The 57,671-nt window shown below is 60.0% G+C and carries 45 protein-coding genes (1 of these 45 cut by a window edge); 24 read left to right on the top strand and 21 right to left on the bottom strand.

Going from position 1 to position 57,671, the window contains the following annotated elements:
- Window positions 1-130, bottom strand: the 5' end (the start) of a protein-coding gene (locus WG78_RS09650) for an Nramp family divalent metal transporter (RefSeq protein WP_053937601.1). Its footprint begins 1,145 nt before the window's first position; 130 of the gene's 1,275 nt are visible here — the first part of the coding sequence; it begins with the start codon at window positions 128-130; its stop codon lies off the left edge, out of view.
- Window positions 131-284: 154 nt separating this feature from the next.
- Window positions 285-2,528 (bottom strand): putative bifunctional diguanylate cyclase/phosphodiesterase, encoded by a 2,244-nt coding sequence (locus tag WG78_RS09645; RefSeq protein WP_053937600.1) that lies wholly within the window; start codon window positions 2,526-2,528, stop codon window positions 285-287.
- A 320-nt stretch (window positions 2,529-2,848) separates the two neighbouring features.
- On the opposite strand from WG78_RS09645, the gene WG78_RS09640 reads away from it, so the two are divergent.
- A complete protein-coding gene (locus WG78_RS09640) occupies window positions 2,849-3,304 on the top strand; it encodes an Hsp20 family protein (protein ID WP_053937599.1) in 456 nt (151 codons plus the stop codon).
- Between the two features lie 145 nt (window positions 3,305-3,449).
- On the opposite strand, the gene WG78_RS09635 is transcribed toward WG78_RS09640, so the two are convergent.
- A complete protein-coding gene (locus tag WG78_RS09635) occupies window positions 3,450-3,656 on the bottom strand; it encodes a hypothetical protein (RefSeq protein WP_152969138.1) in 207 nt (68 codons plus the stop codon).
- A gap of 137 nt (window positions 3,657-3,793) precedes the next feature.
- Here WG78_RS09635 and WG78_RS09630 point away from each other — a divergent pair, with 137 nt between their 5' ends.
- Together WG78_RS09630 and WG78_RS09625 are read left to right on the top strand one after the other, a co-directional pair.
- A complete protein-coding gene (locus WG78_RS09630) occupies window positions 3,794-5,299 on the top strand; it encodes an aminotransferase-like domain-containing protein (protein WP_053937597.1) in 1,506 nt (501 codons plus the stop codon).
- Window positions 5,300-5,437: 138 nt separating this feature from the next.
- Window positions 5,438-5,743, top strand: a complete 306-nt coding sequence (locus WG78_RS09625) for a high-potential iron-sulfur protein (RefSeq protein WP_053937596.1) — start codon at window positions 5,438-5,440, stop codon at window positions 5,741-5,743.
- Window positions 5,744-5,754: 11 nt separating this feature from the next.
- Here the strand turns inward: WG78_RS09625 and WG78_RS09620 are convergent, their stop codons facing one another.
- From WG78_RS09620 to WG78_RS09595, 6 genes are all read right to left on the bottom strand, one after another.
- A complete protein-coding gene (locus tag WG78_RS09620; RefSeq protein ID WP_053937595.1) occupies window positions 5,755-6,870 on the bottom strand; it encodes an NADH:flavin oxidoreductase/NADH oxidase in 1,116 nt (371 codons plus the stop codon).
- 438 nt (window positions 6,871-7,308) lie between these two features.
- Complete coding sequence (gene ssb, locus WG78_RS09615; RefSeq protein WP_053937594.1) at window positions 7,309-7,827, bottom strand: single-stranded DNA-binding protein; 519 nt, start codon at window positions 7,825-7,827, stop codon at window positions 7,309-7,311.
- A 208-nt stretch (window positions 7,828-8,035) separates the two neighbouring features.
- The gene (locus WG78_RS09610) at window positions 8,036-10,462 is read right to left on the bottom strand and encodes a glycoside hydrolase family 31 protein (protein ID WP_152969137.1); all 2,427 of its coding nucleotides are present in this window, start codon (window positions 10,460-10,462) and stop codon (window positions 8,036-8,038) included.
- Window positions 10,463-10,527: 65 nt separating this feature from the next.
- Window positions 10,528-11,271, bottom strand: a complete 744-nt coding sequence (locus WG78_RS09605; RefSeq protein ID WP_053937592.1) for an oligogalacturonate-specific porin KdgM family protein — start codon at window positions 11,269-11,271, stop codon at window positions 10,528-10,530.
- A gap of 214 nt (window positions 11,272-11,485) precedes the next feature.
- Window positions 11,486-12,853 carry an MFS transporter gene (locus WG78_RS09600; RefSeq protein ID WP_053937591.1) on the bottom strand — a complete coding sequence of 456 codons (1,368 nt, stop codon included), beginning with the start codon at window positions 12,851-12,853 and terminating at the stop codon, window positions 11,486-11,488.
- A gap of 20 nt (window positions 12,854-12,873) precedes the next feature.
- Window positions 12,874-14,097: an MFS transporter gene (locus WG78_RS09595; protein ID WP_053937590.1), complete on the bottom strand. Its 1,224-nt coding sequence runs from the start codon at window positions 14,095-14,097 to the stop codon at window positions 12,874-12,876.
- Window positions 14,098-14,281: 184 nt separating this feature from the next.
- On the opposite strand from WG78_RS09595, the gene uvrA reads away from it, so the two are divergent.
- The gene (gene uvrA, locus WG78_RS09590; RefSeq protein WP_053937589.1) at window positions 14,282-17,137 is read left to right on the top strand and encodes an excinuclease ABC subunit UvrA; all 2,856 of its coding nucleotides are present in this window, start codon (window positions 14,282-14,284) and stop codon (window positions 17,135-17,137) included.
- Window positions 17,138-17,212: 75 nt separating this feature from the next.
- Here the strand turns inward: uvrA and WG78_RS09585 are convergent, their stop codons facing one another.
- Entirely contained in the window at window positions 17,213-18,589 is a 1,377-nt protein-coding gene (locus WG78_RS09585; protein WP_083458887.1) for a chitinase, read from the bottom strand.
- Between the two features lie 331 nt (window positions 18,590-18,920).
- Between WG78_RS09585 and WG78_RS09580 the strand changes: the two genes are divergently transcribed.
- Window positions 18,921-19,655: a PEP-CTERM sorting domain-containing protein gene (locus WG78_RS09580; protein ID WP_053937588.1), complete on the top strand. Its 735-nt coding sequence runs from the start codon at window positions 18,921-18,923 to the stop codon at window positions 19,653-19,655.
- Window positions 19,656-19,739: 84 nt separating this feature from the next.
- On the opposite strand, the gene WG78_RS09575 is transcribed toward WG78_RS09580, so the two are convergent.
- Window positions 19,740-21,401: a lytic transglycosylase gene (locus tag WG78_RS09575; RefSeq protein WP_053937587.1), complete on the bottom strand. Its 1,662-nt coding sequence runs from the start codon at window positions 21,399-21,401 to the stop codon at window positions 19,740-19,742.
- A 101-nt stretch (window positions 21,402-21,502) separates the two neighbouring features.
- The gene (gloB, locus tag WG78_RS09570; RefSeq protein WP_053937586.1) at window positions 21,503-22,267 is read right to left on the bottom strand and encodes a hydroxyacylglutathione hydrolase; all 765 of its coding nucleotides are present in this window, start codon (window positions 22,265-22,267) and stop codon (window positions 21,503-21,505) included.
- On the opposite strand from gloB, the gene WG78_RS09565 reads away from it, so the two are divergent.
- Window positions 22,266-23,051, top strand: a complete 786-nt coding sequence (locus tag WG78_RS09565) for a class I SAM-dependent methyltransferase (protein WP_053937585.1) — start codon at window positions 22,266-22,268, stop codon at window positions 23,049-23,051. The genes gloB and WG78_RS09565 overlap by 2 nt on opposite strands.
- Window positions 23,052-23,083: 32 nt before the next feature.
- Here WG78_RS09565 and WG78_RS09560 read toward each other — a convergent pair whose 3' ends face one another.
- On the bottom strand, window positions 23,084-23,410 hold the full coding sequence (locus WG78_RS09560; protein ID WP_053937584.1) for a hypothetical protein: 327 nt from the start codon (window positions 23,408-23,410) through the stop codon (window positions 23,084-23,086).
- Window positions 23,411-23,446: 36 nt separating this feature from the next.
- Between WG78_RS09560 and rnhA the strand changes: the two genes are divergently transcribed.
- The 5 genes from rnhA (at window position 23,447) to ispF (ending at window position 26,371) form a co-directional block, all read left to right on the top strand.
- Window positions 23,447-23,887, top strand: a complete 441-nt coding sequence (gene rnhA, locus WG78_RS09555; RefSeq protein ID WP_053937583.1) for a ribonuclease HI — start codon at window positions 23,447-23,449, stop codon at window positions 23,885-23,887.
- 85 nt (window positions 23,888-23,972) lie between these two features.
- Complete coding sequence (gene dnaQ / locus WG78_RS09550) at window positions 23,973-24,713, top strand: DNA polymerase III subunit epsilon (RefSeq protein ID WP_053937582.1); 741 nt, start codon at window positions 23,973-23,975, stop codon at window positions 24,711-24,713.
- Complete coding sequence (gene ispD / locus WG78_RS09545) at window positions 24,710-25,417, top strand: 2-C-methyl-D-erythritol 4-phosphate cytidylyltransferase (RefSeq protein WP_053937581.1); 708 nt, start codon at window positions 24,710-24,712, stop codon at window positions 25,415-25,417. Before dnaQ ends, ispD begins: the two co-directional genes overlap by 4 nt.
- Window positions 25,410-25,907, top strand: coding sequence for a free L-methionine (R)-S-oxide reductase MsrC (gene msrC / locus WG78_RS09540; RefSeq protein ID WP_053937580.1), 498 nt, complete (start codon window positions 25,410-25,412; stop codon window positions 25,905-25,907). The genes ispD and msrC overlap by 8 nt, the downstream gene beginning before the upstream one ends.
- Window positions 25,898-26,371, top strand: coding sequence for a 2-C-methyl-D-erythritol 2,4-cyclodiphosphate synthase (gene ispF, locus WG78_RS09535; RefSeq protein ID WP_053937579.1), 474 nt, complete (start codon window positions 25,898-25,900; stop codon window positions 26,369-26,371). Before msrC ends, ispF begins: the two co-directional genes overlap by 10 nt.
- A 17-nt stretch (window positions 26,372-26,388) precedes the next feature.
- On the opposite strand, the gene WG78_RS09530 is transcribed toward ispF, so the two are convergent.
- Complete coding sequence (locus WG78_RS09530) at window positions 26,389-27,075, bottom strand: glutathione S-transferase (RefSeq protein WP_053937578.1); 687 nt, start codon at window positions 27,073-27,075, stop codon at window positions 26,389-26,391.
- Between the two features lie 162 nt (window positions 27,076-27,237).
- Between WG78_RS09530 and WG78_RS09525 the strand changes: the two genes are divergently transcribed.
- Entirely contained in the window at window positions 27,238-28,842 is a 1,605-nt protein-coding gene (locus WG78_RS09525) for an alpha-amylase family glycosyl hydrolase (RefSeq protein WP_053937577.1), read from the top strand.
- 201 nt (window positions 28,843-29,043) lie between these two features.
- On the opposite strand, the gene WG78_RS09520 is transcribed toward WG78_RS09525, so the two are convergent.
- Window positions 29,044-31,554, bottom strand: a complete 2,511-nt coding sequence (locus WG78_RS09520) for a family 20 glycosylhydrolase (RefSeq protein ID WP_053937576.1) — start codon at window positions 31,552-31,554, stop codon at window positions 29,044-29,046.
- 517 nt (window positions 31,555-32,071) lie between these two features.
- Here WG78_RS09520 and purL point away from each other — a divergent pair.
- A complete protein-coding gene (purL, locus tag WG78_RS09515; RefSeq protein WP_053937575.1) occupies window positions 32,072-36,019 on the top strand; it encodes a phosphoribosylformylglycinamidine synthase in 3,948 nt (1,315 codons plus the stop codon).
- 210 nt (window positions 36,020-36,229) lie between these two features.
- Window positions 36,230-36,538, top strand: a complete 309-nt coding sequence (locus tag WG78_RS09510; RefSeq protein ID WP_053937574.1) for a hypothetical protein — start codon at window positions 36,230-36,232, stop codon at window positions 36,536-36,538.
- 244 nt (window positions 36,539-36,782) lie between these two features.
- Here WG78_RS09510 and WG78_RS09505 read toward each other — a convergent pair whose 3' ends face one another.
- The 3 genes from WG78_RS09505 to argA form a co-directional block, all read right to left on the bottom strand.
- On the bottom strand, window positions 36,783-37,397 hold the full coding sequence (locus tag WG78_RS09505) for a LysE family translocator (RefSeq protein ID WP_053937573.1): 615 nt from the start codon (window positions 37,395-37,397) through the stop codon (window positions 36,783-36,785).
- 114 nt (window positions 37,398-37,511) lie between these two features.
- A complete protein-coding gene (locus WG78_RS09500; RefSeq protein ID WP_053937572.1) occupies window positions 37,512-40,340 on the bottom strand; it encodes an EAL domain-containing protein in 2,829 nt (942 codons plus the stop codon).
- A 223-nt stretch (window positions 40,341-40,563) separates the two neighbouring features.
- Window positions 40,564-41,880 (bottom strand): amino-acid N-acetyltransferase, encoded by a 1,317-nt coding sequence (gene argA, locus WG78_RS09495; protein ID WP_053937571.1) that lies wholly within the window; start codon window positions 41,878-41,880, stop codon window positions 40,564-40,566.
- Between the two features lie 224 nt (window positions 41,881-42,104).
- Here argA and WG78_RS09490 point away from each other — a divergent pair, with 224 nt between their 5' ends.
- The gene (locus WG78_RS09490) at window positions 42,105-42,647 is read left to right on the top strand and encodes an acyloxyacyl hydrolase (RefSeq protein ID WP_161805091.1); all 543 of its coding nucleotides are present in this window, start codon (window positions 42,105-42,107) and stop codon (window positions 42,645-42,647) included.
- A 1,632-nt stretch (window positions 42,648-44,279) separates the two neighbouring features.
- Here WG78_RS09490 and nagA read toward each other — a convergent pair.
- Window positions 44,280-45,389 carry an N-acetylglucosamine-6-phosphate deacetylase gene (gene nagA / locus WG78_RS09480; protein WP_053937568.1) on the bottom strand — a complete coding sequence of 370 codons (1,110 nt, stop codon included), beginning with the start codon at window positions 45,387-45,389 and terminating at the stop codon, window positions 44,280-44,282.
- A gap of 233 nt (window positions 45,390-45,622) precedes the next feature.
- Here nagA and dusB point away from each other — a divergent pair, with 233 nt between their 5' ends.
- The 7 genes from dusB to feoB all read left to right on the top strand — a co-directional run bounded on the left by dusB (window position 45,623) and on the right by feoB (window position 52,907).
- Window positions 45,623-46,663: a tRNA dihydrouridine synthase DusB gene (gene dusB, locus WG78_RS09475; RefSeq protein WP_053937567.1), complete on the top strand. Its 1,041-nt coding sequence runs from the start codon at window positions 45,623-45,625 to the stop codon at window positions 46,661-46,663.
- A gap of 129 nt (window positions 46,664-46,792) precedes the next feature.
- The gene (fis, locus tag WG78_RS09470) at window positions 46,793-47,056 is read left to right on the top strand and encodes a DNA-binding transcriptional regulator Fis (protein WP_053937566.1); all 264 of its coding nucleotides are present in this window, start codon (window positions 46,793-46,795) and stop codon (window positions 47,054-47,056) included.
- A gap of 142 nt (window positions 47,057-47,198) precedes the next feature.
- Window positions 47,199-48,761 (top strand): bifunctional phosphoribosylaminoimidazolecarboxamide formyltransferase/IMP cyclohydrolase, encoded by a 1,563-nt coding sequence (gene purH / locus WG78_RS09465; RefSeq protein ID WP_053937565.1) that lies wholly within the window; start codon window positions 47,199-47,201, stop codon window positions 48,759-48,761.
- A 118-nt stretch (window positions 48,762-48,879) separates the two neighbouring features.
- On the top strand, window positions 48,880-49,449 hold the full coding sequence (locus WG78_RS09460; RefSeq protein WP_053937564.1) for a hypothetical protein: 570 nt from the start codon (window positions 48,880-48,882) through the stop codon (window positions 49,447-49,449).
- Window positions 49,450-49,470: 21 nt separating this feature from the next.
- Window positions 49,471-50,760 carry a phosphoribosylamine--glycine ligase gene (gene purD / locus WG78_RS09455; RefSeq protein WP_053937563.1) on the top strand — a complete coding sequence of 430 codons (1,290 nt, stop codon included), beginning with the start codon at window positions 49,471-49,473 and terminating at the stop codon, window positions 50,758-50,760.
- 135 nt (window positions 50,761-50,895) lie between these two features.
- The gene (locus WG78_RS09450) at window positions 50,896-51,135 is read left to right on the top strand and encodes a FeoA family protein (protein WP_053937562.1); all 240 of its coding nucleotides are present in this window, start codon (window positions 50,896-50,898) and stop codon (window positions 51,133-51,135) included.
- Window positions 51,132-52,907: a ferrous iron transport protein B gene (gene feoB / locus WG78_RS09445; protein WP_053937561.1), complete on the top strand. Its 1,776-nt coding sequence runs from the start codon at window positions 51,132-51,134 to the stop codon at window positions 52,905-52,907. The genes WG78_RS09450 and feoB overlap by 4 nt, the downstream gene beginning before the upstream one ends.
- Window positions 52,908-52,925: 18 nt before the next feature.
- On the opposite strand, the gene gntR is transcribed toward feoB, so the two are convergent.
- Window positions 52,926-53,948, bottom strand: coding sequence for an HTH-type transcriptional regulator GntR (gene gntR / locus WG78_RS09440; RefSeq protein ID WP_053937560.1), 1,023 nt, complete (start codon window positions 53,946-53,948; stop codon window positions 52,926-52,928).
- Window positions 53,949-54,194: 246 nt separating this feature from the next.
- Here gntR and WG78_RS09435 point away from each other — a divergent pair, with 246 nt between their 5' ends.
- A complete protein-coding gene (locus WG78_RS09435) occupies window positions 54,195-55,445 on the top strand; it encodes an ABC transporter substrate-binding protein (protein ID WP_053937559.1) in 1,251 nt (416 codons plus the stop codon).
- A 72-nt stretch (window positions 55,446-55,517) separates the two neighbouring features.
- Here the strand turns inward: WG78_RS09435 and murJ are convergent, their stop codons facing one another.
- Complete coding sequence (murJ, locus tag WG78_RS09430; RefSeq protein ID WP_053937558.1) at window positions 55,518-57,056, bottom strand: murein biosynthesis integral membrane protein MurJ; 1,539 nt, start codon at window positions 57,054-57,056, stop codon at window positions 55,518-55,520.
- A 173-nt stretch (window positions 57,057-57,229) separates the two neighbouring features.
- Here murJ and rpsT point away from each other — a divergent pair, with 173 nt between their 5' ends.
- A complete protein-coding gene (gene rpsT, locus WG78_RS09425; RefSeq protein WP_053937557.1) occupies window positions 57,230-57,496 on the top strand; it encodes a 30S ribosomal protein S20 in 267 nt (88 codons plus the stop codon).
- The last annotated feature ends 175 nt before the right edge of the window (window positions 57,497-57,671 follow it).

Genomic DNA, 57,671 nt, shown 5'->3' with positions numbered 1-57,671 from the left:
TGGCCCAGTTGCCAGGGTCCATATAGCCGACCGCAATCAGAAACCCGGGCCCGATAAACGTGCGCAGGCGGCGCAACCACGAGCGCGAGGCAGCGTGCGCGTTGACCAGTCTAAGGGCCAGCTCGGTCATGGGTTTCCTGAAGGCAAGATTGCGGATGTTTCATACTGAGCGTCAGCCCGCAATGCAGCAAGACAGTGCGGCGCAACTCTCTGCCAGAAGACCGGGTTTGTGTTGTCAGCGCGTGGCGCAAGCCGGTGCGGTGTCCTGCCCACAGGCATGCGTACTACACCGCTGCGGTGTGGGGCAGCAGTGCGGCGCGGACTTCGTCGGCTGGCAGCGGCCGCGCAAAATAAAAGCCTTGGTAATCCGCGCACGCCAGCGGCGCCAGATGGGCCAGTTGTGCCCCGGTTTCCACGCCTTCGGCGGTCACATCGATATTCAGATTGCGCGCCAGCGCCACAATGGCGGCGGCGATGGCGGCGTCTTCCTGGTTCAGATCGATGTCGTGTACAAAGCTGCGGTCGATCTTGATGCGCGAAGCGGGAAAGCGTTTTAGATAACTAAGGCTGGAATAACCGGTGCCGAAATCATCAATGGCCAGGCCGATACCGTGGTTGCGCAATTGCTGCATCACCGCGGCGGCGTTTTCCGGGTTGTCGGCCAGCATGCTCTCGGTCAGTTCCAGTTCCAGCTGGCCCGCCACCATGCGCGTTTCGCTAACAATGCGCAGCACGCGCTCGACAAAATCGCCCTGCTTGAACTGCACCGCCGAGATATTCACCGCCATGATGCCCGGCGCCAGCCCGGCTTCGCGCCATTCAGTGTGTTGCTCGCAGGCGCGGCGCAAGGCCCATTCGCCAATGTCCAGAATCATGCCGCTGTGTTCCGCCACCGGGATAAAGTCGCCGGGCGCGATCTGACCCATTTCGGGATGCTGCCAGCGTAGTAAGGCTTCCGTTCCGGTGGGAAGGTGGTCGCTGGCCGAAATGCGCAACTGATAATGCAACGACAGCTCGTTGCGTTCGATCGCGTGATGCAAGGCGTTTTCCAGCGCCAGCCGTTGCAGCACCACGCTGGCCATTTGTTCGGAATGCAACGCGTACTGGTTGCGGCCGTTGGCTTTGGCCTCATACATGGCAAAGTCGGCTTGCGTCATCAACATGCCGGGGTCGGTGCTGTCGCGCGGATACAAGGCGATGCCGACGCTGCTGGATAAAAATAGCTCCTTCTCGTCGATAACGACAGGCGTTACAAACGCCGCCACAATCTTCGCCGCCACGGCGCGCGCAGCGTCGGTGTCGGCGATGTCTTCCAGGATTACGGTAAATTCATCGCCGCCGATGCGCGACACCACATCGGCTTCACGCAGGCAGCCGCTTAGGCGCTGCGCCGCTTGCTGCAACACCTGGTCGCCAATGCGGTGGCCCATCGAATCGTTAATCGACTTAAAGCGATCCAGATCGATAAACATCAGCGCCACCATGCTTTTGCTGCGATCGGCGCGCTTGATGGCCAGATCAAGGCAGGTAAGGAACATGGCGCGATTGGGTAGCCCGGTCAGCGAATCAAACCGCGCCAGTTGCTCCAGCTGGCGTTCCATTTCCTTGCCGTGTGCCAGCTCGTCTTCCAGTTGCCGGTTGATGGATTCCAGCGACGCGGTGCGCTCGGCCACGCGGTGTTCCAGCTGGGTATTGGCATCCTGCAAGGCGGTTTGCGCGGCGCGCCGTTCGATCACTTCGGTTTCGATGGCGCTGCGCGAGGCCGAGAGTTGCTCGCTCATTTCATCAAATGCGCGTGACAACTCGCTGAGTTCGTCGCTGCCTTGCACGCCCACCGGACGCACCGGTTTGCCGGTGGCCAAGGCCCGTGTCGCGCCGTGCAGCCGTCGTACCGCCCGCGCAATCGGTCGCACCGTGGTGGCCGCCAGATACAGCATCAGTAACAGCGCAATCAGGCTGGTGGCCAGTAATACCAGAATCGAATGCCGCGCTGAGGCCGCCAGTTCTTCGGCCAGATCGGTGTATTCCAGGATGACCCCACCCACCAGATCGCCCGACTGGTTTTGCAACGGCACCGCCACTTGCAGATGAAACGGCTGGTCGTCACGCGCCGCTTCGGCAAAAAAACGCGGCTGGCGGTCGTGCAACATCGCGGTCAGCACGCCACGCCATTCTTCGGGTTCGTGCCGGCCGAGGTCGGCGTGATCGGTGTCGGCCACAATCTTGAGATTGCTATCAAAAATCTCGGCGTCGCGGCCCTTGATGCGATTGGCGTAATCCAGCGTGCGCTGGATGTTGTAGCGCGCAAACGGCGGCAGCGGATCGAGAAAATCGTGCTCACCCATTTGCGCGGTGACTTGCAACGCCATGTTCTCAGCGGCGTGGATGGCCAGCGCGCGTGACGATGCGGTGGCGTCGCGCGACACCATCCAGATGGCCAGCAAAGCCAGCGACAAAGACAGGCCCAGGCCCACCAACATCACCGCCAGTAATTTCGTCCCGACCTTGCGAGGCCACAGCTGGCGCATACGCAACATGTTTCCCTTGAGAGTTGGCGCAACTCTCTGGTTCTAGTTGGTTTTGCATGCTTTTGTGGGATCGGTTGGTGCAGCGGCTGGCTGACCGGAGGCGAGCATCCGATGCGCGACGCGGTTAAGCCGCCGCCAACGGCGGCGCTCACAGCAAAGGGGCCAACAGATTTGGCCGGTTTCTGAATTTTCAAATTGCAAAAATCACCAGGTCTGGCCGCGCTTGAAAGGCGTTGAAGCGCGCCTATTTTCCTTTGCAGCGGGGGCTCACGGTGAGACCCGCCCAACCCATATTGCTTGAACCAACGAGGATATGAACCATGCGTGCTTTTGATTTTGCTCCGCTGTACCGCTCCGCCATCGGCTTTGATCGTGTGGCCCAATTGTTTGACGAAGCCCTGCGCAACGATGGCGCACCCAGCTATCCCCCGTACAACATCGAACTGGTGGCTGAAGACGAATACCGCATCACCATGGCGGTGGCCGGTTTTGGTGAACAAGACCTGGACATCGAACTGGTGCGCGACACCCTCAAGGTAACCGGCAAGAAGCAACGCCCGGAAAACCGCCCCACTTATCTGCACAACGGCATCGCCGCCCGCGACTTTGAGCACAGCTTCCGCCTGGCCGATCATGTGCGCGTTGTTGGCGCCTCGCTGGAAAACGGTTTGCTCAATATCGAACTGAAGCGCGAAGTGCCCGAAGCCTTCAAGCCGCGCAAGATTGCGATCGGCGGTGGTGATAATGTGACCTTGCTGGAACGTCAGGCCGCGTAACCGCGGTGCGCTGACATCACAATCCATCATTGCGAAAAAAGCGGCCCGGATCAGATGATCCGGGCCGCTTTTTTTTGCCCCACGCCGGCGCATAAAAAATGCCGGCGTGCACCAGGCAGGCCGGCATTCAAGATCGTCTGGGGGATTAGAAGAAGTGACGGTCGTGCACCTGACCGCGCCGTTCATTCAGATTTTCGTCCAGCGAGCGCATTTCGTTGAACTGCTCTTCGCTGAGCGCTTCGCTCGCTGACGGATTGCGCCAACCGCGCAGTGTGTTCAGCAGGCGGGCAAAAACATGCGGACGGGCGCCACACGTGGGGCAGGTTTGCAGGGTTGTGGTGGGGGTGTGCATGATCAAAACCTCCGGGCTCGCGCCTTCGTCCAATGATGTTGTCATTGTGATGAAAGCGTTTCAGCGGCCATAGACGCAGCACAAAAAAGCTGGATAGTATCAGTTCTGCCCACTGCCAAATCTGTGCCTATTCGCCTATGGAAACAGACGCTTACGCGGTCCCTGAAGCGCCCCGTATTGGTGCGACGCGCTACAGCGAGCTGGCTGCACGCCTGCAAAAAGAGATTGAAACCCGCCAGTTAAGCCCCGGTGAAAAGCTGCCCTCGGTGCGCGATCTGTGCCGATCGTTCCAGGCCAGCCCCGCTACCGTCACCCACGCTTTGCATTTGCTGGAAGATGCGGGCCTGGTCGAAGCGCGCCCACGCTCGGGCTTTTATGTGCGCCGCCCTGACAACCATCTGCGCTTTCCGCATCAGACCGCGCCCACCATCACGCGGCCGTTGCCCGTAGCGCTGTCGGCCCAGCGGGCGCTGATGCGCGAATTTCATCGCAGCGACCATGATGACCGCCTGTGCCGCGCGCTGATCGATCCGGACTGTTATCCCGGCGTGGCGCTGCAACGGATCATGACGCTGCAGGCGCGGCGCGACCCCGGCATTCTGGCGCGCGCCTCGGTCTGTGGCGGCTCTAGCGCCTTGCGCGAACAACTGGCGAGGCGCGCTGTGCTGTTTGGCTGTCATTGGGACGCCGACGAAGTGCTGATCACGCACGGTGAAACCGAGGCGGTGCATACCTTTTTGCGCCTGTTTACCAAACCCGGCGATGTGGTGGCCATCCAGTCGCCGAGCCATATGGCGCTGCTTAATCTGCTGGATACGTTGGGCGTGCAGGTGCTGGAAATTCCAGCGCATCCGGTCGATGGTTTGTCGGTGGATGCCTTGGCGTTTGCACTACGCCGCGAAAAAATCGCCGCTGCGGTGCTGACCGCCAATTTCCCCAATCCCACCGGCAGCTTGATGAGCGATGCCGCCAAACGTCGTACGGTAGATTTGCTGGCGCAACACGGCGTGCCGCTGATTGAAGACGACAGCGTGGGCGAGTTGTATTTTGGCAAAACGCGGCCGCTGCCGTTCAAGGCGTTTGATCGCACCGGCAATGTGTATTACTGCGCGGACCTGGGCTTTCTGGTGGGGCCGGGCATGTCGGTAGGCTTTGCGATTACCGGTAACCAGCGTTACGCATTTGAATACGCGCTCATGGCCAAGGGCGAGCCGCCGCCGTTGCTGTTCCAGCGCACGCTGGCCACATTTATGGCCAGTGGCCAGTTCGAACCCTATTTGCGTCGGCTGCGCCGAACCATGGCCGATTACACCAGCGCACACCGCGCGGCGGTGGAAGCACATTTCCCGCCCGAAACCCGCATGGCGGCTGCGCCCGGCGGCATTCTGATCTGGGTGGAACTACCGCATGGCGTGGACAGTACCGAGCTGCAGCGGCGCGCGCTTGATCACGACATACGCTTTGCGCCGGGGCGCTTGTTTAGCCTGGATGCCAGTTTCTACAACTGTATGCGCTTGAATGCCGGGCATCGTTTTCTGCCCGACACCGAGCGCGAAATTGCCACCTTGGGGCGTTTGATCCGCGAGCAAATGGCGGGGCAACGGGCGGAGCGCGATACCTTGGCGTCGCTGGGCGGACGCTGAAGGGGATGTGGCGCGCCGCGCTCTGAGGCATGACAGAAGGAGCGGGCCAACACCGGTTGGCCGCGTATAAAACCAAAGAGGGCGGTCGGCGCGACAGGCAGCTGGCGCGTTAGACCGGCATCCCCTCTGGAGCCTGCCATGCCTACACGCCGCACCTTTCTCTTGCAAACCCTGCCTGCCGCCAGCCTGGCCATGGTGCTGGCGCGCGTCGTCCGTGCCGAAGACCCGCTGCTGGCCGAATCCGACCCCGACGCCATCAAGCTGAGCTACGTCGCCGATGCCAGCAAAGTCGACAAAGCCAGGCATCCGTCGTATGCCGCAGGCCAGCGCTGCGATACCTGCGAGCTTTACAATCCACCGGCCAATTCGGCCACCGGCGCCTGTAGCTTGATCAAAGGCAAACAGGTGGCCGGGGCCGGTTGGTGCGATCAGTACGTGCCGTAACGCCGAGCCAGTTACGCGCTGACTTTGCCGGGGCCGTTATAACGCGATAGCCAGTGCGCATACGGTGCGGGCAGCAGCCAGTCGGCGCGATCCTGCTTAAGAATCTGCGCCAGCGCGTACGCGTAATGCGGGTTGGCCAGATGCGCGCGGCCGATCATGACCAGATCCAGCTGCTGGTCGGCAATCAGGCGTTGCGCGGTGTGCGGATCGTCCATGCTCCATGACGACGCCACCGGCAACCCTGCTTCGCGCCGCACGCGTTCGGCCACGGGCGCAAGGAATGCTGGCGTACCCCATGGAATCTGCGTATCAGCGATCACAAAATTGACGCTGACATTGAGCATGTCCAGACCGGCTGCATGCATTTTGCGCACCAGTTCAATTGATTCGGTGAGCGTTTGCTCGTCCTGGCCGTCGTATTCGATGACGCCAAAGCGGGCGGTCAGCGGCAGATGGGTGGGCCAGACTTCGCGTACGGCCGCCAGCGTTTCCAGCAAGAAGCGGCCGCGGTTTTCGGCGCTGCCGCCGTACTGGTCGGTGCGTTGATTGCTATACGCCGAGAAAAAGCTCTGCGCCAGATAGCCGTGGGCAAAATGCAGTTCCAGCCATTCAAAGCCCGCCTCCAGCGCCCGCCGCGCCGCCGATACAAAGTCGGCCTTTACGCGCGCGATATCGTCCAGCGTCATCGCTTTGGGCACTTTGGGCAGTCCACCGCCAGACGCAATGGCCGACGGCGCAAGGGTGTCCCAGCCGCGCGGATCATCGGCGGCGATATGGTCGTCGCCTTCCCACGGTTTGTTGGCGCTGGCTTTGCGACCGGCATGGCCAATCTGGATGCCCGGCACCGCACCCGCTGCCTTGATGCTGGCGGCAATGCGCGCCATGCCGCTGATGTGTTCGTCGGACCACAAGCCGGTGCAGCCTGGAGTAATGCGGCCTTCGGGCGATACGCCGGTGGCTTCAACAATCACCAGACCCGCACCACCGCGCGCCATACCGGCGTAATGCGCCCAGTGCCATTCATTGGTAAAGCCATCCACCGCGCTGTACTGACACATGGGCGGGATGGCGATGCGATTGCGCAGCGTGACGTCTTTAAGCTGGAACGGGGTAAACAGGGCGGACATAGACTTCCTTGAATCGATAGCGCTGAGAATGAGTGATGCGTACAACCTGGCGGCGCACTGTTCGTTGAGCAGCAAGGCGGGTCGTGGCATGTGAAAAAGATCGGCGTGTAAGTAAGTGCGGACGACGGTAGGCAAGCTCAATGGCAGGTGCGGGCAGAATTTTGGGAGCGTCGCGGCGTGGGTGGAGTTGCCGTGCACGAGATGGCCGCGATAAAAGCAATGGTCGTATTTGAAATCACTAACGCGTAAACACGGCTTCCATGATTCTGTTAAAAATCGCTATGTGGAAAAGATGGGGTGCGCGCTGCGGTCAGACCGTTATACAAGCCGCCGGGCGAAATGCGCATTGGCTGGTAGCGACGCCTTCGGCGGACAACAAAAAGCCCGCGCTTCAAACTGAAGTGCGGGCTTGTTTTTACCCATGCAGCCGGGTGCGGATCAGAACGGAATATCGTCCTCAAAATCATCAAAGCTGCGCGCTGGCTGGCGCTGGGCTGCGGGCGCGGGGGCTGGCGCCGATTGTTGCGGGCGCGGCGCCGGTGCTGCCGCGGCCGGGGCGCTGTATTCCTGGTTGAAATCGTCGTAGCCGCCTTCCTGGCCGCCGCCGCCCATCCCTGCGCCACCACGGCCACCCAGCATTTGCATCTGGTCGGCGATGATCTCGGTGGTGTAACGGTCGGCGCCGGTGGCCTTGTCTTGCCACTTACGCGTTTGCAGACGGCCTTCGATGTACACCGCGCTACCTTTTTTAAGGTACTGACCCGCGATTTCGGCCAGGCGGTTGTACATGGTGATGTTGTGCCATTCGGTTTTTTCTTGCTGCTGACCTTGCTTGTCTTTGTAGCGGTCAGTGGTGGCGATGCTGAAATTACAGACAGCGCCGCCGGAAGGCAGATAGCGGGTTTCCGGGTCGCGGCCCAGATTGCCGATCAGCAGCACTTTGTTGAGCGATGCCATAGGGGTTCCTTGAGAGATAAGGCACAGAGCCATCAGGTCTGCGGCCGGTTAAAGCATGACGCGCGGCGCTGTATTGCAAGCCCCGCGCGGGTGACCGCCCGATGGGGCGGTTTGTCAGCCGCACAGTATACCGGGCCAGGCGCTGCGCGGGGAGCGGCCGCCTGTACACCCCAGCATAAAAAGCTGCGGTGGGCCATCCACGGCGTGGTTACGGCGGCGCGGCGTTATTGCGCACCAAAAGCAGGCTCCGACTGGGCGCGCTGGGTTCGCCCGGGGCCACATGCCAGCCCGGGGCGCGTAGCGGGCGGGTTTCCTGTTCCGGCAGATACAAGGTCACCACCTCGTGGCTGCGAAAGCGGTCGGGCGACGTGAGCGTCAGCTTTAATGCGTCATCACGGCAGTCCAGCTTCAGCCGCCACAGATGCGCTGCGCCAGCGGCCAGGCTAAGCGGCGAAATGCCATCATCGTCAAAACATTCGCCGCAATACTGGCCTTCGCCCGACGGCGGATACAGCGCAAAGCCACGCGTGTCGGCACGTTCATCCCCATATTGTGTGGCGGTGTTCAGCGCAATGATCGCGCCGGCACGCACCATCAGCACCGGTGGGTCGGTGATTTGCGCGGACACCGTGACCGTCTGGCCGCCCGGGTAATAGCTGCCGCGATAGCCGTCAAACCAGCCGCACCCTTGCGGCAGATAAACCGCGCGGGTGGTTGCGCCGGGCTGCACGACGGGCGCGATGAGCAAATCCGCGCCCAGCATCCAGTCATCATTGTCTGCAAAGCAATCTGCGTCGTCGGGAAAATTGAGCAAAGTAGGGCGGACTACAGGCTCAAACTTTGCGTGGGCGCGCCACAGCAAGTGGTACAGGTGCGGCAACAGCCGCTCGCGCAACTGCAGCAGCATCCGTAACGGCGCAACCAACCCGGCGTCATGCCATGGCGCCGCAAGCGGGCTCCCAGCGTCGGTGCAAGGCTGAAAACCCAGACGCGGCAAAAGCAGATGGGCCTGCAGCGTGCGCAGATATAGTTCGCGCTCTGACGGTGCGGGCGCGTTGCCCGCCAGAGCATGGCCGGTATTGGAAACCCCACACAGCGCCAGTCCCCACGCCATTTTGATGTTAAAGCGCAAGGTATCCCATCCAGCGCGCGGTTCGCCGGACCAGGTTTGCAGATAACGCTGCATGCCGGCAAAGCCCGCGCGAGATGTCAGAAGCGGGCGTTGGGTGGGGTAGCTGGTCTGCAAGGCTTTGCAGGACGCCTGCGCCGACAGCAACGGTTGCAACGGTTTGATTTCGGATGCCGCCACGCGCTGGCCAGCTTGATAGGCGATGGCGTCCGCATTGCGGATGTCGTATTCGGCGTCATCGAGCCGCAACGCGTTGATGCCTGCATCCAGCAGCGTGGTTTTGAGTACGGCTTGCCACCAGCGCACCGTGGCGGGTTGGGTGAAATCGAGATAGGCGCCGGAGCCGCCGCGCAACGGCAACCGCTGTGGTTTGCCGTCATAACCTTTAATAAACAGGCCCTGCGCTGCCGCTTCGGTAAAGCGAGGGTGGTTATGCAGCAAGCCAGGCGTGATACCGGCGATTAAATGCACGCCCTGGTCTTGCGCGCGGCGCAGCCAGCGCTGGGTATCCTCGGGCGCAACCGGATCAGTCGGCGCGTGGCCATGCGCCGCATCGCGTTGGCGGGATATTAGATGTACGACATCGCACAACATGTCGTGTTGCGCGCGATTGGCGATGAACTCATCAACGCGTCGCTGAGTATCGGCCGCCGCCAGCTCACGCACTGCCGCGCTGCTGCAGCCGAGCGCCCAGCGCGGCATCAAGGCAGGTCGCCCGGTTAGCCAGGTATAGCGCTGTACGATATGCAGCAGGCTGTCGCCGCCAAAGACGTAGTAATCAAGATCGCCATGTTCTGCGATAAAGCTGCGCGATGGTCCATAACATGCATCGACTTCGCGCCCCATATCAAAAGTGCAATCGGCCAGCGTGTCGTAAAAGAAGCCGACCGGTGCAGCGCTGTCGCAATGCCATGCCAGATAGAACGGGATATGTTTGTACAGCGGATCGGTATTGCTGGCGTCGTAGCCGCTGGCATCCACGCCCTGCATGCGATAGCGCTGCCCTGCGCGGTTGGACGGTCCACTGCGTTCGCCCAGGCCAAAGTACATCTGTCGCTCGTCGTGCTGCAGATAGTGATAAACGCGCTGATCCCAACTGCCCCAGTTGAGGCTCTGACACGCGCGATCGGCGGCAACGTCATGCCATGCGCCGTTGAGGTAGTTCTGCCAATGGCAGCGTAAACCTACCAGCGTAATGGTCAGCCGTAGCTGGCAGGTTTCTACCACCAACTGGCCCGGCAAATGCCGGATCTGATAATCGGGCAGGGTAAAGCCGCGGAGGTCAAAACGGTCGCGGCCCGCGGTGGGGACTTCCGCCAGGCCAGGCGCGATCGCCCAGCTGTGCGGCTGCTTGAGTTGCGCGCCAGGTAGCACCAGCACACGCAAGATGTCATTTTCCAGAACAAAGATGTGCGCCAGATGTTCATGGTCTGCACTACGCAGCGTCAGCAATGCGCCCTGCCGCGTTTGCAAGGCGAACACAGGGGGATAGGCAGCTTGGGGCACAACGGCATCCTGAAAAACGAATCGGGGCCAGCAGCGGCGGAGCCCGCAGGCCCCGCCCTACACAATCAGAAGCGCGAGATCAGCCCCAGCCGCAGCCGCCATTCGTTTTTGTCATTCATCAGATCGGCCGTGTTGCCCATATAAGCCACCTCCGCATACGGCAGCAGGTTGGGCTGCAGCGTGTAAGTGGCTTTCAGGTTGTGCAGGTATTGCGTGTTGCGACCGTTGTTGTAAACAAACTGGCTATCGTCTTTTTTGTTCCACGCGTAGTTGTATTCGATGGCGGTTTTGTCGATGAATTTGGTCAGGAAGAAATCGAGCTGCCACGCGCTGTCGTTGTTGCTGTGAACCTGGCCAGCGGGCATGCCGCGACGGGTCACCGAATCGTAATTGGCGTGGTCATAACGCACGCGCGCATCGGCACGCCAGGTGGGGTAGAACATCCAGTTGGCCCGCAGATAGGGCTTGATGATGGAGCCATTGGTGTTCCATGTCAGCACGCCGCCGGGCAGCAGGGTGACGGTCTCGCTAACGGGCACGGCATACCAGGCTTCGATTTCGTTGTAGTCGCTACGGAAACTGTCGATTGAACCCTGGCCATTGAAAATGCCAGCTTCCAGCGACGCACCAAAACCGTTTTGCCACACATTGACTACTTTGACGCGGCTGCGATATTGCTCGCTGCCAGTGCGATATTCGCCACGTACGTCGATATCAAAAGCGTGGGCACAGCTGAGGGCGGTTAACAGGCTCAGGCTGAGGGCGCTGGCGCGGAGGGTGTGATGGACGGTACGGCGGCGGACGGTCATTGCGGTTGCTCCCTTTGGGTAATGGGGAGCGAGTATTTGCTTGCCACGCGCAATTAAATTTGAGCTGGATCAAGCGTAGATGCGGCCTGGCGGCCTGCCTGCCGGGGTGCGAAAAACAACGCGGCAGTGCCGTTTTCAGGCCTGCCGCGTGTAGACATCACATTTTGAGATTATGGCGTTGCGGAGAACGTAAAAAGTACCAATCGGACAGCGCTTAAACGGCCCCGGTCTGGGTAATCAAGGCGCGCACCGCCGCCTCGTCCCAGCCACTTTGCATCACCTTGAGCAAGGCCACGCGCTCGTCCAGCAACACCACCGCTTCTTTAACGCCTGCCACGCGACCCAGCTGTTGTGACAGTTCGGCCGCGCTGCCGCGCCAGTCTTCGCCGATATGAAACATCTGTGTTTTAACCGGCAATGGTGGCTGCAGGCCCAGCGTGACGACCAGCCAGACGGCCATCAACACCGCGCACAGCCAGAATACTGGCGTCGCGCCGACATGCTGATACAGATAACCGGCGGCGGCCGAGCCCACAAACATCGCCAGCGACTGGCAGGTGTTGTACACGCCCATGGCGGTGCCTTTGGCGTCGGTGGGGGCAATCTTGCTGATCAGGCTGGGTTGCGTGGCTTCCAGAATATTGAAGGCGATAAAGTACAAGCCCAGCCACACAAAGATCATCAGCAGATTAGGCATATACAAAGCCATGCCGGTTTGCGCGACCAGCATCAAGGCAATGGCCAGCAAGAACACGCGTTTAAGCTGATTGCGTTTTTCCGCGATGATGACGGCCGGCACCATCAGTACAAAGCCGACCAGCACCACGGGTAGATAGACTTCCCAATGCTGTGCCACCGGAATATGCCCGGTACTGGCCAGCAGCAAAGGCATGACGGTAAACATGGCCATTTGTGCGGCATGCAGCGCAAATACGCCGTAGTTAAGCCGGCGCAATTGTGGGTGTTTCAGCACGGCGGGCAGGCGGCTGGGGTTGGCTTCAGCATCGGAATGAAAGCGCGACAACGTGGGCGACGGGATGATTTTCCAGACGCCGATCAGCGCGGCCACGGCCAGCACGGCGGTCAGCAAAAAGATGCCGGGCAGACCCACCCAGTTGGCCAGCGTGGGCGCAGCCACCAGCGACACCGCAAAGGTGGTGGCGATGCTGCCGCCAATCATGGCCATGGCCTTGGTGCGATTCTCTTCGCGCGTCAGGTCGGCCAGCAGCGCGGTAATCGCCGCCGAAATAGCCCCAGCGCCTTGCAGTGCGCGGCCCGCAATCATCCATTCAATGCTGTGCGCGCTGGCGCAGACCACGCTGCCGATTGCGAAGAGCACCAGGCCGACGTAGATGACTTTTTTGCGGCCGACCCGGTCGGACCACATGCCAAACGGCAACTGCAGACACGCCTGGGTTAGACCATAAGCGCCAAACGCCAGGCCCACCAGCGCGTGATTGTTGCCGCCATCCAGATGCGTCGCGTACAGCGCAAACACCGGCAAGATCAGAAACATGCCCAGCATGCGCAGGGCATACAACCCGGCCAGGCCGAGCGAAGCGCGTAATTCCAGAGGATTCATCGTATGGGTATCTAAGCGGGTCAGGCTGCGCGTTTATGGTCCAGATCAGGCAGGAACATGGTGATCAAACCCAGCAAGGGCAAGAACGCGCATAGGTGGTAAACAAATTCGATGCTGGTGTGATCAGCCAGTACGCCCAGCGTGGCGGCGCCGATGCCGCCCATGCCAAAGGCGAAGCCAAAGAACAGACCCGACACCATGCCCACCTTGCCGGGAATCAGTTCTTGCGCATACACCAGGATGGCCGAAAACGCCGAAGCCAGCACCACGCCGATGATCACGGTCAGGACGCCGGTCCAGAACAGATTGGCGTACGGCAGCACCAGCGTAAAAGGAGCAACGCCCAGGATGGACGCCCAGATGACATACTTGCGCCCGATACGATCACCCACCGGCCCGCCGATAACGGTGCCCGCGGCGACGGCAAACAGAAACACAAACAGATGCACCTGTGCCGATTGCACCGAAACGCCAAATTTCTGGATCAGGTAAAAGGTGAAATAACTGCCGATGCTGGCCATATAAAAATACTTGGAGAAAATCAGCGCCAGCAAAATGGCAATCGAAGTGCCAATCTGTTTACGGCTAAGGTTGTGCGCGGCGACGCGGCTGGCCTTGGCGCGCGCGCCCTGCCGGTGGATGCGATACCAGCCGCCCACCTTGTACAGCACCACCATGGCCACCAGCGCCGCCAGCGAAAACCAGGCAATGCTGCCTTGACCATGCGGCACGATAATTGCGGCAGCCAGCAATGGCCCCATTGAACTTCCAAGGTTGCCCCCCACTTGGAAAAGGGACTGCGCCAGGCCATGCCGACCGCCCGAAGCCATCCGCGCCACGCGGCTGGATTCCGGATGAAAGATGGAAGACCCGGTGCCGACCAGCGCAGCCGCCAACAGCAACCAGCCAAAGCTGGGTGCCACCGACAGCAATAACAAACCCGCCAGCGTAAAGCCCATGCCGATCGGCAACGAATACGGTTGCGGTTTACGATCGGTATACAGCCCCACCACCGGTTGCAGCAGCGAAGCGGTGATCTGATACGTCAAGGTAATCAGGCCAATCTGGGTAAAGCTCAGATGAAAACCACCCTTCAGGATCGGGTAGATCGCCAGGAACAACGACTGGATCATGTCGTTGAGCAGATGCGAAAAACTGATCGCGCCCAACACGCCAAAGGCGGTGGATTGGGCAGCGGGCGTCGTGTTGGCGGGCGTGGCCGTCGTCGTGGCGCTGGTTTGCATAAGCGATTCGTCGCACTGATCAAGAGCGGAAAACCGCCATTCTAACAGGCTGGCGCACCACACCAGGTTCAGCCGCCGGTTTTTATCACATTGGGCCTCGCAACGCCCGGCCTTACTGGCCGATTCTGTTATATTCACGGATTGCCCGCGTGGGCATTCAGCACATTGGCATCAGGCCCGGATAATGAGCTACCGTCCTACCGCAGAACAAGATATCCCGCTGATCCGCATACGCGGCGCACGCACCCATAACCTCAAGAACGTCAGTCTCGATCTGCCCCGCGGCAAGCTGGTGGTGATTACGGGGCTGTCGGGCTCGGGCAAATCGTCTCTGGCTTTCGACACCTTGTATGCCGAAGGCCAGCGGCGTTACGTCGAGTCTTTGTCGGCCTACGCCCGCCAGTTTTTGCAGCTGATGGAAAAACCCGATGTTGATCTGATCGAAGGCCTGAGCCCGGCGATCTCGATTGAACAAAAGGCCACCAGCCACAATCCGCGCTCCACCGTGGGCACCGTCACCGAAATCCACGATTACCTGCGCTTGCTGTTTGCCCGCGTGGGCACGCCGTACTGCCCGGATCACGATCTGCCGCTGGAATCACAGACCGTCAGCCAGATGGTGGACCATGTGCTGGCGCTGGAAGACGAAACCCGGCTGATGATTCTGGCTCCGCTGATTGTGGGCCGCAAAGGTGAAAACCTGGAGCTGTTTGACGAGCTGCGCGCGCAAGGTTTTGTGCGCGTGCGCGTGGATGGCGAGACCTACGAACTCGACGCCGTGCCCAAGCTCGACAAGAACAAAAAACACACCATCGAAGTGGTGATCGACCGTCTTAAAGTGCGCGCCGATCTTAAACAACGGGTGGCCGAGTCGTTTGAAACCGCCTTGCGTCACGCCGATGGCCGCGCCATTGCGGTGGAAATGGATAGCGGCAAAGAACACTGGTTCTCGTCGCGCTTTGCCTGCCCGGTGTGCAGCTTCAGCCTGCCCGAACTCGAACCGCGTCTGTTCTCGTTCAATAATCCGATGGGCGCCTGTCCCAAGTGCGACGGCCTCGGCCAGATCACCTTCTTTGATCCCAAACGCGTGGTGGCGCATCCAGAGCTCAGCCTGGCCGCTGGCGCGATCAAGGGGTGGGACAAGCGCAACCAGTTCTATTTTCAGATGTTGGGCAGCCTGGCCGAGCATTACGGCTTTGATCTGAACACGGCCTGGGAAGACCTGACCGACGAAGTGCGCACCGCCGTGCTGCATGGTTCGGGCAAGGATCAGATCGCGTTTATCTATATGAATGAACGCGGTAGCAAGTTCGAACGCATCCATAGCTTTGAAGGCATCATCCCCAATCTGGAACGCCGTTATCGCGAGACTGATTCGATGACGGTGCGCGAAGAACTGGCCAAATATCAGAATAACCAGCCGTGCCCAAGCTGTGGCGGTTCGCGTCTGCGCCGGGAAGCCCGCTTTGTGAAAGTCGGCACCGAAACGCTGCATGCGATTGCGCAAATGGCGCTGCGCGATGCCAGCCAGTTTTTTACCGCGCTGGAATTTGAAGGCAATAAAGCGCAGATCGCCGAGAAAATCGTCAAGGAAATCCGCGAGCGCCTGGGCTTTCTGGTTAACGTCGGCCTTGATTATCTGAGTCTGGAACGCAGCGCCGACACGCTGTCGGGCGGCGAGGCGCAACGGATTCGCCTCGCCTCGCAGATTGGTTCGGGGCTGACCGGCGTGATGTATGTGCTGGACGAACCGTCGATTGGTTTGCATCAACGCGATAACGATCGCCTGATCGGCACGCTGATGCGCCTGCGCGATCTGGATAACACCGTGATTGTGGTCGAGCACGACGAGGATGCCATTCGCGCCGCCGATTACCTGGTCGATATGGGGCCCGGTGCGGGCGAGCATGGCGGCTCGGTCATTGCCGCTGGGTTGCCCGCAGAAGTGATGGCCAATCCGGATTCGATTACCGGTCAATTTCTCAGCGGCGCGCGTCGGATCGAGCTGCCGGAAACGCGCCGTTCACCCGATCCAGACAAGTGGTTCACGCTGAAAGGCGCGCACGGCAACAACCTTAAATACGTTGATCTGGCGCTGCCCGCCGGTTTGCTGGTGTGCATTACCGGCGTATCGGGCTCCGGCAAGTCCACGCTGATCAACGACACGCTGTACGCGATTGCGGCGCGTGATCTGAATGGTGCGTCGTCCGAACCGGCGCCGTTCCAGGAAATCAACGGGCTGGATCTGTTCGACAAGGTGATTAACGTTGATCAGTCGCCGATTGGCCGCACGCCGCGTTCCAACCCAGCCACGTATACCGGTTTGTTTACGCCGATCCGCGAGTTGTTCTCGGGCGTGCCTACCAGTCGTGAACGTGGCTATGGCCCGGGGCGCTTCAGCTTTAACGTCAAGGGCGGCCGCTGCGAAGCGTGTCAGGGCGATGGCGTGATCAAGGTTGAGATGCACTTTTTGCCGGATGTGTATGTGCCGTGCGATGTGTGTCACGGCAAGCGCTACAACCGCGAAACGCTGGAAGTGCAATACAAGGGCAAGAGCATCACCGAAGTGCTGGAAATGACGGTGGAGCATGCGCTGGAGTTCTTCCAGGCCGTGCCCACTGTGGCGCGCAAACTGCAGACGCTGATGGACGTGGGCCTGGGCTATATCCGCCTGGGTCAGTCGGCCACCACGTTGTCGGGTGGCGAAGCGCAACGGGTGAAGCTGGCGCTGGAATTATCCAAACGCGATACCGGCCGCACGCTGTATATCCTGGATGAGCCGACCACGGGTTTGCACTTCCACGATATCGATCTGCTGCTGGGCGTGGTGCGGCGCTTGCGCGAGCACGGCAATACCGTGGTCGTCATCGAGCACAACCTGGACGTGATCAAAACCGCGGACTGGATTGTCGACCTGGGCCCCGAAGGCGGGGCGGGTGGCGGCGAGATTATCGCGGTGGGCACGCCGGAAGATGTGGCCGCCAACAAGAAATCGCACACCGGGCATTATCTGGCGCGCGTGCTGGAGTCGCACAAGTAAGCGGGTTTTTGCCGGGCTTGCGTGGATAAAAAAACGGGACCGACTGGTCCCGTTTTCTATGGTGCGTTGCCGGGATTACGGCAAGGCGTGCAGATGCGCCGCCACCGCCGGGCTGAAGTTAAAGCCGTCGTACTTGTCCCAGTTGATCGACCACGTCATGACGCCGCGGAAGGTCGGGTAAGCCTGGTTCGGTTTAACCGTGCCGCAATTGGTCAAGGTAGTCAGGCAATCCACGGCCGCGTTGACGGTCGCGGTGGTCACAAAGCCGGTATTGGCCGACTTGTTGCCGCTCGGTACGCCAAACGCCACCTGATCCGGACGCAGACCGGTAAAGCTGCCCGAATTGCCGTAACCCAGCGGGAAGCCTTCGATCAGCATCTTGCTGCCAGCCACCAGCATATCCACCGAACCTTCCGGCAAGGCATTGGCGTTATACGGCGTGTACAGGCCACCGTTGTTGTAGTACTGCACGTGGATCACGGTCAGCTCGTTGCGCAAGCCATCGATAATCGGCAGATAGGCGCCCCAGATTCCGCCATAGGTGATGTAGCCGCCTTGCACATACGGATGCTCAGGCGCCATCGACAGATAGAAGCTGCTGCCGACCTTGGCTTTCAGTTGCTTAACACCGGTGACCAGGTTGTTGATGATGGCCGCGCCGGACGTTACGCCGCTGCCGCTTTCCAGATCCAGATCGATACCGTCAAAGCCGTATTTGGTAATCAGGCCGTACAGGCTGTTTACAAAATTGGTGACGTCCGAGGCGCTGTTCAGCGTAATCGAACCGTCCTGACCACCGAGCGACAACACCACTTTTTTGCCTGCGGCTTTCTTGGCGGCGATTTCGGCGATGAATTGCGCTTCGGTGCCGGCATCGGGGTCGAGCGTAAAGCTGACGTTACCGTTGCCTGCGTTGTCGGCGAAGGCCACCACGATCACGTCGTAATCATTGCTGACGTTGGCGATGTGGAAGGTTGGGCCGCTCGGATTGGTGAAGTTGTGCCAGTAGCCCACCAGCGCGTGCTTGGCCAGCGAGCCAGACGGCGTCGGGGTGGGCGCGGGCGTCGGCGTGGGGGCCGGGGTTGGCGTTGGAGCCGGCGTGGGCGTCGGCGCCGGAGTAGGCGTCGGAGTGGGTTTGGGCGTCGGCGCCGGGGTGGGCGTGGGGGTCGGTGCTGGCGTTGGTGTGGGCGTCGGTGTCGGCGTGGCGCTATCTACGCCCAGGTCTTGCCACAGGCTAGGCGTTGCCGCCGGGTTCCAGCCCGCGCCGGCATAGTCGGTCTGGGTAACCAGCGCTTTGTAATCATGGCCGTTGTAATAAACGATGGTGCCTGCGGAATAAGTGCCGCCATCCACCCAGGTGGGGTAAGCCATGGCCATGGCCGAGGCAAACAGGGCAGGCAAAGCGACAAGCGCGACTTTCCCTTGTCCGCGTGCGAACAATTTGTGCTTCATGGGTACATCCTCCGGTTACAACTGTTTGTACTGTTTTAGGAACTGCGATGGTATTTTTACCATCCGTCCCGATTATGCGGAGGCTCCCGGCACTGTCAACGCTGCGGCAGCAGAATCAGCATTTGTCCGACACCGGCCGACACAATGCGTGATGTCGTTCACAAAATGGCCGCATGATCGCAGATCAGCGGACAAAAAAATCGATACCCTTCGTTGGTCACAATGCTTACGTGAATAAAACTTTTAAATTATGTTCTATATAAGATTGGCTTGGAGATTATTGGTCTCCACCTTCGGCACCTCCGCCTGAACCACCCCCATGGAGTCTTGTATGAACTTTCGCCCCGCCCTGATTGCAGCAGCGCTGCTCGCCGCTGCTGCGGCCAATGCGCACGCCACCGTAGTTCCGTTAAGCTTCGATCTGACCACGCGTATTCAGTTAAGCAATGGTTTGAGCCTTAACGGCACGCCGGCTCAAACGTCCGGTGGCATCATTGGCTCTGACATTGCGGGGGGCGGGCTCGCCGCGCCTGCCACTACGGATTTCAGCATTGCCACCACTCATGCCGCGCTAGCGCAAACGCTGGACTCCGATGGTCTCGGTTTTCATGCGCTTGGGCAGTACTGGCCCATTGCCCAGGACACCGCAACGTGGGCGGGCACTGGACTGCAGTTTGCCATTGCTACAAATGGCTACGCGGGGACCATCACCGTCGATTACGACTTGCTGATTACCCTGCCGGCCGACCCTGCTCTGGTCAGTGGTGGCGTGGATAGTCTGTTCGACTCCAGCCTGACCGGGCAGTCCTCTCAAGGGATTGCGCCGAACACATACGCCACCGGCGTCACTGAGTACAAGGGTAGTTTTATCTATACGGTAGGCGCACTGGACAGCAGCACAGGTACAGGCATCTATACGCTTGGGCTTAGCCAGATTGGCAATTTTTATGGCACACGCGCTTTTCCGACCGCCCCTGTTCCTGAGCCAGAAACTTACGCGTTGATGGGCGTGGGCGTGGTGGGCTTGATGGCGACAGCGCGTCGGCGAGTGCGCAAGAACAGCTAAGAATTACCACGTAAAAAAGGCGTCGACATTGCGTCGACGCCTTTTTTACGTCCAGACCCGCGCTAGCCAGGTCTGTCCATTTGATTAACCATTAGGCTGATAAATCACCAACTGGATGCCCGGCGAAAACGGCTGCGGGTTCCAGCGTTTCAGGTCATCCGTATCCACATTGTGCTTGTGCGCAATCGAGGCCATGGTGTCGCCGCGGCGCACCGTATAGCGCTGCGCCTGACCGCGGTCGCTGGTTTTATGCGACGAAGCATTGGCCGCCAGTTTCAGCGTCTGGCCCATGCTGATGTGATTGCCATGCAGACCATTGATGCTCTTGAGCGCGGCCACGCTCATGCCATAACGCTTGGCGATGTTGAACACGGTATCGCCACGTGCCACGCGATAGGTGCTGGGCGTGTCGTCATCCGCGGCGGGGGCAGCGGCCTGGGCCGACTGGCGTAGCGCCACCTTGACCACATGCGCGGGCGGCGTGGCAATCTGCACTTTACGCGGCGCATCTTGCGCCCCCGTATCCACCGGATCAGCCGCGCGGTTGGCGGCCAGCGCCACCAGCGTTTGCTGTTCGGTCGCGTCGATATCGGCGCTCTTGGGCACCAGGATGGTCTGGCCGCGCGCAACGCGTTCGCGGTTGCCGATATCGTTGATATCTTTGAGTTCGGCCACGGTAATGCCAAACGACGTAGCCAGCTTGTCCAGGCTTTCGCCCGAATGCGTCACATACGGTTGCCAGTTCAGCAGCGGCTTGTCGCCATTGGCGGCCAGGTTTTTCTCGAAAATATCGACCTTGTTGGCGGGCAGCACCAGTTGGCGATCATCTTTGTGCGCGATCACCGGGCGGATAAAGCCCGGGTTCAGGCGCAGCAATTCATCCACCGGCACTTCGGCCAGTTCGGCCGCCACTTTCACGTCCATATGCCGGCCCGGCGTGACCGTCGCAAAGTACGGCTGGTTAGGCAGCGCTGCCAGCGTGATGCCATAGGCGGACGGGTTGGCGATGATATTGCGCACGGCCAGCAGCTTGGGCACGTAATTACGCGTCTCGTCCGGCATGCGGATGCTGGCGTAATCGGTAGGCAGCCCGGCCGCTTCGTTTTTGGCGATGGCGCGCGCGACGCCGTTTTCGCCCCAGTTGTACGAAGCCAGCACCAGTTGCCAGTCGCCAAACATGCCATACAGTTCTTGCAGATAATCCAGCGCGCCTTGGGTAGCGGCCACCACATCGCGACGACCGTCATACCACCAGGTACGCTCCAGCCCGTAACGCTTGCCGGTTTCGGGAATGAACTGCCACATCCCGGCCGCTTTGGCGCTCGATTCGGCTTTCGGGTTGTACGCGCTTTCGATCATCGGCAGCAGCGCAAACTCCATCGGCATGCCGCGCTTTTCCACTTCGCTGGTCACGTAGTACAGATAGCGCGAGCCGCGATCGATAATGCGCGCCAGATAATCAGGGCGCGCGGCGTAATAGTTTTCCCATTTGGTCACCAGCGGGCTGTCCACGTCTTGCAGCGCAAAGCCGCCGCGCACGCGATCCCACAGGTTATCGTAATGGATGCTGGCGACGGAATCGTCACCGAAGAGGGTGGACACGGTCTGTGCGGTGTCGTCAGACAACGAAAAGGCCGGGTCGCGCAATTGATAGTCGATACGGGTTACGGTGCCAGAAATATCTTCCGCCATCGCCGCCGCACTGAACAGGCCCAACAACAGGCCTGCAAGCAGTCGGTATTTCATTGTGACAACCCTGCTAAAGCTCAAAATTGGCACCGATGGTGCCGGGCAGGCGCCGCCGCTGTCAATGCGCGATTGGGCTTGAATGGGCCGGGCGGTCGGATTCAGGCTCTGAAATGATCCTTCCATCGGCGCAGTGTTGCAAAAACCTGCACTGGATCAAGTGCTTGCGCGCCTTGAGCTAAAGCACTTTCTTTGATGCCAACGGCATCAAAACGCAGGAAAGGATTAGTCTGAATTTCCAGTTCCAGCGTGGAAGGCAGCGTGGGCAGGCCCGCTGCGCGCGTAAATTGTGCGGCGGCAAAACGCGCCTGCAGATCCAGATTGCCCGGCTCGGCGGCCAGGGCAAATTTCAGGTTATCCAGCGTGTATTCATGTGTGCAGCACACGCGGGTGGCGGGCGGCAGCGCGGCCAGCTTTTGCAGTGAGGCAAACATCTGCTCGGGCGTGCCTTCAAACAAACGGCCGCAACCGGCGGCAAACAAGGTATCGCCACAGAATACGGCGCCCGGCGCGCCTGCTGCATAAAATGCCAGATGATCGAGCGTATGGCCCGGCACGGCCATTACCTCCACCGGCGTGCCCTGCACATCCAGCGTGTTGCCTTCCGTCACCGCATGGTTAACCAGGTCAATATGACCAGGTCCGTACACCGGACAGGGCGCGGCCTGGGCCAGTTGTGCCAGGCCGCCGGTATGATCGCCGTGGTGGTGCGTAACCAGGATGCCCGCCAGGCTAAGCTGGTGCTGGGCCAGATACGCCAGCAACGGCGCCGCTTCGCCCGGGTCGACCGCAAACGCATGGCGGTCATCGTGCAAAAGCCAGATATAATTCGTTTCCAGAATCGGAATCGGGGTGATCTTGAACATGGACATGCCCGTTGGTGTGGAAAATACGTTCGACTATTTTGCCGAGTGGCTGCAAAGCCCGCTAGGCCGCTATCTGCTGGCCGAAGAAGCCGCGTGGTTTGATCGGACCACCGCAGACATCTTTGGTTATAAGGCGGTGCAGCTGGAATTGCCGCAGATGGATTGTCTGCGCGCCAACCGCATGCCGTGGCGCACGCTGGTCGGCCAGTCGGCCGGCACGCGCGTGCGTTGCTGCGGCGAATTCTTGCCGTTTGAGGCGCAATCGATCGATTTGCTGGTGATGCCGCATGTGCTGGATTATTGCACCGATCCGCATCAGGTATTGCGCGAAGCCGAACGGGTGCTGGTGCCCGAAGGCCGCTTGCTGATCACGGGCTTTAATCCGTGGAGCCTGTGGGGGTTAAAGCGTTTCAAGCACAAGCAACACGAAGTACCGTGGCGCGGGCAGTTTATTTCGTTGCCGCGGCTGAAAGACTGGTTGTCTTTGCTGAACCTGGAAAGCATGCGCGGCGAATATCTGCTGTACAGCTTGCCGGTGCAGCGCGAGAAATGGCTGACGCGGTCAAAATTTTTAGAGGACGCGGGCGATCGTTGGTGGCCCGCGGCCGGTGGCGTGTATTGCCTGGATGTGGTCAAGCGCGTGCGGGGCGTGCGCATGATCGAACCGAAATGGCGGCGCGTGCCCACGCCGACCACGGCCCCGGCGGCCGCGATCGACAAGGCAGGCGATGCGCGGATCGAGCGTCTGCAGCAACAAGCCGCCAAAGATCGCTGCAAGCCGTAATGCAGTGGGATGAAAAAAGCGGGCGCCGGCCCTCAGGATTTGGCCAGCGGCACTGGCGTGTCTTTGTCGCAAGCGCGTGCCGTATCGGCCAGATCTTGCAGGATGCGCAGGCCGTCGGTGCGGTTCTTGATGGCGATATGCAGATCGTGTCCGCTGCCCAGATTGCCGCCGCCAAATACAATATGCACGTCGTTATCGGTCAGATCGACATATTGCACCACGGTCAGATTCAGATAACGGTCGTAGCGCGCCGCGACATCTTTGCCGGCAGGTACTTTCCACAGGCAGAACGGCGCGGCCAGCGTCGGCGCCGCCACGGTGGCGGCAATCAGGGTCAGAGCGAGCAGTGCGACGCGCATGGGGTTCTCCCGGTTGGTTTTATTAATGGATTCTGAATGGCCACATTAGAGATTTATACCGACGGGGCCTGTAAGGGCAACCCTGGTCCCGGCGGTTGGGGCGCTTTATTACGTTATGGCGCACAAGAGAAAGAATTGTTTGGCGGCGAAGCACATACCACCAACAATCGCATGGAGTTGATGGCGGTGATCGAAGGCCTGGGCATTCTTACCCGCGCGTGCGATGCCATCGTCTACACCGATTCGCAGTACGTAAAGAATGGCATCGAAAGCTGGATTCATGGCTGGAAACGCAACGGCTGGAAGACGGCCGACAAAAAGCCCGTCAAAAACGCCGATTTGTGGCAGCGACTGGACACCGAAGTAGCGCGCCATAAGGTCACCTGGCGCTGGGTAAAAGGCCATAGCGGTCATGAGCTCAACGAGCGCGCCGATCAACTGGCCAATCGTGGCGTGGATTCGGTGTTGGGTCGTTAAGCGCTGGCATTGTGCTGAGCGGGGCGCGCCGGCGTGCCCCTGCGCAAGCCGTAACAAGTTGTTTTACAAGGTTGGGCTGTAGCTTATGCGTCAAATTCTTCTGGATACCGAAACCACCGGCCTGCGCGTGGAAGACGGCAACCGTATTCTTGAAATTGCCGCGGTCGAAATGATCGACCGCAAGGTCTCGGCTGCGGATGTGCATCTGCATCTGTACATCAACCCCGAACGCGATAGCGAAGAGGGCGCGCTCAACGTGCACGGGCTGACCACCGACTTTCTGGCCGACAAACCGAAGTTTGCCCATGTGGTCGACCAGTTTCTCGAATTCGTACGCGGTTCCGAGCTGATCATCCACAACGCGCCGTTTGACGTGGCGTTTCTGAACCACGAACTGGGCAAGCTCAAGCGCGGCAAGATTCAGGACTATGTGCATAGCGTGATCGATACGCTGGCGATGGCCAAAGACCAGTTTCCCGGCAAGCGTAATAGTCTGGATGCGTTATGCGACCGCTTTGAAGTCGATCGCTCGGCGCGGGTATTGCACGGCGCGCTGATTGACTGCGAACTGCTGGCCGAAGTGTATCTGGCCATGACGCGCGGCCAGGACAGCTTGTTGATGGACTTCGTCAACGACGGCAGCACCGACAGCAATGGCCAGATTGTGGTGCGCGCCAGCCGTGGCGCACTCAAGGTGGCGCTGCCGACGCCGGAAGAGCTGACGCTGCATGAGAGTTATCTCAACGATCTCGACAAGATCGTCAAAGGCCAATGCTTGTGGCACGCCATCGAAGCACCGCCCGTCCCGGCCGAGGCTGCGGCATGACCGCCTGTATCGCGTTGCTGCCCGCTGCGGGTAGCGGCAGCCGCATGGGTGTGGCCCAACCCAAACAATATTTGCCCTTGCTGGGGCAGCCGCTGATCTGGCACACGCTCACCGCCTTGCACGCGGTGCCGCGTTTGCAACGCATTGTGGTGGTGCTGAGCGCTGACGATGATGATTGGGATCAGTTTGATTGGTCCGGCTTTACGCGACTGACCGTGTTGCGCTGTGGCGGCGACACCCGTGCCCGCAGCGTGCGCAATGGCCTCAACGCCTTGGCTGCCGCCGGCCAGAATCCGCAAGACTGGGTGCTGGTGCATGATGCCGCACGCCCCTGTATCGCGCCGGAACTGGTGGACCAACTGATCGATACGCTGTTCGATGATGCGGTCGGTGGCATCCTGGCGGTGCCGGTGGCCGATACGCTCAAGCAGGCGTCGGCCGACCAGCATATCGCCGCCACCCGCCCGCGCGACGGCTTGTGGCAGGCGCAAACGCCGCAAATGTTTCGCGTCGGCCCGCTGACCGGCGCTTTGGATCACGTCTCCGAAGCCCACATTACCGATGAAGCCAGCGCCATGGAACAGCAGGGCCACGCCCCGCGCCTGGTGCACGGCAGCCCGTGGAATCTCAAAGTGACTTACCCGCAGGATCTGCAACTGGCTAGCCTGATCCTGCAACAACGCAAGGAAGCGCCGCATGGCTGAAAATCTGATTATTGAAGACGGCGACAAGGCCGCTAAATACGCCGCGTTGGTGCCGCAAATCCGCGCGCTGCTCGACGGCGAAAACGACGAAATCGCGCGCATGGCTAATGCCGTGGCCGCGTTGCAACAAACCTTTGGCTGGCTGTGGACCGGTTTTTATCGCGTGGTGGGCGATGAACTGGTACTCGGGCCGTTCCAGGGGCCGATTGCCTGCACGCGCATTGCGCACGGCAAAGGCGTGTGTGGCGACGCATGGGCGCGTAACGAAACGCTAGTGGTGCCTGATGTTGACGCTTTTCCGGGTCATATTGCGTGCTCATCGCTGTCGCGTTCCGAAATCGTGGTACCGCTGCATGACGCCAGCGGCAAAGTGATTGCGGTGCTGGATGTCGATTCGACCGATCTGAACACCTATGACGCCATCGATAAAGAATGGCTGGAACAAGTGGCCGCCATCGTGACGCAAACCGAGGCCGTGGCATGCGCATAGGTCAGGGCTGGGATGTGCACCGTCTGGTGCCCGATCGCTTGCTGATTCTGGGCGGCGTCACCATTCCGTTTGAACTGGGCTTGCTGGGCCATTCGGATGCCGATGCCTTGTTGCACGCAATTACGGATGCGGTATTGGGCGCGGCAGGCTTGGGCGATATCGGCCGGCATTTTCCGGATACCGCCGCCGAATTCAAAGGCGCGGACAGCCGCGTACTCTTGCGCGAGGCCGTCAAGCGCGTGAATGCGGCCGGTTGGAAAGTGGGCAATGTCGACGCCAGCATTCTGATTCAGCGTCCGAAAATGGCGCCGCATATTCCGGCCATGGTGGCCAATATCGCGGCCGACCTCGGGATTGCAGCCGGCCAGGTTAACGTTAAAGCCAAAACCTACGAAAAGCTGGGCCCGGTCGGCAATTCCGAAGCCGTCGAAGCCCAGGCCGTCTGTTTGTTGTTGCCGGTCTGATCAGTAGATCAAGCTGATCAAGCCGGATCGCCTAGCGAGAAAGGTCCGCCTTTCTCCAGGGCGCGCGCATAGGCGGGGCGGGCATGGATCCGCTCCAGCCAAGCTTTGGCTTTGGGATATTTGCTAAAGCCGCTGCGCGCATTGGCCGCTTCCATGGCAAAACTCATCTGGATATCCGCCCCCGAGAATTCTTCTCCGGCAAACCAGGTGCTCTTGTTTAATTCGCCCTCAATAAACGCCAGATGCGTTTTGAGTTGCGGCCCCAAAAACACCGCTTTGACCTTGCTGGCAATACCGCGCACCACCGGCCGGATAAAGAACGGCATCGGTTGTTCCGGCATCTTGTTGAAGACCAGGCTCATGACCAGGAGCGGCATGATCGAGCCCTCGGCATAGTGCAGCCAATAGGTAAAGCGCAGCCGCTCCGGCGTATTGCTGGCCGGACGCAACCAGCCTTCGCCATAGTTATCCAGCAGGTATTCAATGATGGCGCCCGATTCGGCAATCACCACCGGCGCGCCATTACGGTCATCGGTAATCACCGGCGATTTGCCCAGTGGATGAATCGCGCGCAATTCGGGCGGGGCCAGCATGGTTTTGGCATCGCGCTGATAGCGCACGATTTCGTATTGCACGCCCAGTTCTTCCAGCAGCCATAACACGCGCTGCGAGCGCGAATTGTTGAGGTGATGCACGGTAATCATCGTCGGGGTTCCGCAAGGTGTTTTTAAAAGCTGGCCCTGACTTTAGCCTGGATTGCGCGCGTGGCGTGTCGGCGATTGGCGCATATCGGCCCTCCGGGATAGGCCTTATAAGCATTCAAAACGGTTTGAGACTATGCTGCGCGCAACGCAGGAGACTTTTTGATGAGTTCACCCTTTACCAAGCTGAAACTGGCCGGTCTGGCCGCCACTTTGATCGGCGCACCTTTATTTGCCGGAGAACCCGCCGCCCCCGCTGATATTGGCGCAGTGCCGGTACAGATTAAAGACAGCGGCCTGCCTGTAGATTGGCAGCAGCGCGGCGTGTTTATGGAAATCCTCGTGCGGTCTTATCAGGACGGCAATGGCGATGGCATTGGCGATTTTAAAGGGCTGACGCAACGGCTGGATTATCTGCAAGCGCTGGGGATTACCGGCGTGTGGTTATTGCCGATCTATCAAAGCTCCGATCATGACCACGGTTATGCGGTGACCAATTACCGCGATATCGAACACGATTACGGCACGCTGGCTGATTTCGACCACTTTGTCGCCGAAGCGCACAAGCGCGGCATAGGCGTGATTCTGGATTACGTCATCAATCACAGCTCGGATATGCATCCGCTATTTACCGCCGCCAATAGCGACCCGGCTTCGCCGTGGCGCAACTGGTATGTGTGGAATGATAAAAAGCCCAAAGGCTGGGTGACTTATGGCGGGGACCCTTGGTATGCCGGCAAAAGCGGTTATTACTACGGCGCGTTTGCCAGCATCATGCCGGACTTTAATTTCCGCACTCCGCAGGTACTGGAATTCCATCTGGACAATCTGCGTTTCTGGATGAATCGCGGCGTGGATGGTTTCCGCTTTGATGCCGTGGGCGCTTTGGTCGAAAACGGCCCCAATCTGTGGGAAAACCAGCCGGAGAATCACGCCATCATGCGCAAGATTCGCGATCTGCTTAATCAATACGGTAAGCGTTATATGGTGGCCGAAGTGCCGAGCGCACCGGCTGAGTTTTCAGCCAGCGATTCGGCGGGCAGTGCATTTGCCTTTGGCTTGCAGACTTCGATTATTAAAAGCGTGCAGATGGGCCGCTCGATGGGCCCGCTATATGACTATCTAAAACAAAAACCCATGCCACGCATGGCCACGTTTTTGTCCAATCACGATAGTTTTGCGGGCGCGCGCATAGGCCAGCAATTGGGCGATGATCCGGGCGCTTATAAACTGGCGGCCGCTACGCTATTAACCTTGCCCGGCATTCCGTTTTTGTATTACGGCGAAGAAATCGGCCAGACCTTTAGCGAACCGGTGCAATACGACGATCAGCGTTTGCGTGGCCCGATGGCATGGGATGGCAGCACGTTTGCCGGGTTCTCCAAGGTCAAACCGTTCCGCGCGCTGGGCAATGATTATCAGCGGCGCAATGTGGCCGTCGAGGCTGGGCAGCCAGGGTCGTTGCTGGAAACCTATCGCAGCCTGATCGCCTTGCGCCGCAACCAACCGGCATTGCAGACCGGTAGCCTGCGCGTGTTGAGCGAAGAAGACGACGCGGTGATGGCGTATGTGCGGGAGAAAGACGGCAAGCAAGTGCTGGTGCTGCTGAACTACAGCCGCAAACCGGCTGAGTTTGCGCTGAAGGGCGATCTGGCCGGCAAGCAATGGGCGCCGCTGTTGAGCAGCAGCGCTTTGTCGCAAGTCGTGACGGGCGACACCGTCAAACTGGTGCCGCAACAAGCGCTGGTGTTGCAAGCGATTGCGCAATAGGGTGGGTCTAGACCCACCACCCAAAGCCGACGAGAAGAAGCAATCAAATTGCGTGGTTCTTCTCGCTGGCTTTGAAAGGCGGGTCCAGACCCACCACCCAAAGCCAAAGCCAAAGCCAAAGAGAAGAAGCAATCAAATTGCGTGGTTCTTCTCGCTGGCTTTGAAAGGTGGGTCCAGACCCACCCTATTGCTGCGGGTTTTTTACACCGTCACGGTGCGGCTCTTGCGGCCGGTGCTGTTGAATGTGGCCAGCTTGATCTCGCCTTTTACCGCGACCGGTTCACCGTAAATCGCGCTGAACACCGTCGGCTCGCTGCCATCGGTGGTGTAGCGCACGGTCAGGCCCGGGGCGCTGACGTTGGCGTGCAGCTTGCCGCCGTCCACCTTCGCGCCCGGCAGCGGAATGCGATAGCCGTAGCCGCCGAGGAAACCATCCAGCCGCACCAGATCGCGCTGGCCCAGGCGGTTGGCAAACTCGTTCCAGTCCGCGTTCATCTTGTCATTGCGTTCGGCTGCATCGGCGATAAAGGTCCAGCCCGGATCAGCCGCCCAGGCGCGTTCGGCCAGCGCAATAATCCGCGGGCAAGCCAGATATTCCACGCGACCGGCATTACGTGCGTTTTCACCCCACAGCTGGCCCTGGATACCCAGCACATTCTGCGTGCCGGTATCGGTCAGCCGCGCCATGGCATCGAGCTGTTTACGATCCAGGTCATGCCCGAACAGGTTGGTGGTGGCTGTGGTGTAAATATCCAGCGGGCAGAACCAGAACGGCTTACGCGTCTCGATAAAGCCGCCCCAGTAATAGCCAGGCTCTTCCGGGTCTTTGGCATACGCCAGATCAAAGTACAGATCGGTGACGTTGCTCAGCACCACCTTGTAGCCCGCGTTGGCCAACTGATACGCGATATCTTCCTGGCCCCAGCCCCACACGTTGTTCCAGATATACGGGCGGAAATTGGCGTCGGTAAATTTCGGGTTCGGCGCCAGCTTGTGGCTGCCGTCGGCTTGCTGTTCCTTGATCAGCGCAATTTCTTCCCATCCCGCCACCGCCAGGCCATGCCGCTGCAGCACGTCGCGGAAGCGACCAAGGAAGTAATCCTGCAATTGCTGAATGGTTTCAAAGCCTTGCTCGGCCATAAACGCTTTGCAGATCGGGCTGCCTTCCCATGCGCCGTGCGGAATCTCGTCGCCACCGGTGTGCAGGGCCTTGAACGGCGCACCGGCTTCTTCAAACATGGCGTGCAAGTCACTGACCACGGTTTCGATAAAGCGATACGCCGATTCGCGGCCGATGCAGATCACATTGTCGTGCCACAACTGCACCGATTCGTACTTTGATTCGTCGTCAAAATCAGCCAGCAAATATTCTTCGGCTTCGTTCACGCGGCCTTGCGCCAGCAGGCGTTGATGGCGCGTATTCATCGCCTTGATCGCGGCGCGGGCGTGGCCCGGTACGTCGATTTCGGGGATGACTTCGATATGGCGATCAGTAGCAAAGCGCAGGATTTCGATAAAGTCAGCGCGCGTGTAAAAGCCGGTGCCGTGCGAACCTTCGGCCACCGCGCCTGAGCCAAAGCTCGGCACCACCTGGTCGGTTTCGTCCAGCGTAAAGCCGCGGCGGCTGCCGATTTCGGTCAGCTCGGGCAGCGTGGGGATCTCGATACGCCAGCCTTCGTCATCGGTGATGTGAAAGTGGAATTTGTTCAGCTTGTACAGCGCCATCACTTCCAGCAGGCGCAACACGGTTTCTTTGCTGGAGAAGTTACGGCCCACATCGATATGCATGCCGCGATAAGCAAAGCGCGGCGCGTCGACCACGATGACGGCAGGCACAGCCAGCGTCGGCGCGGGGTTAACCCAGGCGCTGACGGGCAGCAACTGGCGCAGGCTTTGAATGCCATTGAATACACCCGCCGCGGTGGCGCCGGTAATGCTGATGCCAGCGCTGGTCACTTCCAGGCGATAGGCTTCTTCCGCCGCGCCGGTGTGGCCTTTGACTTCAACCGAGCCAATCTGCAGCGTAATGCCCGCGCCGGCTGCGGCGCGTGACGGACGCACGCCCAGGTCAGCCAGGCTTTGCTGCAGAAAGGCGGCTTCGGCGGCCAGATCATCGCTATGGACGATCAGCGTGGCGGCGTCGATCACAAATTCGCCGTGGCCCTTGGTCAACGACAGCGGCTTGGGCGTAATCAGGCCGGTTTGCGCCGCGGGCAGCAGGCTGAGCATGGCATTGTCGTCAAAGCGGCTGGCGGCGGTTACCGGCGTTACTTTGTCGTTGAGGTTGCGATTGCGTTGTTCCGGGCGGGTAAACGCGATGATTTCCGGGTCGCCAATCGCTGAGGCGTGCGCGGCCGGGGTGCCATCGTCGTACACGATATAAAAGCCGAGCGGGGCGTCGGTGTTCTGGATCACCCAGAACATGCCGCGATAGGTGATCTTGCGGCTGGCACCGGGTTCCAGCGTGCCAAAGTCGGCCGTGGGCGTCAGTTGCCACAGATCGCCATTGATATGTTTGATGCCCACGCCGCCCGTCACCGAATCGGGGTGCACTTTGCGGCAGAAGCTGAAATAGATTGCCCAGTCATTGCCCGACAGCGCCGTGGCGGAATGGTTGGTGAGCGTGAGTTCACACTCGAAATTGTCGCCATCGACATGATTGCCGATGTTTTGCCATGTCAGCTTGAGCTGGCTACCTGCGGGACGGGTCATTTGTTTGTTTCCTCGACGAATCCTGAATCCTGAAAAAATCTGATACCCATAGGGTGGGTCAAGACCCACCAGCCAAAGTGGTTTGCCAAGTGCGCGACCTCAGCGTGGCAGCAGCTAAACCGATAAACCCGGCTGTATGCAAAGTGACTGGCTTCTGCAGGCGGCTTTGATTGGTGGGTCCAGACCCACCCTATGGGTTCTCCGGCCTTTGGGGGGCCGTGTTGTAGGTGTAGCGTAGGCCTTTGTGCGGGCTTGTGATCCGATCCGGGCAATCACAGCAAAGTCTTTTTTTGTAGGCCGCCCGGACAGATGCTGCATCAGCATTTTCTGATTGCCTAGTAGAAACACCCTAGGCGTGGTTTTTTTGCCTGGATCTGCCGTTTGATACAAATCTGATTGCAAAAGCGTGATGCGGGCGTCAGTTGGGGCCAAACGCAGGCCAATCGGACAGCCGCAAAGCACGCATTTTCGGTACAATTACGCCTCCGTTTACCTCTGCCAAATCCGGACCCTACACATGGCTGATGTCCTCAAGCTGCGCGGCGGCACCGCGCTTTCTGCGTTCCGCGTCGAAAAACTCCAGGCCGCGCTGGCCGAACAAGGGATCAAAGCAGCGATCTACGCCGAATTCTGGCACTTTGCCGAAACCACACAGCCGCTGGATGCCGCCGAGCAAGATACGCTGGCGCGCGTGCTGCATTATGGCGAACCGGCGCAAACCGACGCCGCCGTGGGTACCTTGCTGCTGGTGCTGCCGCGTCTGGGCACCATCTCGCCGTGGTCCTCCAAAGCCAGTGACATCCTGCATCACTGTGGTCTGGAAAAAATCACCCGCATCGAACGCGGCATTGCCGTGTACGCCAGCAAAGACGGCCAGCCGCTGTCCGATGCAGAAAAAACCGCGCTGCTGCCGCTGGTGCACGACCGCATGACCGAACAGGTGTTCGAATCGCTGGATGCCTGCCAGGACATGTTCCACCATTACGCGCCGCGCGAACTGTCCAGTGTCGATATCCTGGCCGGTGGGCGCGAAGCGCTGGCCAAGGCCAATATCGACAGCGGTTTCGCCCTGTCGGATGACGAAATCGATTACCTGGTCGAGAACTACAAAAAGCTGGGCCGCAATCCCACCGACGTTGAACTGACCATGTTTGCCCAGGCCAACTCGGAACATTGCCGTCACAAGATTTTTAACGCTGACTTTGTCATTGATGGCGAAGAACAGCCGTATTCGCTGTTTGGCATGATCCGCGAAACGCACAAGGCGCATCCGGAAGGCACCGTCGTGGCCTACAACGACAACTCGTCCGTGATTGAAGGCGCCACCATTGGCCGCTTCTTTCCGCAGCCGGGCAGCGCCGAATACAACTACGTTGAGCAATCAACCCACATTCTGATGAAGGTGGAAACGCACAATCACCCGACCGCGATCTCGCCCTTCCCTGGCGCGGCCACCGGTTCGGGCGGCGAAATCCGTGATGAAGGCGCAACGGGCCGTGGTTCCAAGCCCAAGGCGGGTTTGTCGGGCTTTACCGTGTCCAACCTCAATATTCCGGGCGCATTGCAGCCGTGGGAAACCGAGCAATACGGCAAGCCGGAACGCATTGCGTCGCCGCTGCAGATCATGATCGAAGGCCCGATCGGCGCGGCCGCGTTCAACAACGAATTTGGTCGCCCCAACCTGGCGGGCTATTTCCGTACCTTTGAAGAAACCTGGCAAGGCGAGCGTCGCGGCTATCACAAGCCCATCATGCTGGCGGGCGGTCTGGGCAATATCAGCGCCATCCACATTGGCAAAAACGATCTGCCTGATGGCGCGTTGCTGATCCAGATTGGCGGCCCTGGCATGCTGATCGGCATGGGCGGCGGTGCGGCCAGTTCGATGGCCACTGGCGCCAACGCAGCTGATCTCGACTTTGATTCGGTGCAGCGTGGCAACCCGGAAATCCAGCGTCGCGCGCAGGAAGTGATTGACCGCTGCTGGCAACTGGGCGCCAACAACCCGATCCTGTCTATCCATGACGTGGGCGCGGGCGGCATCTCCAACGCCTTCCCCGAGCTGGTGGATGGCGCGGACCGTGGTGCGGTGTTCCACCTGCGCAAGGTGCATATCGAAGAACACGGCATGGCCCCGCGTGAAATCTGGTCCAACGAATCGCAAGAACGCTACGTGCTGGCGATCATGCCCGATTCGATCGATGACTTTGCCGCCATCTGCGAACGCGAGCGTTGCCCGTTTGCTGTGGTCGGCCATGCCACCGCAGAAAAACAACTGATCGTGGAAGACGATCACTTCGGCAATCGCCCGGTCGATATGCCGATGAATGTGTTGCTGGGCAAACCGCCCAAGATGACGCGTGATGTCACGCGCAAGCCGGTGGAACGCCCGGTGTTCAACACGTCCGACCTCGAAGTGAAAGACGCCACCTTCCGCGTGTTGCGTCTGCCCAGCGTGGCCAATAAATCCTTTTTGATCACCATCGGTGACCGCTCGGTGGGCGGCATGACCGTGCGCGACCAGATGGTGGGTCCGTGGCAAGTTCCGGTGGCCGACGTGGCCGTCACCACCATGGGTTACGACACCGTGCTGGGCGAAGCCATGAGCATGGGCGAACGCACGCCGGTGGCGCTGATCAACGCGCCCGCCTCGGGCCGCATGGCCGTGGGCGAAGCGCTGACCAACCTGGCCGCCGCGCCGATCGCCAAGCTGGGCGACGTCAAGCTGTCGGCCAACTGGATGGCCGCTGCCGGCCACGCCGGTGAAGACGCCAATCTGTATGACACCGTCAAAGCCGTCGGCCTGGATTTGTGCCGCGAGTTGGGCGTCAGCATTCCGGTGGGTAAAGATTCTTTGTCGATGAAGTCGGTGTGGAACGATGGCGGCGATCAGAAACAAGTGATCTCGCCGCTGTCGCTGATCATCTCGGCCTTTGCCCCGGTCACCGACGTGCGCAAGACGCTGACGCCGATGCTGAAGCCCGAGTTTGATACCGATCTGATCCTGATTGATCTGGGCGATGGCAAGTGTCGCTTGGGCGGTTCGGCGCTGGCGCAGGTGTACAACCAGGTGGGCCAATGGGCGCCGGATGTGGTCAGCGTGGAGCGTCTCAAATCATTCTTTGAAATTATCCAGAAGCTGAACGCCGAAGGCCGCATCCTGGCTTATCACGATCGCTCGGATGGTGGCGTGGTGGCGGCGGTGGCCGAAATGATGTTTGCCAGCCACGTTGGCGTGACGCTGGAAATTGACGAGCTGTGTATCGAGCGTCGTCGTCGTGCGCGCGAAGAAGACGAACAGACGCAGGAATCCATCGAGAAGGCCGAAAACGGTCGCGTGATGGGCGTGCTGTTTAACGAAGAACTGGGCGCGGTGCTGCAGGTCAAGCGCAGCGATACCGCGGCCGTCATCGCCGCCTTCAGCAATGTGGGCATCCGCAGCGAACTGCACGTGATTGGTACGCTCAACCACGATGACCGCCTGAAGATCAAAAAGCGCAACCGTCTGCTGCTGGACGAAACGCGCGTTGAACTGCAAAAAGCCTGGAGCGAAACCAGCTATCGCATTCAACGTCTGCGTGACAACCCGGCCGTGGCCGATGCTGAATTTGCCCGCATCGAAGACAAACAGGATAAAGGTCTGGTCGCGACGTTGTCGTTTGAGCCGTCCGAAGATATTGCCGCGCCGTACATTGCCAAGGGCGTGCGTCCTGGCATCGCGGTGCTGCGCGAACAGGGCGTGAACGGCCACGTGGAAATGGCCGCAGCGTTTGACCGCGCCGGTTTCCGCGCGGTTGACGTGCACATGAGCGACATCATCTCGGGCCGCATCAGCCTGGCCGACTTCCAAGGCTTTGCCGCGTGCGGTGGTTTCTCGTACGGCGACGTGCTGGGCGCGGGCGAAGGCTGGGCCAAGTCCATCCTGTTTAACGCGCGGGCGCGTGCTGAATTTGAAGCGTTCTTCGGGCGCAGCGATACCTTCGGCCTGGGCGTGTGTAACGGTTGCCAGATGATGGCCAACCTGGCCGGCATCATCCCGGGCGCGCAAGACTGGCCCAAATTTACCCGCAACAAGTCGGAGCAATTCGAGGCGCGGCTGGTGAATGTGGAAGTGCCGGAATCGCCGTCGCTGTTCTTCAGCGGCATGGCGGGCAGCAAGATGCCGGTGGTGGTGTCGCACGGCGAAGGTTTTGCCGATTTCAGCCAGCAAGGTGATCTGGGCAAGGCGATTGTGGCCATGCGTTATGTCGATAGCGCGGGCAAACCCACTGAGCGCTATCCGCTTAACCCCAATGGCAGCCCGAAAGGCGTGGCGGGCGTAACGACCGCAGATGGCCGCTTCAGCCTGATGATGCCGCACCCGGAACGCACCTTCCGCAGCGTTAACATGAGCTGGCACCCGGAGCATTGGGGCGAAGACAGCCCGTGGATGCGCATGTTCCGCAACGCGCGCAAGTGGTTGGGTTAAACGCTTGAAGTTGCGCGGCAGCCCGGTGCGGTCGGATTTATCCTGCGACCGCTCCGGCGTCCGGCGGATGTTGCAATAGGCGGTGTTAGCGCAAAGTAGGGCGCAAAGAAAAAGGCGATGATCACTTCGCCTTTTTTTACGGCTATAACCCATGGGATAGCTGCGCATGCCGCGCCGCATAAAACCCAGAACACCGCCCGGAGCTTCCCCATGTATTTGAAACGCTACTTGTCTTATGCGCTGCTGGCGCTGGTGGCCATGCCCGCCTTTGCGGCCGATGCACCCAAACTGGATCTGACGCTGCCCGAGTCGGTTAAAGAACAGCCCAAGCCCGACGCAGCCTCGCAAGCGGCCGAAACCCAGGACAAAGCCAACTGCGCTGATTTGATCAAGGAACGTGACGATCTGAAGAAAGACCCGATCGACCGCGAGACCGGCACCATTACGCTGGGCCGCAAAAAACGCCTGGCCGCGCTGGATGAACTGATCAACAAACAACAGTGCTACAAAGCGCAATGACATAGGGTGGGTCAGGACCCTCCGCCCCAAGTGGCGTAACAGAGCGCGACGCTTTGCTATGCGGCTTTGGAGGGTGGGTCCAGACCCACCCTATGCGCAGTGCGGCGTAGGGTGCGTTACCCCCGGTTTTGGGGGCAACGCACATTCCGGTTATGCCATGGACGTCATTGGCCCCCATGGGGCCGCCCGCCGGCCGCCCAAGCGGCACGCGCCACGCTCACCGGGCATCCGGCAATGTCGCCGCCTAGCGCCGTGCCAGCGCCAGCAAGCCACCCACCGCAAAAAACGCCCCGCCGCAGCCGCGATTAAACAACTTGATACGACGTGGGCTAGCCAGCCATGCGGCCAGCCTGGCGCCACCGGCGGCATAGGCCACTTGCCACGTGCCTTCGATAATAAAAAACGTCGTTAGCAGCACCACCCACTGGTGTTGCTGCGGCAGATTCGGATCGACAAACTGCGGCAGAAACGCGCCCGCAAACAGAATCGCCTTCGGGTTCGACAGCGCTACAGCAAGGCCCAGGCGATAGCGTTTGGCGGCGGATTCACCATCAGCGCGCGGCAGATGCAGGCTCGCGCCCGCGCGCCAGCACTGAATGCCTAAATACACCAGGTAAGCCGCACCGACGATTTTTAAAAGCATGAACAGCGTCGCCGAAGCCGCCAGAATCGCTGCCAGCCCAAACGCCGACAGCGTAAACAGAATGGCCAGGCCCGACAGCGCGCCCGCCATCGTCGCCAGTGTGCGTTGCCAGCCATAACGCGTGCCGTGCGACAGCATCAGCAACATATTCGGCCCCGGCGTGGCGGAGATCAGCAAAGTGGTGGCGACAAAAGCCAGCCAGAGGTCGAGGCGCATCAGGTAATTCCTTGAGGGATGACCGGGTGGTCAGGGTCAGCGGGGTCTATGCATTTTGCATGACTGCGCCGCGAGAGGAAACCCGCAGCGGGCCGTGATGGCGGCAATCACCGTTCAGGCCGAGGCCGCGTTGCGCAGGGCCGGATGATCGCGCGTGGGCTTGTCGAGGTAATAGCCCTGCACCAGATCCACGCCGATATCGACCAGCATGTTGTAGATGGCTTCGTTTTCGACAAACTCGGCGATGGTGGTCTTGCCCATATCGCGCGCCATGGCGACGATGCCGCGCACAAATACCTGGCTGTCGTGGTCGTGCGGCAGATCGCGGATAAAGAAACCGTCGATCTTCAGCACATCGGCCTTCAGTTGCTTGAGATAGGCAAACGAAGCAAAGCCATTGCCGAAGTCATCCAGGCACACGGTACAGCCGGTGGCGCGCAAGGCATCAATAAAGCGTTGCGCATCGCGCATATCCGACACGGCGGCGGTTTCGGTCAGCTCCACCAGCAAGCGGCGCGGATCAACGCAATGCAATCGCAGCAAGGAGCCGATAAATTCCGGCAGCGCGGGCTCGTCAAACGAGCGGCCCGACACGTTGATGGCCACCGATGGAATATCCGGGCGCGCGGCCAGCAATTCCACCGTGCGTTTGATCACCCAACGGTCGATATCGACGATCTTGCCGGTTTTTTCCGCATGCGGAATAAAGTGCCCCGGCATGATTACGCCGCCCGGGTTCTGCACGTCTTTCATGCGCACCAGTGCTTCCAGATGCTCCAGTTCGCGCGTGTTGACGTCGTAGATGCCCTGGTAATGCAGTTCGAAGCCGTCGGATTCCAGCGCCTGCATGATGCGGTCTTTCCAGCTCAGCCGGTTAAACGCGCTGCGCGACACATCGGCATCGGGGCGATACATGCGCCACGTGGCTTTGCCCGCGGCTTTGGCCTGGTACATGGCCGAATCGGCATGCGCCACCAGTTCGCCTGGCGTGGTGGCGTGTTGCGGGAACATCGCCACGCCCACCGACGACGACGGCCGCAGTTGATGGCCGTCCACCGCAAACTGGATTTGCAACACCGCACCGGCGATGCGTTCGGCCAGTTTGCCGACTTCAAATTCATTGCAATCAGGCACCAGAATCGCAAATTCATCGCCACCCAGGCGCGACAGCACTTCGTGTCGGCGCACCTGCAGGCCGATTTCTTTGGCGATGGTCTTCAGCAGCTCGTCGCCGACCGCATGACCAAAGGTGTCGTTTACGTATTTGAATTCATCCAGATCAAAAAACAGCAGCGCCATGGCGGTCTGGCGGCGATCGGCTTCCGACACCATGCGTTCCAGTTCCTGCTGGAAGCGGTGGCGGTTGTACAAGCCGGTGAGCGCGTCGCGTTCGGCCAGATTGATCATGCGCTCGGCCATCTGGCGCTGTTGCGTAACGTCTTCGTACACCCACATCTTGCCGGCGTGATTGTGCTGGCCCGCCACGCGATAACACTGCTGCGTGACGGCGCGGCCGTCGTGCATGGTCAGTTCGCCATAATCGACGCGGTCTTCGCCCGGGGCGATTTCTTCAAGGTAATGGATAACCAGGTCGCCCAGATCGGGGCGGTTGTCGGCTTGCTGCAGAATCTGGCCAATCGGTTTGCCATCCAGATTGCCCAGCGCATCCAGACCCCACAGATCGGAAAACGCCGGGTTATAGAACACGATGCGGTTATGTTCATCCACAAACAACACGCCAAAGCGCATTGCCGCCAGCAGTGCGGTCAAGCGGGCGCGTTCCTGTTCGGCGCGATGCAGATAGCTGTCGCCCAGCGCTTGCAGTTGCCGCAATTCCTGCACCGCCTTCTTGAGGGCAAGGCGGTCTTCTTTGAGCGCGGAGTTGTCACGCAGGCTCAAGCGCAGGCCTTGATATTCGCCTTGCGCATTACGCAATGGTTGCCATGCCAGCGCGGCCCAGAACAAGGAGCCATCGCGGCGCACGGCGCGGAATTCAAAGTCCGCTTCAGACGTCGGTTGTTTGAGCGCGGCCTGCAATGTCTGCACCAGGCGGCCGCGCTCTTCGGCCATGGCCAGGGTAAACGGAAAATCACCCAGCATCATGCATTCGTTGACGCTGTAGCCGGTCAGCGGTGTAACCGAGGCATTTACCCACGCCAGGCGGCCGTCGGGATCAAGCCACAGCTCGACGCCATAGGTGCATTCGGCGATGGCTTTGTAGCGCGCTTCGCTGAGTTGCAACGACAGCATATTGGCGCGGATGCTGGCGGTCATATCGTTAAAGCGGGTGGTGAGGCGCGCGACTTCGTCGCTGCCAGCCTGCACCGGAATCTCGGAGAGCTGGCCGCGGCTGGCGGTTTCGACTGCGGTAATCAATCGGTACAGATGGCGGGTTAGCCAATAGCCCAGCAAAGCCATCAACACCGCGGACACGATCATGCCAAAGATCATGCTGAGCGAGTTTTGCAAAATCAGCTTTTGAATGCCGTCGCGTGTGTCCTGGCCGGACAAACCAAAACGTAAGGTGCCGAGCGTTTCATTGCCATATTTGATCGGGACAGCCACGTGGATCAGCGGCGGCAAATCTTGCCAGGCGGCGGGCGGGGTAGGGGCGGGCAGCGGTTGCGATACATCCCAACCACGGGCGGCGGTGATGTGGTGATGCTTGTCCAGCAGCACCAGGTAATCAATGCCTTCCGGGCCGCGCAACGCATCCAGCAAATCGGAGGTATGCGCCATATCGCCATTGGCAATCGGCGTGGCCAGCGCGGCCTGGAGTAATTGCGACAATTCGTTAACGCGCACATCTGTGTTGTGCGCCACCATGTCGTTCCAGATTCGCGACGTATTAAACAGCAGAAACGCCAGCACCACGCACTGAACGAGGATGCCGGCGACAATCAGTCGGGCACGCAGCGAACCGGGGATGGGCACAGAAGGCATTTCGGGCCAGAACCTCGCAAGTAGCGGACAGTGCGGTTGTCGATTTCGGTCCACGCAGCAGACCGGCGCCTTGCTGGGGCGCCGGTAGGTTGGGGTGTCCGTTCATGCTGTTTGTAAGCCAGCAAACTTTATGAGCGTGTCATAAATTGCCAGCGCAAGCAAACCTTACCGTGGGTCGCGGTGAAATGGCCCACTGAGCGCCATTGCTTTGTCGCGTTTTTGCCTAATTCTTGAGCGGCTTGATAAACACCTTGGAGCGCCGCTGATAGTTGTACAGGTTCTTTTTTTCGATCGGCAGTTCATCCACCGTGGCTTGCGTAAAGCCGCGCTCCACAAACCAGTGCGAGGTGCGCGTGGTGAGCGCAAACAACGATTCCATGCCTTGGCTGCGGGCCTGCAATTCCACGTGGCGCAGTAAAACCGCGCCACGATCTTCATCGCGATAATCGGGATGCACCACCAGACAGGCCATTTCGGCCATCTTGCTGTCCGGGAAAGGATGGATGGCGACGCAACCGATAATCTTGCCGTCGTGTTCCAGCACCGAATACCGATTGATTTCGCGTTCCAGCAACTCGCGGCCACGCTTGACCAGCACGCCTTGTTCTTCCAGCGGCTCAATCAGTTGCAGCATACCGCCGACGTCGTCAATCACGGCCTGGCGCATGGTCTCCAGCGTTTCACGCGAGATCATGGTGCCTATCCCTTCGTGACTGAACAACTCCATCAGCAAACCGCCGTCCACATTGTGGCTAACCAGATGCGCCCGCGCCACACCGCGCCGCACCGCGCGGATGGCTTGCGGCAGATACAGCCGCACGTCTTCGTTGACGTTGGGGTTGGCCGACAGGAATTCTTCGGCTTCCAGCGCAGTCAGTTCGGTTTGCAGATTGCCGCGCTGATCCACCACGCCTTCGTGGCCAAACAAAAACAATAGCTTGGTAGCGCGCAGCGCGATGGCGGCGCTGGTGGCGACATCTTCCAACGTCAGGTTAAACACCTCGCCGGTGGGCGAATAACCCAAGGTGGACAACAGCACCAGCTCGCCGTCTTCCAGCCGATAGTTAAGCGCCGTGGTATCAATCTTGCGCACTTCGCCGGTATAGAGCAGATCCAGCCCGTCGCGCACGCCCATCGGTTGCGCCGTAATAAAGTTACCGGCCGAAACGCGGATATGCGCATTGGCCATCGGCGAGTTTGCCAAGCCCATCGACAACAGCGATTCGATGTCTACGCGCACCTGGCCGACGGCCTGAATCACGCATTCCAGCGTGTTCGCGTCCGTCACCCGCACGCCTTTATGATAATGAACATCAAGCCCGCGTTCTTCCATGCGGGTTTCGATTTGCGGTCGCGCGCCATGCACCAGCACCAGGCGCACGCCCAGGCTGGTCAACAGGTTGATATCGTGGGTCAGCGTAAAAAAGCGGCCATCGCGCACCACCTCGCCGCCCAGCGCAATGACAAACGTCTTGCCGCGAAATGCGTGGATATATGGGGCGGCCTGGCGAAACCATTGCACGAAATCATCAGGTTGCATTCATTACTCCGTGACAGGCACTAACATCGGAAAACTGGATTGTAGGGCATAATTGGCGCGGGTTTGCGGCTTGTGGCTGTATCGGTTTGCAATTGATTTGCACCCCGGCCCGCCGCAGGGCCTGGTCATAGGGCAGAGGGCGTGTCCTGTAGGACATATCTGGCGTACACATGCGCACAAATTTCTGCCCAATTTTAATAATCGCAGGAGTAAGATTCTTCGCCATGAAAAAGCTCAGACTCCTCTCATTATTGGTGGCCGCCGCCTCTGCATTCGCACAAGCCGCGCCGGTTGATTCGATCACTTTCGCCGTGGGCCAGACCACTCGCCCGACCAGCGATCTCAAGCCCAACACTTACCGTATCTCGGTGACCAAGGACTGGGGTGTGGACTGGTTTGATACGTCGGTGGGTAACCTGACCGGTTATTGGGAACTGGCGGCAGGTAAATTCCGCCCGTCCAACAGCACCGACTACGATGTGGATATCGTGCCGATGTTCCGCTATCAGTTTCATACCAGCAGCAGCTGGTGTAACCCGTTTATTGAAGGCGGCGTGGGCGTGGCTTATCTGACCGAGCATAAAGTGGCCGAAGACCACGATATGAGCTCGCACGGTCAGTTTAGCGATCGCGTGGGCGTGGGTTGCTCGTTTGACAAGGGCCACCAGGAACTCGGCTTTAACTTCCACCACTTCTCGAACGCCGGCATCGACAAACCGAACCCCGGGATTGATTTCATGTTCTTGCGCTATGGCTATCATTTCTGATTAGCCGGGTTTAACAACAATGTTTAGAGGGCCGCGATTGCGGCCCTTGTTTGTTTGGGCGTTTGCGATTGGTTTTTTGGGGATTGGGTTGGGCTGTAATTCTTTAGATGCTTAGGTTGCGGGGTATTTTTTGATGTTTGGTTGGTGGCTAATAAACCTTTAAACGCTTAGCCTGCGGCGCATGTTTTGATGTTTGGCTGGTGCCGTATGAACCTTTAACCGCTTGTGCCTGCGGCGCATGTTTGGATACCCGGGGGTGCCCGGGAGCACGTTACTTTTCTTTGCTTCGCCAAAGAAAAGATAACCAAAAGAAAGGCGACCCCACTCGCGAATCCTTCGCTCGCCAGGGGGCCCGCAGGTCAAAAGCCGAAACGGACCGTCTTGCACTTCGATGGCTCAGCTGCCGCTCCGCGGAACTTCGGTCGGACGGAGCCCCAAAGAACGGGTCTCCTTCCCCTCCCTCGACAGGTAATGCCTGCTGTTGGGACGCCGGGTTTGCCTCGTTGCTACGCAACATCGGGTGGGCGTGGTTGCGACGGGTGACAGTGAACATCGGCACCGCCCGCTTAACGCGCCCATCCCCGCACGGCCACCGCCGTCTGATTTGTCACCGTTCCCGCCACGTACCACCAACATCTCATAGGGTGGGTCAAGACCCACCAACCAAAGCCACATGCAAGAATGTTCGGCTTAATACAACCGACGATTTCATCACCCCAGCTCGCAGGCACGCGTAGGGTGCGTTACCCGTAGGGCAACGCACATTTCCATGATTACGCCATGCCCATCATTCCTTGCCGCCATCCGGATTTCGCGTCTTTCACAACTTCGGTGGCATAACCCAAATGTGCGTTGTCCCCGCACGCGAGGACAAGACCCTACGGGTAACGCACCCTACGTTTCTTGCATGCCTCCGTGGTAAGGCAAGCATGCGGGCGTTTGGGCTGGCTGTTCTTGCGTGCCTTAGTGAAGAGGTAAATATGCGCGGTTTCGGCCCGGCCGTTCTTGTTTGCTACTTTGGGTGGTGGGTCTTGACCCACCCTATTGGACCGCAGCGTAAATCAGACGAAAGCGATAAGCACACACAAACCCCATTCACTGTCACGGCCCAGCATCCACGCCCACCCGATGTTGCGCAGCAACGAGGCCAGCGTGGCTAGCAAACCAACACCATATCCTGAGCGCGCGAAGGTAGGAGACCGGCTTTACCGGGCTCCGACTGAGCGTCGCGTCCGCGGAGCGGCAGCTATGCAACCCAAAGGATGTGCTTGAGGCTTTTGACCTACCCCCGCATTGCGGCAGCTAAGGGCGGCCTCTTTGGTTACTTTCTCGGCTGTAGGAGAAAGTGACGTGCTCCCGGGCACCCCCGGGTATCAAAAATGCGCCGCAGGCTAAGCGTTAAACGATCTGTTCGGCACCAGCCGAACACCCCAAAACACGCCGCCAGACTCAAGCAGCAATGACTCAAGCAGCAATGACTCAATCAACAAAAACTCAAGCTGCAAAGTCTCAATCATTAAAGAACCGAGCGACAAAGACCCAAGCAGCAAAGGTTCAATCAACAAAGACTCAATCAACAAAGACTCAATCAACAAAACCCCATCGCCAAACCAGCCCCCGCAACCCCAACATCTACCCCACCACCACATCCCCCTCCACCACCACCCGCTGCACCATCAACGCCCGATCCAGCACCACATAATCCGCCCACGCCCCGATCCCCAGCCGCCCGCGATCCGCCACGCCCAGGTATTCCGCCGGATAGCGCGACACCCGGTTGCTGGCGTCTTCCAGCGTCAGCCCGATGCCGACCAGGTTGCGCAATGCCACGTCCATGGTCAGCGCGCTGCCGGCCAGCGTGCCGTCGGGCAAGCGCACGCCGCCCATGCATTTGGTGATGGTGCGGCCTTCGTCTTTGCGATATTCGCCGTCGGGCAAGCCGGTGGCCACCGACGCATCCGTCACGCAGTACAACTTGGGGATGGCGCGAAATGCCGTGCGCATTGCGCCGGGGTGCACGTGGATCAGGTCGGGGATCAGTTCGCTGTAATGCGCATGCGCCAGCGCCGCGCCCACCATGCCGGGGGCGCGGTGGTTCAGCACCGACATCGCATTATATAAATGGGTAAACCCGGCCACGCCGTGTTGTAGCGCCGCCACGCCGTCCTCATAACTGCCCAGCGAATGCCCAATCTGCACGCGCACGCCGCGCGCGGTCAGTTGCTGGATGATTTCCGCGTGGCCTGCCAGTTCCGGCGCCAGCGTCAGCACCCGCACCGGCACGGCCGCCAGGTATTGTTCGACCTCATCCATCACCGCGGTACGCGCATGCGCGGGCAGCCCGCCCAAGCGTTCGCCATTGACATACGGCCCTTCCAGATGCACGCCCAGATAACGCGCCGCGCCTGCGGCCCGATGTTCGATCGGCTCGGCCAGCGCTTGCAGCGAGGCCAGCAAGCGCGAGTGCGGCGCGTTGACGGTGGTGGCCAGCATCGCGGTGGTGCCGTGCTGCGCATGGCGTCGCGCAATCGCCACAGCGGCGTCAGCGCCGTCCATCACATTGTGGCCGTCCGCGCCGTGCACATGCAGGTCCACAAAACCGGGCAGCACATAACCGTATGTATTGTTTGCAGGGTTAACCGGCGCGGCGTGCAGGGCGCTGATCCGACCAGCGTCGCTGGTCAGTGTGCCCAAGCGCCAGCCGTCGGCGGTAAGGATATTGGCATAGGGTGAGGTCGACATCGGGGCTCCGGAACGGCGGTGGCTTTCAGCATGCTGCCGCCGATGTTGCAAGGGTCGTACAGCGTTCATTGTGACGGCCACGCCACTTCTGCAAGTAAAAAAACGTTACAGCCGACGAAGCGCAGGCTAGCACCAGCAAACACTGGTTTTCTCATCAACCAGAGGGCGGTTTTGGGTTGCCCAATATTTAAGCAGGCGTTAGAATTCGCGCCTTTTCCGCACTCCAGGCACCCATGCAGATCGGGCCGTATTCCTTACACAACAACCTGTTTGTCGCGCCGATGGCGGGTGTGACTGACCGGCCGTACCGGCAACTGTGCCGGCACTTTGGCGCGGGTTATGCGGTGTCGGAAATGATTACGGCCAATAACGCGCTGTGGGACAACGTTAAAACGCGGCGGCGGATGGACCATGCGGGCGAGCCCGGGCCGATTGCAGTGCAGATTGCCGGCTCTGATCCGGCCATGCTGGCGCAGGCGGCGCGGCTGAATGTGGAACTGGGCGCGCAGATTATCGATATCAATATGGGCTGCCCGGCCAAAAAGGTGTGCAACAAGCTGGCCGGATCGGCATTGCTGAAAGACGAAGCGCTGGTGGGCGAAATCCTCGATGCCGTGGTGGCGGCGGTGGATGTGCCGGTCACGCTTAAAACGCGCCTGGGTTTTTGTAATGGTGAAGAGAACATTTTGCGTGTGGCGCAACGCGCCGAAGCCGCTGGTATCGCCGCGCTGGCGGTGCATGGCCGCACGCGGGAAGACATGTATAACGGCGCGGCGCGTTACGAGCTGATCCGCCAGGTCAAACAAAGCATCGCGATTCCGGTGATCGCCAACGGCGATATTGATACACCGCAAAAAGCGCGCGAGGTGCTGGCGCAAACTGGCGCAGATGCCGTCATGGTGGGCCGCGCGGCGCAAGGGCGGCCGTGGTTGTTTCGCGAGATTGCGTATTTTCTGGCCACCGGCGAAACGCTGCCGCCGCCGCAAGTAACCGAAATCCGCGATGTGCTGGATGGCCATCTGGATGAGCTGTACGCGTTTTATGGCGAGTACTCGGGCTGTCGCATCGCCCGCAAGCATATCGCCTGGTATACCCGCGGCCTGCACGATGGCAACGCGTTCCGTCAGGCCATGTATCAACTGGATAGCACCGCCGCGCAACATGCCGCCGTGCGCCAGTATTTTGACGAGCTGGGCCGCCGCGGCGACCGGCTGCAATACGAAGACACGCAAGCCGCCGGTGATGATCTCGCCGACGCGCCGCTGGCAGCCTGACCGCCAGCAAGGGCCGCGCCCCTGGCAGCTTTTGCACATCGCAAACTGTCGCCGCGCACAGGTTTTAATCAAAGTAGCCGTGCGCCCAGCACAAATAAAACAGACCGGGCGCCGTTTGGGGAAAGAGCAATGAACCAGCCAGCAGTACTGACCTTTACCAGTGAGATCGATCCGATTGCCGAGGCCATCCGTGCGTCTTTGCAGCAATATTTTGATGATCTGGATGGTGAAGCGCCGTGCGCCTTGTATGAAATGGTGTTGTCGCGGGTGGAAAAGCCGTTGCTTGAAATGGTGCTGGATCATGTAGCCGGCAATCAGACCCGTGCGGCCGATGTGTTGGGCATCAATCGCAATACCTTGCGTAAAAAGCTGCAGACCTACGACATGCTGTAACCGGGATCGCCACGCGGGCGAGGTCCGGCGCGGCGACATCCGGTAAAGATCTTGCTGTTTTTTCCGGCTAGCCCGTGCCAGGTAGCCGACGCGGCCTGTTTGTGCCGCGCTTCTTAGTCCCGCAGAAATCCAGGAAAAGCAAATGACCACCATCAAACGCGCGCTGATCAGTGTCTCGGACAAGACCGGCGTTCTCGAATTTGCCCAGGCACTGGCTGGCCACGGCGTTGAAATCCTGTCCACCGGCGGCACTGCGCGCCTGCTGGCCGACCACAATGTGCCGGTGATCGAAGTGGCTGATTACACCGGTTTTCCGGAAATGCTGGATGGCCGCGTCAAGACGCTGCATCCCAAAATCCACGGCGGCATTCTGGGCCGTCGCGATCTGCCCGCCCATGTGGCCATGATGGCCGAGCACGACATCGGCAATATTGATCTGGTGTGCGTCAACCTGTACCCGTTTGAAGCCACCATTGCGCGCCCCGATTGCACGTTTGAAGACGCCATCGAAAACATCGATATCGGTGGCCCGGCCATGGTGCGTTCCGCCGCCAAAAACCACGCGCATGTTGCCATCGTGACGGACGCCGCTGATTACGCGCCGCTGCTGGCCGAACTGGCCGCCCATAACGGTGCGCTGTCGCAAACCACGCGCGTTAATCTGGCCAAGAAAGCCTTCAGCCATACCGCTGCCTATGACGGCGCCATTTCCAACTATCTGACCGCACTGGCCGATAACGGCGAAAAGAAAGTATGGCCCGACCGTCTGAACCTGCAGTTCAGCAAAGTTCAGGACATGCGTTACGGTGAAAACCCGCACCAGGCCGCCGCGTTCTATCGTGATCTGGACCCGGCAGCGGGCAGCCTGGCCAGCTATGAACAATTGCAGGGCAAAGAACTGTCGTACAACAACATTGCCGATAGCGATGCCGCGTGGGAAGCCGTCAAGCAGTTTGACGAACCCGCATGTGTGATCGTCAAGCATGCCAATCCGTGTGGCGTGGCCATCGGTGCGGATGCCTTCAGCGCCTATCGTCTGGCGTTTGCCACAGACCCGACGTCAGCCTTTGGTGGGATTATTGCGTTTAACCGTGAAGTGGATGGCGACACGGTACAAGCCGTGGCGGCGCAATTTCTGGAAGTGCTGATCGCGCCGTCGTATACGGCCGAAGCGCTGGCGTTGCTGGCCAAAAAAGTAAACGTGCGCGTGTTGCGTGTGCCGTTGCTGGCGGGCGCCAACCACTTTGACGTCAAGCGCGTCGGTGGCGGCCTGCTGGTGCAAACGCCGGACCTGCACGCGTTGACGCTGAATGATCTGAAAGTGGTCACCAAAAAAGCACCGACGCCGGAGCAACTGGGCGATCTGCTGTTTGCATGGCGCGTGGCCAAGTTCGTCAAGTCCAACGCCATTGTGTTCTGCGGCAAGGGCCAGACGCTGGGCATTGGCGCCGGCCAGATGAGCCGGGTGGATTCCACCCGCATCGCTGCCATCAAGGCGCGCAATGCAGGCCTGGAACTGCGCGGTTCGGTGGCGGCGTCGGATGCGTTCTTCCCGTTCCGCGATGGTGTGGATGTGATCGCCGAAAACGGCGTGTCCGCCATCATCCAGCCGGGCGGCTCGGTGCGCGATGAAGAAGTGATTGCCGCAGCCGATGAGCACGGCATTGCAATGGTGGTTACGGGTATCCGTCACTTCCGTCACTAAGAAGTCATCCCTTGCCGGATGCCTGCCCTGGGTGACGCATGATCACAGACGGGGCGGGCAGGCAGGGGCGGTGTGCCGCTGCAGGCCAGTTGCATGTTTTTTTTTATAAGAAATCATTATGAGAAAACATTGGCTTGCGGGCATCCTGGCCCTGAGCATGGCGTCGGCAGCCAGTTCCTGTCTGGCGCTGGAATGCAGCGGCATGGGCAGCTGGCTTAACGCCGCCTGCCAGCGTGTGGACGATACGTTTTCTACGGGTACGCCCGACCTGTATTTCTCGGGTTACACGTGGCACGATCCGGCCACCTACGACGAAGACAAACGCAAAACCTTTAATGATCATGCCTGGGGCCTGGGCTTTGGTCGGCACACCACCGACGCGCAAGGCAATGACGATATCGTCTACGGCATGGTGTTTTCGGATTCGCATTACAAACCCGAGTTGCTGACCGGCTATGCCCGGTTGTGGTTTGCGCCGGTGGCCGGGCAGTGGTCAGTGGCGGCCGGTTACACGGCCGGGCTGACTTCGCGCCGCGATATTTTTGGCGGCATACCGTTTCCGATCGTGCTGCCGCTGGCCGCAGTGCGCTACGACAAGCTTTCGGTGATGGGAACCTTCATTCCCAAAGTGGGCGGTGGTTTCAATCACGGCAACGTCGCCTTCTTTTTCGGGCGTTACGAGTACTAATTAAAAAGCAGGGAAATCGAGATGAATGTGCTGGTAATCGGTAATGGCGGGCGCGAACACGCGCTGGCCTGGAAGTTGTCGCAATCGTCGCGTGTGACCAAGGTGTTTGTGGCGCCGGGCAATGCCGGCACTGCGCTGGAGCCCAATCTGACCAATGTCGAGATCACTGACATTGCCGAGCTGGTGGCGTTTGCGCAAAAAGAGCACGTGCAGCTGACGGTGGTGGGTCCCGAAGCCCCGCTGTCGCAAGGCGTGGTGGATGCGTTTCGCCTGGCGGGCCTGAAGATCTTCGGCCCGGCCAAGGCCGCCGCCCAGCTGGAAAGCTCGAAAGATTTTGCCAAGGCGTTCATGAAGCGCCACCACATTCCGACCGCCGATTACGAGACCTTCTCCGATGCCGCCCAGGCGCATGCCTATGTGGATGCCAAGGGCGCGCCGATTGTGATCAAGGCCGATGGCCTGGCCGCCGGCAAGGGCGTGGTGGTGGCAATGTCGCTGCAAGAAGCGCACGACGCCATTGATGCCATGTTGTCGGACAACAAACTGGGCGACGCCGGTGCGCGCGTGGTTATCGAAGAATTCCTCACGGGCGAAGAAGCCAGCTTTATCGTGATGGTGGATGGCAAAAACGTGCTGCCGCTGGCGTCTAGCCAGGATCACAAGCGCCTGCTGGATGCCGACGAAGGCCCCAACACCGGGGGCATGGGCGCGTACAGCCCGGCCCCGGTGGTGACGCCGGAAATCCACGCCAAAGCCATGCGCGAAATCATTCTGCCCACCGTGCAAGGCATGGCGCGCGATGGCATCGTCTACACCGGCTTTTTGTACGCCGGCTTGATGATCGGCCCGGATGGCTCGGTAAAGACGCTGGAATTCAACTGTCGCATGGGTGACCCGGAAACCCAGCCCATCATGCTGCGCCTGAAAAGCGATCTGGTGCCGCTGGTGGAGCACGCCGTCAATGGCACGCTGGATAAGGCCGAAGTGGAGTGGGATCGCCGCGTGGCGTTGGGCGTGGTGATGGCTGCCGCCAATTACCCGGATACCCCGCGCAAAGGCGACGTGATCCGCAATCTGCCCGCTGCGGCCGATGATGGCCACGTGTTCCACGCCGGTACGTCGCTGAATGCCGATGGCGCGCCGCAAACCAGTGGTGGCCGCGTGTTGTGCGTGACGGCGTTTGGCGAGAACTTTGCCGCCGCGCAAAAGCGTGCTTATGAATTGCTGGCCGGCATCGAGTTTGATGGCGCGCAATTCCGCCGCGATATTGGCTGGCGCGCTATTGGCCGCGCCCCGAAAGCGCAGTCGTAAGCAGTAACACCGTTTATCGATAGTAGTAACAACGCCCGGACTACCTTGTCCGGGCATTGATCGACATCAAAGTCCAGGGCGCTCACGGCTCGCATCATTCTCGACATTGAGAATTATTCTTGTCTGTGAGACGCCATGTCTACCCTGCTTGCCTTGCCACTGCACCAGTCCGCCACGGTGCTTGATCTGGCCACCCCTGTTGATTTAACCCGCCGTCTTGCGGCCATGGGCTTGCGCCGTGGTTGCCAGGTGACCGTCTTGCGCCGCGCCAGTTGGCGTGGGCCGTTGCAGATCCGCGTAGATAGCCATACCGAGCTGATGTTGCGCCGTATTCACGCCGCGTTTATCACGGTGAGCGCCGAGGTGGCCGCATGAGCAGCGCACGCCATATCGCACTGGTGGGCATGCCCAATACCGGCAAATCCACCTTGTTTAATCGTTTGACCGGCGGCAATGCGCGCGTGGCCAACTGGCCGGGGCTGACGGTGGAACTGGCCACGCAACGCGTGCTGTTGGGGTCGCAGATGGCGCGCATCGTCGATCTGCCCGGTATTTATGACCTGAGCGGCGGCGCAGAAGACGAACGCGTGGCGCAGCAGTTTCTGGCGGCCACCCCGTTGCAGGCGCTGGTGGTGGTGCTCAACGCCTGCCAACTGGCGCGGCAACTGGCGTTGGTGCTGCAGCTCAAGGCGCTGGGCGCTCCCTTGCTGGTGGTGCTGAATATGAGCGATGAGGCGCGCCAGGCCGGCATCCGCATCGATACCGCCGGGCTGGCGGCCGAGCTGGGTTGTCCGGTGCTGGCCGTGTCGGCGCGGCTGGGCGAGGGCGTGGCCGAACTGCGCACGGCCATGGGCCGGATGCTGCAGCAGCCCGATCCGCACACGCTGGATCTGAGCCGCGCCGCGCCGGCCGCCGATTGGCACGCGCAAGAAGTCGCGCTATGGAAACGCCACGTGCAACATCCGCCCACACTGGCCGCGGGCCCCACCGCGCGCATCGATCACTGGATTCTGCATCCGGCTGCGGGCTTGCCGCTGTTTGTGCTGACCATGTTTGCGCTATTCCAGCTGACCTTTGCCTTGGGTACCCCGCTGCAGGATGGCATTGGTGACCTGTTCAGCTGGTTTCGCGGCGCGGCGTTGCAACCGCTGTTGGCCCATGCGCCTGCGCTGCTGCAGGGCATTTTGCTGGACGGCGTGTATGACGGCGTCAGTACCGTGCTGTCATTTGCACCGCTGATTCTGCTGTTTTTTATGTTGATGGCGGTCATTGAAGACTCCGGCTACTTCGCCCGCGCCGCGTTCATGATGGATGGCCTGATGAGCCGCGTCGGGCTGGATGGGCGCGGTTTTGTCATGCTGATGATGGGCTTTGGCTGCAATGTGCCCGCGCTGATGGGCACGCGCGTAATTCGTGATCCGCGTGGACGGCGGCTGACCATGCTGACGATCCCGTTTGCGTTGTGTTCGGCGCGGCTGCAGATTTTTCTGTTTTTAACCGCCGCGCTGTTTACGCAAAGCCAGGCGCCATGGGTGTTGACGGGCCTGTATCTGGTCAGTCTGCTGGTGGCGCTGGGCACCGCGTGGCTGTTGCGCGGTCGGCAGATCTGCAGCGAGCCGTTTGCGCTGGAACTGCCGCCGTATCGCTTGCCGTTGTGGCGGCAGATGTTTGCGCGCGGGTGGGGCGAATGCCGCTCGTTTCTGCGTATGGCGTCGACCATGATTGTGGCGGGCGTGGTGTTGGTGTGGTTTCTCACGCATTACCCGGATCAGCACAACAGCTTTGCCGAAATGCTGGCGCGCGCCATGGCGCCGGTACTGACGCCGATAGGCATCCAGTCCGAAATGGCGGTGGCGCTGGTGTTTGGCTTTGTCGCCAAAGAAGTGGTGCTGGGCGCGTTGGCCGTAATTACCGGCACTGAAGGCGCAGCGCTGGCGCAGCACCTGGCCGGCAGCATGGACCATCTGGCCGCGCTGTCGTTCATGTTGTTTACGCTGATCTACGTGCCGTGCGTGGCCACCATCGCTACCGTGCGCAAAGAATCCAGAAGCAACTGGTTTGCGGCGGGATCGGTGGTGTGGTCGCTGGGGCTGGCGTGGGTGTTGTGCTTTGTGTTTTACCAAAGCGCCCGCTGGTTCTTTGGCTAAGGCGCGGGCTGCAGGCGCTCAGGTGCTTTCGCGTGCCTGCAAGGTAAAGCTCAGATCCTGCATGGGCTCGGCCGGCGTGTTGCCGGACATCAAATCCAGCAACATGCTCGCTGCGGCGTGGCCGATGTCGTAACGCGGTGTGCGGATGGTGGTTAGCGTCGGCGTGGCCCAGGCTGCGCCATCCAGATCATTAAAGCCGGCCACTGCCAACCGCTGCGGCACGGCTATTCCGTTGCGCTGGCAATACGTCAGCACGCCCAGCGCCAGATCGTCGTTACAGCAAAACACGGCATCGATCTCGGGGCGTTGTTGCAGCGCCTTGGCAATCATGCTGGCGCCCAAGCCTATGCCGGAATGTTCGGGCGTTAGCCATTCCAGGTCTTCCCGATAAATGCCCGCTTCCTGCAAGGCCTGGCGATATCCGGCCGCCCGTTGCATTACCCGCTCATCCAGCCGCGCGCCAAAAAACGCCACATTGCGATAACCGCGTTGCAACAGATGTTGCGTTAACGCCGCGCCGGCTGCTTGCTGCGAAAAGCCGACGCAATAACGCTGGGCCTGCGGGTCCAGCCCCATCATGTGCACCACCGGAATATGCAATTTATCCAGCCACGTGCGCATGCCGTCGCTCTGGCGCAGGCCGGTCAGCAAGATGCCGTCCGGCGCATGCGATAGATAGGTGCGCAGCAAACGTTCTTCGCGCGCGTCGTCGTAGCCGGTGTTGCCAATCAGGATTTGGTAGTGGTGCGGGTCGAGCACGTCATTGATGCCCGCCAGGGTATCGATAAACACGGTGTTGGAAAGCGACGGAATCAGCACCACCACGGTTTGCGAACGTGACGACACCAGCGTGCGCGCCGAACGATTAGGCACATAGCCCAGCGCATCGACCGCGGCCAGGATGCGCTCGCGCACGGCTTCGGACACGCGCTCGGGCGTATTGAGCGCGCGCGACACGGTAATGGCGCTAACGCCCACCTGCGCGGCCACATCGTGCAGGGTAGCGGCGCGCGAGGCGCGTTCTTTGGGTTTTCTGGGCATGCGATGGTTCTATTTCATTCAGGTTAAACAGCGCGGCAAGCATACCGCAAAACAGCAACCGCGCCGCCGCTGGGCGTGCGCGCATCAGGTTATTCATTTATTGATGCGTGGGTGGCTGTTAACGTTAACATCCGTATCAATGTAGTCGAAAATTTCTGACAACATAAAGGCGCAACGCAATTCTTTTGATGTTGCGCGCCCACTGTCCACATTGCGTGCGCGCCACGCAGACCGGAGTCGCAAGTCATGGCAAATCTCAAATCAACCCTGTGCGCACTGGCCGTGTGTAGCCTGGGTGCAACGGCCGTGCAGGCCGCAGATGTCGAAGTGCTGCATTACTGGACCTCGGGCGGCGAAGCCAAAGCCGCAGGCGAGCTGAAGAAGATGCTGGAAGGCAAGGGCGACCACTGGAAAGACTTTGCCGTCGCCGGGGGCGCGGGCGAAAACGCGATGACGGCTTTGAAGACACGTGTGGTCTCGGGCAACCCGCCTGCCGCCGCGCAACTGAAAGGCCCGGCTATTCAGGAGTGGGGCGATCAGGGCGTGCTGGTGTCGATTGACGACGTCGCCAAAAAAGACGGATGGGACAAAGTGCTGCCGCCGGTGGTGGCCAATGTGATGAAGTACAAAGGCCAGTACGTGGCCGCGCCGGTAAACGTGCACCGCGTTAACTGGCTGTGGATTAACGCCGACGCGCTCAAAAAGGTCAACGCCAAAGCGCCCACCACATGGGATGAATTCTTCAAAACGGCCGACGCGCTGCAGAAAGCGGGCATCCAGCCGGTGGCGATTGGCGGCCAGTCCTGGCAAGAAGCCGAGTTGCTGGAAACGGTGGCTTTGGGCGTGGGCGGCGCGGACTTCTACAAGAAAGCCTTTGTGAAACTGGACCAGTCCGCGCTGAAAGGCCCGACCATGATCAAAGTGCTGGAAACCTATCGCAAAGTGAAGAGCTACACCGACAAGGCCAACGCGGGCCGCGACTGGAATCTGGCCACCGCGATGGTCATCAATGGCAAAGCCGCGATGCAGTTTATGGGGGACTGGGCCAAGGGCGAATTCAGCGTGGCGGGCAAGCGCGCGGGCGTGGATTATTTGTGCGTGGCTGCGCCGGGCAGCGCCGGTGCGTATACGTTTAACGTCGATTCGTTTGCGTTCTTCAAGCTGAAAGACAAAGACGCGGCCAAAGGCCAACGCGACCTGGCGGGCTTGCTGATGAGCCCCGAATTTCAGGAGACGTTTAATCTGTACAAAGGCTCGATCCCGGCGCGTCAGGGCATGGATCTGAGCAAGTTTGACGAGTGCGGCAAGAAGTCGGCCGAAGACTTTAAAGCCGCCGCCGCCAAAGGCACGCTGGTGCCGAGCTGGGCGCACGATATGGCGATTTCGCCTGCGGTGGAAGGCGCGATTTATGACGTGGCAGGCCAGTTCTGGAACGACGATACGATGACGCCACAAGTGGCCGCCGAGAAGATCGCCGCCGCGGCGCTGACCAAATAAACCGCTGGGTTTATCGCATTAAAAAAAGGGCGCGTCGTGGCTGACGCGCCCTTTTTTATAAGCCGGCGGCGTTTACTGCACGGCGCTGCGGCTAAACTGGCCTGGACGGAAACCCAGCGCGCCCAGCGTGCCGAAATACGCCAGCAACCCCGCCGCAACCAGCACGCCCAGTCGCGCAATCCGGATCGGCATCAAGCCGGTATCCCACGCGGGCATCAGCCACATCACCGCGCCCAGAACCGCGGCCATCACCACCACACCCATCACCAGCTTGAGCATGAACAGCGCCCAGCCCGGCTGCGGCGTAAAGATGTTTTTGCGGCGCAATTGCCAGTACAGCAGGCTGGCGTTGCAACATGCGCCCAGACCGATTGCCAGGGCCAGGCCAGCGTGTTGCAGTTTCCAGATAAAGGCCAGGTTCATCAGCTGGGTAAACACCAGCGTAATCACCGCCATCTTGACCGGCGTTTTGATGTCCTGCCGCGCATAGAAGCCGGGCGCCAGGATCTTGACCATGATCAGACCGATCAAGCCCACCGCATAGGCGATCAGCGCTTGCTGGGTCATCCAGGCATCGAACGCGCCAAATTTCTGATACTGGAACAGCGACGACACCAACGGTCCCGAGATCACCGCCAAGGCGACGGCCGACGGCAGCGCCAGCAGCATGCACAGCCGCAAACCCCAATCCAGCAGGCGCGAATATTCTTCCGGACTTTTGCTGGCGTGCGCCTTGGCCAGCGACGGCAGCAGGATAGTGCCCAGCGCCACGCCCAACACGCCGGTAGGAAATTCCATCAAGCGATCGGCGTAATACATCCACGAAATCGAACCGGGGCGTAGCCACGAGGCAAAAATGGTGTTGATCAGCAGCGAAATCTGCCCCACCGACACGCTGAAAATAGCGGGGCCCATTTGCCGCAACACGCGCCAGACGCCGGCGTCTTTAAACTGCAAACGCGGCAGCACCAGCATGCCGATTTTCTTCAGATGCGGCAGTTGATAACCCAGTTGCAGTATGCCGCCCGCGATGACGCCCCAGGCCAGCGCCACAATCGGCTGCGCAAAATGCGGCGCAATCACCAGCGCGAAAAAGATCTGCGACACGTTGAGCAGCGTGGGCGCAAACGCGGGCACCGAAAAGCGGTTCCACGTGTTGAGAATGCCGCCGGCCAATGACGCCAGCGAGATCAGAAAAATATACGGAAAGGTAATGCGCAGCAGCTGCACGGTCAGATCAAAGCGTTCGGGCGTATTGGCAAAACCAGGCGCGGTAATCCACAGCACGATGGGCGCGCCGATGATGCCCAGCACGGTGACCACGGCCAGCACCATGGTCAGCAGACCGGCGATATACGAGACGAAAATGCGCGTGGCTTCCTCGCCTTGCGTGTTTTTGTATTCGGCGAGGATGGGCACAAAGGCTTGCGAAAATGCGCCTTCGGCAAAAATACGCCGCAGCAGATTGGGCAGCTTGAACGCCACATTAAAGGCGTCGGTGGCCATGGTGGCGCCAAACATGCGCGCCACGATGGCGTCGCGTGCAAAGCCAAGCACGCGCGAGGCCAGCGTCATGGAACTGGTGGTGGCCAACGATTTGAGCAGATTCATAGACACTTGGGAGGGGCGTTCGAGACGAAGCACGCATCATATCGAATGTGGGGCGCAACAGAGAAGTTGCATTGCGCTGCCAGCTCCGCTAGAATCGGCGGTTTCCGAATTGGCCTCAGCCCGTTGCTGTAGCAGTTTCGGGTAACCAAAGATATCGTCAGGAGTTAGAACACATGGCAAACAGCGCCCAAGCCCGCAAGCGTGCGCGTCAGGCCGAAGTGGCCCGTCAACATAATGCTAGTCAGCGTTCGGCATTCCGCACTGCGGTCAAAAAGGTGCTGAAGGCTGTTGAAGCTGGCGACAAGGCCGCTGCTCAAATCGTTTACCAGGCTTCGGTAAGCACGATTGACAGCCTCGCCGACAAGAAGATCTTCCACAAGAACAAGGCAGCTCGTCATAAGAGCCGTCTGTCTGCTGCAATCAAGGCCATGGCTGCCTGATTGTTGTAGCTGGAAGCTTCACAAAAAAACCCGCTCCGGCGGGTTTTTTTACGCCCGTTGCAAACGCATCGGGTGGGTCTGGACCCACCATTCAAAGCCATTTACGAGAACGCATACACTGGTGGGCTTGGTTGCCACTTTGGTTGGTGGGTCTGGACCCACCATTCAAAGCCAT

The sequence above is a fragment of the Amantichitinum ursilacus genome (genome assembly GCF_001294205.1).
GTDB lineage: Bacteria > Pseudomonadota > Gammaproteobacteria > Burkholderiales > Chitinibacteraceae > Amantichitinum > Amantichitinum ursilacus.
This window is presented reverse-complemented; position numbering and strand designations above follow the sequence as displayed.

What these genes read in the sequence shown, in the direction of transcription:
- WG78_RS09645 (WP_053937600.1), bottom strand. Translation starts at nt 2,528, where the DNA reads ATGCGCCAGCTGTGGCCTCGCAAGGTCGGGACGAAATTACTGGCGGTG.
- WG78_RS09640 (WP_053937599.1), top strand. Translation starts at nt 2,849, where the DNA reads ATGCGTGCTTTTGATTTTGCTCCGCTGTACCGCTCCGCCATCGGCTTT.
- WG78_RS09635 (WP_152969138.1), bottom strand. Translation starts at nt 3,656, where the DNA reads ATGCACACCCCCACCACAACCCTGCAAACCTGCCCCACGTGTGGCGCC.
- WG78_RS09630 (WP_053937597.1), top strand. Translation starts at nt 3,794, where the DNA reads ATGGAAACAGACGCTTACGCGGTCCCTGAAGCGCCCCGTATTGGTGCG.
- WG78_RS09625 (WP_053937596.1), top strand. Translation starts at nt 5,438, where the DNA reads ATGCCTACACGCCGCACCTTTCTCTTGCAAACCCTGCCTGCCGCCAGC.
- WG78_RS09620 (WP_053937595.1), bottom strand. Translation starts at nt 6,870, where the DNA reads ATGTCCGCCCTGTTTACCCCGTTCCAGCTTAAAGACGTCACGCTGCGC.
- ssb (WP_053937594.1), bottom strand. Translation starts at nt 7,827, where the DNA reads ATGGCATCGCTCAACAAAGTGCTGCTGATCGGCAATCTGGGCCGCGAC.
- WG78_RS09605 (WP_053937592.1), bottom strand. Translation starts at nt 11,271, where the DNA reads ATGACCGTCCGCCGCCGTACCGTCCATCACACCCTCCGCGCCAGCGCC.
- WG78_RS09600 (WP_053937591.1), bottom strand. Translation starts at nt 12,853, where the DNA reads ATGAATCCTCTGGAATTACGCGCTTCGCTCGGCCTGGCCGGGTTGTAT.
- WG78_RS09595 (WP_053937590.1), bottom strand. Translation starts at nt 14,097, where the DNA reads ATGCAAACCAGCGCCACGACGACGGCCACGCCCGCCAACACGACGCCC.
- uvrA (WP_053937589.1), top strand. Translation starts at nt 14,282, where the DNA reads ATGAGCTACCGTCCTACCGCAGAACAAGATATCCCGCTGATCCGCATA.
- WG78_RS09585 (WP_083458887.1), bottom strand. Translation starts at nt 18,589, where the DNA reads ATGAAGCACAAATTGTTCGCACGCGGACAAGGGAAAGTCGCGCTTGTC.
- WG78_RS09580 (WP_053937588.1), top strand. Translation starts at nt 18,921, where the DNA reads ATGAACTTTCGCCCCGCCCTGATTGCAGCAGCGCTGCTCGCCGCTGCT.
- WG78_RS09575 (WP_053937587.1), bottom strand. Translation starts at nt 21,401, where the DNA reads ATGAAATACCGACTGCTTGCAGGCCTGTTGTTGGGCCTGTTCAGTGCG.
- WG78_RS09565 (WP_053937585.1), top strand. Translation starts at nt 22,266, where the DNA reads ATGGACATGCCCGTTGGTGTGGAAAATACGTTCGACTATTTTGCCGAG.
- gloB (WP_053937586.1), bottom strand. Translation starts at nt 22,267, where the DNA reads ATGTTCAAGATCACCCCGATTCCGATTCTGGAAACGAATTATATCTGG.
- WG78_RS09560 (WP_053937584.1), bottom strand. Translation starts at nt 23,410, where the DNA reads ATGCGCGTCGCACTGCTCGCTCTGACCCTGATTGCCGCCACCGTGGCG.
- rnhA (WP_053937583.1), top strand. Translation starts at nt 23,447, where the DNA reads ATGGCCACATTAGAGATTTATACCGACGGGGCCTGTAAGGGCAACCCT.
- dnaQ (WP_053937582.1), top strand. Translation starts at nt 23,973, where the DNA reads ATGCGTCAAATTCTTCTGGATACCGAAACCACCGGCCTGCGCGTGGAA.
- ispD (WP_053937581.1), top strand. Translation starts at nt 24,710, where the DNA reads ATGACCGCCTGTATCGCGTTGCTGCCCGCTGCGGGTAGCGGCAGCCGC.
- msrC (WP_053937580.1), top strand. Translation starts at nt 25,410, where the DNA reads ATGGCTGAAAATCTGATTATTGAAGACGGCGACAAGGCCGCTAAATAC.
- ispF (WP_053937579.1), top strand. Translation starts at nt 25,898, where the DNA reads ATGCGCATAGGTCAGGGCTGGGATGTGCACCGTCTGGTGCCCGATCGC.
- WG78_RS09530 (WP_053937578.1), bottom strand. Translation starts at nt 27,075, where the DNA reads ATGATTACCGTGCATCACCTCAACAATTCGCGCTCGCAGCGCGTGTTA.
- WG78_RS09525 (WP_053937577.1), top strand. Translation starts at nt 27,238, where the DNA reads ATGAGTTCACCCTTTACCAAGCTGAAACTGGCCGGTCTGGCCGCCACT.
- WG78_RS09520 (WP_053937576.1), bottom strand. Translation starts at nt 31,554, where the DNA reads ATGACCCGTCCCGCAGGTAGCCAGCTCAAGCTGACATGGCAAAACATC.
- purL (WP_053937575.1), top strand. Translation starts at nt 32,072, where the DNA reads ATGGCTGATGTCCTCAAGCTGCGCGGCGGCACCGCGCTTTCTGCGTTC.
- WG78_RS09510 (WP_053937574.1), top strand. Translation starts at nt 36,230, where the DNA reads ATGTATTTGAAACGCTACTTGTCTTATGCGCTGCTGGCGCTGGTGGCC.
- WG78_RS09505 (WP_053937573.1), bottom strand. Translation starts at nt 37,397, where the DNA reads ATGCGCCTCGACCTCTGGCTGGCTTTTGTCGCCACCACTTTGCTGATC.
- WG78_RS09500 (WP_053937572.1), bottom strand. Translation starts at nt 40,340, where the DNA reads ATGCCTTCTGTGCCCATCCCCGGTTCGCTGCGTGCCCGACTGATTGTC.
- argA (WP_053937571.1), bottom strand. Translation starts at nt 41,880, where the DNA reads ATGCAACCTGATGATTTCGTGCAATGGTTTCGCCAGGCCGCCCCATAT.
- WG78_RS09490 (WP_161805091.1), top strand. Translation starts at nt 42,105, where the DNA reads ATGAAAAAGCTCAGACTCCTCTCATTATTGGTGGCCGCCGCCTCTGCA.
- nagA (WP_053937568.1), bottom strand. Translation starts at nt 45,389, where the DNA reads ATGTCGACCTCACCCTATGCCAATATCCTTACCGCCGACGGCTGGCGC.
- dusB (WP_053937567.1), top strand. Translation starts at nt 45,623, where the DNA reads ATGCAGATCGGGCCGTATTCCTTACACAACAACCTGTTTGTCGCGCCG.
- fis (WP_053937566.1), top strand. Translation starts at nt 46,793, where the DNA reads ATGAACCAGCCAGCAGTACTGACCTTTACCAGTGAGATCGATCCGATT.
- purH (WP_053937565.1), top strand. Translation starts at nt 47,199, where the DNA reads ATGACCACCATCAAACGCGCGCTGATCAGTGTCTCGGACAAGACCGGC.
- WG78_RS09460 (WP_053937564.1), top strand. Translation starts at nt 48,880, where the DNA reads ATGAGAAAACATTGGCTTGCGGGCATCCTGGCCCTGAGCATGGCGTCG.
- purD (WP_053937563.1), top strand. Translation starts at nt 49,471, where the DNA reads ATGAATGTGCTGGTAATCGGTAATGGCGGGCGCGAACACGCGCTGGCC.
- WG78_RS09450 (WP_053937562.1), top strand. Translation starts at nt 50,896, where the DNA reads ATGTCTACCCTGCTTGCCTTGCCACTGCACCAGTCCGCCACGGTGCTT.
- feoB (WP_053937561.1), top strand. Translation starts at nt 51,132, where the DNA reads ATGAGCAGCGCACGCCATATCGCACTGGTGGGCATGCCCAATACCGGC.
- gntR (WP_053937560.1), bottom strand. Translation starts at nt 53,948, where the DNA reads ATGCCCAGAAAACCCAAAGAACGCGCCTCGCGCGCCGCTACCCTGCAC.
- WG78_RS09435 (WP_053937559.1), top strand. Translation starts at nt 54,195, where the DNA reads ATGGCAAATCTCAAATCAACCCTGTGCGCACTGGCCGTGTGTAGCCTG.
- murJ (WP_053937558.1), bottom strand. Translation starts at nt 57,056, where the DNA reads ATGAATCTGCTCAAATCGTTGGCCACCACCAGTTCCATGACGCTGGCC.
- rpsT (WP_053937557.1), top strand. Translation starts at nt 57,230, where the DNA reads ATGGCAAACAGCGCCCAAGCCCGCAAGCGTGCGCGTCAGGCCGAAGTG.